62 protein-coding genes, 1 tRNA gene and 1 riboswitch (1 of these 64 running past the window's edge) are annotated in these 54,506 nt (G+C 64.9%); of the genes, 24 read left to right on the top strand and 39 right to left on the bottom strand.

The genetic code is table 11. The features are described from left to right. Both KBZ14_RS10000 and dapF read right to left on the bottom strand, forming a co-directional pair. Positions 1-519 carry the 5' end (the start) of a cysteine desulfurase family protein gene (locus KBZ14_RS10000; protein WP_255118186.1) on the bottom strand. It extends 693 nt beyond the left edge of the window, so the window shows 519 of its 1,212 coding nt (coding positions 1-519); the start codon lies at positions 517-519; its stop codon lies beyond the left edge, outside the window. Positions 520-523: 4 nt separating this feature from the next. Beyond that, positions 524-1,651, bottom strand: a complete 1,128-nt coding sequence (gene dapF, locus KBZ14_RS09995; RefSeq protein ID WP_255118185.1) for a diaminopimelate epimerase — start codon at positions 1,649-1,651, stop codon at positions 524-526. Positions 1,652-1,684: 33 nt separating this feature from the next. Here dapF and KBZ14_RS09990 point away from each other — a divergent pair, with 33 nt between their 5' ends. Both KBZ14_RS09990 and leuS read left to right on the top strand, forming a co-directional pair. Next, positions 1,685-1,924 (top strand): Hfq-related RNA-binding protein, encoded by a 240-nt coding sequence (locus tag KBZ14_RS09990; RefSeq protein WP_255118184.1) that lies wholly within the window; start codon positions 1,685-1,687, stop codon positions 1,922-1,924. A gap of 83 nt (positions 1,925-2,007) precedes the next feature. Further along, entirely contained in the window at positions 2,008-4,632 is a 2,625-nt protein-coding gene (gene leuS / locus KBZ14_RS09985; RefSeq protein WP_399210684.1) for a leucine--tRNA ligase, read from the top strand. A gap of 102 nt (positions 4,633-4,734) precedes the next feature. On the opposite strand, the gene KBZ14_RS09980 is transcribed toward leuS, so the two are convergent. After that, positions 4,735-6,336, bottom strand: coding sequence for a glucose-6-phosphate isomerase (locus tag KBZ14_RS09980; protein ID WP_255118182.1), 1,602 nt, complete (start codon positions 6,334-6,336; stop codon positions 4,735-4,737). A 244-nt stretch (positions 6,337-6,580) separates the two neighbouring features. Here KBZ14_RS09980 and KBZ14_RS09975 point away from each other — a divergent pair, with 244 nt between their 5' ends. Further along, positions 6,581-7,375, top strand: coding sequence for a helicase DnaB (locus KBZ14_RS09975; protein WP_255118181.1), 795 nt, complete (start codon positions 6,581-6,583; stop codon positions 7,373-7,375). Between the two features lie 30 nt (positions 7,376-7,405). Here the strand turns inward: KBZ14_RS09975 and KBZ14_RS09970 are convergent, their stop codons facing one another. Genes KBZ14_RS09970 through KBZ14_RS09960 form a run of 3 tightly spaced genes read right to left on the bottom strand, consistent with a single transcriptional unit; the run spans position 7,406 to position 10,323 of the window. After that, a complete protein-coding gene (locus KBZ14_RS09970) occupies positions 7,406-8,245 on the bottom strand; it encodes an N-acetylmuramoyl-L-alanine amidase (protein WP_255118180.1) in 840 nt (279 codons plus the stop codon). Further along, positions 8,242-9,969, bottom strand: coding sequence for a M61 family metallopeptidase (locus tag KBZ14_RS15855; protein WP_255118179.1), 1,728 nt, complete (start codon positions 9,967-9,969; stop codon positions 8,242-8,244). Before KBZ14_RS15855 ends, KBZ14_RS09970 begins: the two co-directional genes overlap by 4 nt. Positions 9,970-9,978: 9 nt before the next feature. After that, positions 9,979-10,323, bottom strand: coding sequence for a DUF1257 domain-containing protein (locus tag KBZ14_RS09960; RefSeq protein WP_255118178.1), 345 nt, complete (start codon positions 10,321-10,323; stop codon positions 9,979-9,981). Between the two features lie 6 nt (positions 10,324-10,329). Here KBZ14_RS09960 and purN point away from each other — a divergent pair, with 6 nt between their 5' ends. Beyond that, positions 10,330-11,037, top strand: a complete 708-nt coding sequence (gene purN / locus KBZ14_RS09955; protein WP_255118177.1) for a phosphoribosylglycinamide formyltransferase — start codon at positions 10,330-10,332, stop codon at positions 11,035-11,037. On the opposite strand, the gene argC is transcribed toward purN, so the two are convergent. Next, on the bottom strand, positions 11,011-12,075 hold the full coding sequence (gene argC / locus KBZ14_RS09950; RefSeq protein ID WP_255118176.1) for an N-acetyl-gamma-glutamyl-phosphate reductase: 1,065 nt from the start codon (positions 12,073-12,075) through the stop codon (positions 11,011-11,013). The two genes, purN and argC, sit on opposite strands and share 27 nt — an antisense overlap. Positions 12,076-12,183: 108 nt before the next feature. Here argC and ribBA point away from each other — a divergent pair, with 108 nt between their 5' ends. Next, positions 12,184-13,824, top strand: coding sequence for a bifunctional 3,4-dihydroxy-2-butanone-4-phosphate synthase/GTP cyclohydrolase II (gene ribBA, locus KBZ14_RS09945; protein WP_255118175.1), 1,641 nt, complete (start codon positions 12,184-12,186; stop codon positions 13,822-13,824). 69 nt (positions 13,825-13,893) lie between these two features. Here ribBA and KBZ14_RS09940 read toward each other — a convergent pair whose 3' ends face one another. Continuing rightward, the gene (locus KBZ14_RS09940; RefSeq protein WP_255118174.1) at positions 13,894-14,334 is read right to left on the bottom strand and encodes a peptidylprolyl isomerase; all 441 of its coding nucleotides are present in this window, start codon (positions 14,332-14,334) and stop codon (positions 13,894-13,896) included. Between the two features lie 114 nt (positions 14,335-14,448). Between KBZ14_RS09940 and mtnP the strand changes: the two genes are divergently transcribed. After that, positions 14,449-15,360, top strand: a complete 912-nt coding sequence (mtnP, locus tag KBZ14_RS09935; protein ID WP_255118173.1) for an S-methyl-5'-thioadenosine phosphorylase — start codon at positions 14,449-14,451, stop codon at positions 15,358-15,360. Positions 15,361-15,367: 7 nt separating this feature from the next. Here the strand turns inward: mtnP and murQ are convergent, their stop codons facing one another. The 4 genes from murQ to dnaK are packed head-to-tail and all read right to left on the bottom strand — an operon-like array spanning position 15,368 to position 19,930. Then, entirely contained in the window at positions 15,368-16,279 is a 912-nt protein-coding gene (murQ, locus tag KBZ14_RS09930; protein WP_255118172.1) for an N-acetylmuramic acid 6-phosphate etherase, read from the bottom strand. Continuing rightward, positions 16,276-16,689: a DUF3110 domain-containing protein gene (locus KBZ14_RS09925; RefSeq protein ID WP_255118171.1), complete on the bottom strand. Its 414-nt coding sequence runs from the start codon at positions 16,687-16,689 to the stop codon at positions 16,276-16,278. The genes murQ and KBZ14_RS09925 overlap by 4 nt, the downstream gene beginning before the upstream one ends. 29 nt (positions 16,690-16,718) lie before the next feature. Then, the gene (locus tag KBZ14_RS09920; RefSeq protein ID WP_255118170.1) at positions 16,719-17,684 is read right to left on the bottom strand and encodes a DnaJ domain-containing protein; all 966 of its coding nucleotides are present in this window, start codon (positions 17,682-17,684) and stop codon (positions 16,719-16,721) included. Positions 17,685-17,689: 5 nt separating this feature from the next. After that, positions 17,690-19,930: a molecular chaperone DnaK gene (dnaK, locus tag KBZ14_RS09915; protein WP_255118231.1), complete on the bottom strand. Its 2,241-nt coding sequence runs from the start codon at positions 19,928-19,930 to the stop codon at positions 17,690-17,692. A 160-nt stretch (positions 19,931-20,090) separates the two neighbouring features. Here dnaK and pstC point away from each other — a divergent pair, with 160 nt between their 5' ends. The 3 genes from pstC to pstB are packed head-to-tail and all read left to right on the top strand — an operon-like array spanning position 20,091 to position 22,787. Further along, positions 20,091-21,047, top strand: coding sequence for a phosphate ABC transporter permease subunit PstC (gene pstC / locus KBZ14_RS09910; protein ID WP_255118169.1), 957 nt, complete (start codon positions 20,091-20,093; stop codon positions 21,045-21,047). A 5-nt stretch (positions 21,048-21,052) separates the two neighbouring features. Next, a complete protein-coding gene (pstA, locus tag KBZ14_RS09905) occupies positions 21,053-21,934 on the top strand; it encodes a phosphate ABC transporter permease PstA (RefSeq protein ID WP_255118168.1) in 882 nt (293 codons plus the stop codon). Positions 21,935-21,977: 43 nt separating this feature from the next. Then, positions 21,978-22,787, top strand: coding sequence for a phosphate ABC transporter ATP-binding protein PstB (gene pstB / locus KBZ14_RS09900; RefSeq protein WP_255118167.1), 810 nt, complete (start codon positions 21,978-21,980; stop codon positions 22,785-22,787). 67 nt (positions 22,788-22,854) lie between these two features. Here the strand turns inward: pstB and KBZ14_RS09895 are convergent. Next, a tRNA-Ser gene (locus KBZ14_RS09895) sits at positions 22,855-22,941 on the bottom strand. Positions 22,942-23,058: 117 nt separating this feature from the next. Here KBZ14_RS09895 and KBZ14_RS09890 point away from each other — a divergent pair. The 7 genes from KBZ14_RS09890 (at position 23,059) to KBZ14_RS09860 (ending at position 28,929) form a co-directional block, all read left to right on the top strand. Continuing rightward, positions 23,059-23,439, top strand: a complete 381-nt coding sequence (locus KBZ14_RS09890) for a 2Fe-2S iron-sulfur cluster-binding protein (RefSeq protein ID WP_255118166.1) — start codon at positions 23,059-23,061, stop codon at positions 23,437-23,439. Beyond that, positions 23,436-24,353: an inositol monophosphatase family protein gene (locus tag KBZ14_RS09885; RefSeq protein ID WP_255118165.1), complete on the top strand. Its 918-nt coding sequence runs from the start codon at positions 23,436-23,438 to the stop codon at positions 24,351-24,353. The genes KBZ14_RS09890 and KBZ14_RS09885 overlap by 4 nt, the downstream gene beginning before the upstream one ends. 33 nt (positions 24,354-24,386) lie before the next feature. After that, on the top strand, positions 24,387-25,565 hold the full coding sequence (locus KBZ14_RS09880) for an ATP phosphoribosyltransferase regulatory subunit (protein ID WP_255118164.1): 1,179 nt from the start codon (positions 24,387-24,389) through the stop codon (positions 25,563-25,565). A gap of 49 nt (positions 25,566-25,614) precedes the next feature. Continuing rightward, positions 25,615-25,839: a ferredoxin family protein gene (locus tag KBZ14_RS09875; RefSeq protein ID WP_255118163.1), complete on the top strand. Its 225-nt coding sequence runs from the start codon at positions 25,615-25,617 to the stop codon at positions 25,837-25,839. 96 nt (positions 25,840-25,935) lie between these two features. Beyond that, positions 25,936-27,852 (top strand): molecular chaperone HtpG, encoded by a 1,917-nt coding sequence (htpG, locus tag KBZ14_RS09870; RefSeq protein ID WP_255118162.1) that lies wholly within the window; start codon positions 25,936-25,938, stop codon positions 27,850-27,852. 224 nt (positions 27,853-28,076) lie between these two features. After that, the gene (gene rpmB / locus KBZ14_RS09865; RefSeq protein ID WP_015108262.1) at positions 28,077-28,313 is read left to right on the top strand and encodes a 50S ribosomal protein L28; all 237 of its coding nucleotides are present in this window, start codon (positions 28,077-28,079) and stop codon (positions 28,311-28,313) included. A 37-nt stretch (positions 28,314-28,350) separates the two neighbouring features. Next, positions 28,351-28,929: a peroxiredoxin gene (locus KBZ14_RS09860; RefSeq protein ID WP_255118161.1), complete on the top strand. Its 579-nt coding sequence runs from the start codon at positions 28,351-28,353 to the stop codon at positions 28,927-28,929. Positions 28,930-29,125: 196 nt separating this feature from the next. On the opposite strand, the gene KBZ14_RS09855 is transcribed toward KBZ14_RS09860, so the two are convergent. The 5 genes from KBZ14_RS09855 to csaB form a co-directional block, all read right to left on the bottom strand. After that, a complete protein-coding gene (locus KBZ14_RS09855) occupies positions 29,126-30,313 on the bottom strand; it encodes a glycosyltransferase family 2 protein (RefSeq protein WP_255118160.1) in 1,188 nt (395 codons plus the stop codon). Further along, positions 30,313-31,614 carry a type III glutamate--ammonia ligase gene (gene glnT / locus KBZ14_RS09850; protein ID WP_255118159.1) on the bottom strand — a complete coding sequence of 434 codons (1,302 nt, stop codon included), beginning with the start codon at positions 31,612-31,614 and terminating at the stop codon, positions 30,313-30,315. Before glnT (KBZ14_RS09850) ends, KBZ14_RS09855 begins: the two co-directional genes overlap by 1 nt. 17 nt (positions 31,615-31,631) lie before the next feature. Beyond that, the gene (locus KBZ14_RS09845; RefSeq protein ID WP_255118158.1) at positions 31,632-32,621 is read right to left on the bottom strand and encodes an alpha/beta hydrolase family protein; all 990 of its coding nucleotides are present in this window, start codon (positions 32,619-32,621) and stop codon (positions 31,632-31,634) included. Further along, a complete protein-coding gene (locus KBZ14_RS09840) occupies positions 32,618-33,535 on the bottom strand; it encodes a fatty acid desaturase (protein WP_255118157.1) in 918 nt (305 codons plus the stop codon). The genes KBZ14_RS09845 and KBZ14_RS09840 overlap by 4 nt, the downstream gene beginning before the upstream one ends. Before the next feature lie 75 nt (positions 33,536-33,610). Next, complete coding sequence (gene csaB / locus KBZ14_RS09835) at positions 33,611-34,681, bottom strand: polysaccharide pyruvyl transferase CsaB (RefSeq protein WP_255118156.1); 1,071 nt, start codon at positions 34,679-34,681, stop codon at positions 33,611-33,613. A gap of 59 nt (positions 34,682-34,740) precedes the next feature. Here csaB and KBZ14_RS09830 point away from each other — a divergent pair, with 59 nt between their 5' ends. Next, positions 34,741-34,947 carry a hypothetical protein gene (locus KBZ14_RS09830; protein ID WP_255118155.1) on the top strand — a complete coding sequence of 69 codons (207 nt, stop codon included), beginning with the start codon at positions 34,741-34,743 and terminating at the stop codon, positions 34,945-34,947. After that, the gene (locus KBZ14_RS09825) at positions 34,944-35,789 is read left to right on the top strand and encodes a sugar phosphate isomerase/epimerase (RefSeq protein ID WP_255118154.1); all 846 of its coding nucleotides are present in this window, start codon (positions 34,944-34,946) and stop codon (positions 35,787-35,789) included. Before KBZ14_RS09830 ends, KBZ14_RS09825 begins: the two co-directional genes overlap by 4 nt. On the opposite strand, the gene KBZ14_RS09820 is transcribed toward KBZ14_RS09825, so the two are convergent. The 10 genes from KBZ14_RS09820 to KBZ14_RS09775 form a co-directional block, all read right to left on the bottom strand. Continuing rightward, positions 35,764-36,807 carry an aromatic ring-hydroxylating oxygenase subunit alpha gene (locus KBZ14_RS09820; protein ID WP_255118153.1) on the bottom strand — a complete coding sequence of 348 codons (1,044 nt, stop codon included), beginning with the start codon at positions 36,805-36,807 and terminating at the stop codon, positions 35,764-35,766. The two genes, KBZ14_RS09825 and KBZ14_RS09820, sit on opposite strands and share 26 nt — an antisense overlap. Further along, positions 36,804-37,574 carry an ABC transporter ATP-binding protein gene (locus KBZ14_RS09815; protein ID WP_255118152.1) on the bottom strand — a complete coding sequence of 257 codons (771 nt, stop codon included), beginning with the start codon at positions 37,572-37,574 and terminating at the stop codon, positions 36,804-36,806. Before KBZ14_RS09815 ends, KBZ14_RS09820 begins: the two co-directional genes overlap by 4 nt. A 10-nt stretch (positions 37,575-37,584) precedes the next feature. Further along, on the bottom strand, positions 37,585-38,358 hold the full coding sequence (locus KBZ14_RS09810) for an ABC transporter permease (RefSeq protein WP_255118151.1): 774 nt from the start codon (positions 38,356-38,358) through the stop codon (positions 37,585-37,587). An 8-nt stretch (positions 38,359-38,366) separates the two neighbouring features. Then, the gene (locus KBZ14_RS09805) at positions 38,367-39,374 is read right to left on the bottom strand and encodes an ABC transporter substrate-binding protein (protein WP_255118150.1); all 1,008 of its coding nucleotides are present in this window, start codon (positions 39,372-39,374) and stop codon (positions 38,367-38,369) included. Between the two features lie 39 nt (positions 39,375-39,413). Then, complete coding sequence (gene glnT, locus KBZ14_RS09800) at positions 39,414-40,772, bottom strand: type III glutamate--ammonia ligase (RefSeq protein ID WP_255118149.1); 1,359 nt, start codon at positions 40,770-40,772, stop codon at positions 39,414-39,416. Next, positions 40,769-41,479: a hydrogenase nickel incorporation protein HypB gene (hypB, locus tag KBZ14_RS09795; protein ID WP_255118148.1), complete on the bottom strand. Its 711-nt coding sequence runs from the start codon at positions 41,477-41,479 to the stop codon at positions 40,769-40,771. Before hypB ends, glnT (KBZ14_RS09800) begins: the two co-directional genes overlap by 4 nt. Before the next feature lie 10 nt (positions 41,480-41,489). Next, positions 41,490-41,876 carry a hydrogenase maturation nickel metallochaperone HypA/HybF gene (locus KBZ14_RS09790; protein ID WP_255118147.1) on the bottom strand — a complete coding sequence of 129 codons (387 nt, stop codon included), beginning with the start codon at positions 41,874-41,876 and terminating at the stop codon, positions 41,490-41,492. Positions 41,877-41,880: 4 nt separating this feature from the next. Next, positions 41,881-43,071, bottom strand: coding sequence for an agmatinase (gene speB, locus KBZ14_RS09785; RefSeq protein ID WP_255118146.1), 1,191 nt, complete (start codon positions 43,069-43,071; stop codon positions 41,881-41,883). Between the two features lie 24 nt (positions 43,072-43,095). After that, positions 43,096-43,197, bottom strand: a riboswitch (guanidine-I (ykkC/yxkD leader). A gap of 60 nt (positions 43,198-43,257) precedes the next feature. Further along, entirely contained in the window at positions 43,258-43,422 is a 165-nt protein-coding gene (locus tag KBZ14_RS09780) for a hypothetical protein (protein ID WP_255118145.1), read from the bottom strand. Between the two features lie 109 nt (positions 43,423-43,531). Then, the gene (locus KBZ14_RS09775) at positions 43,532-43,837 is read right to left on the bottom strand and encodes a thioredoxin family protein (protein WP_255118144.1); all 306 of its coding nucleotides are present in this window, start codon (positions 43,835-43,837) and stop codon (positions 43,532-43,534) included. 101 nt (positions 43,838-43,938) lie between these two features. Between KBZ14_RS09775 and KBZ14_RS09770 the strand changes: the two genes are divergently transcribed. Then, positions 43,939-44,169, top strand: a complete 231-nt coding sequence (locus KBZ14_RS09770; protein ID WP_255118143.1) for a chlorophyll a/b-binding protein — start codon at positions 43,939-43,941, stop codon at positions 44,167-44,169. Between the two features lie 118 nt (positions 44,170-44,287). Here the strand turns inward: KBZ14_RS09770 and KBZ14_RS09765 are convergent, their stop codons facing one another. The 6 genes from KBZ14_RS09765 to KBZ14_RS09740 form a co-directional block, all read right to left on the bottom strand. Then, complete coding sequence (locus tag KBZ14_RS09765; protein WP_255118142.1) at positions 44,288-44,614, bottom strand: hypothetical protein; 327 nt, start codon at positions 44,612-44,614, stop codon at positions 44,288-44,290. Then, a complete protein-coding gene (locus KBZ14_RS09760; RefSeq protein ID WP_255118141.1) occupies positions 44,521-45,345 on the bottom strand; it encodes a fatty acid desaturase in 825 nt (274 codons plus the stop codon). The genes KBZ14_RS09765 and KBZ14_RS09760 overlap by 94 nt, the downstream gene beginning before the upstream one ends. Then, complete coding sequence (locus KBZ14_RS09755; protein WP_255118140.1) at positions 45,342-46,295, bottom strand: orange carotenoid-binding protein; 954 nt, start codon at positions 46,293-46,295, stop codon at positions 45,342-45,344. Before KBZ14_RS09755 ends, KBZ14_RS09760 begins: the two co-directional genes overlap by 4 nt. Positions 46,296-46,442: 147 nt before the next feature. After that, positions 46,443-46,640, bottom strand: coding sequence for a hypothetical protein (locus KBZ14_RS09750; protein WP_255118139.1), 198 nt, complete (start codon positions 46,638-46,640; stop codon positions 46,443-46,445). 55 nt (positions 46,641-46,695) lie between these two features. Beyond that, a complete protein-coding gene (locus KBZ14_RS09745; RefSeq protein ID WP_255118138.1) occupies positions 46,696-47,094 on the bottom strand; it encodes an MAPEG family protein in 399 nt (132 codons plus the stop codon). A gap of 76 nt (positions 47,095-47,170) precedes the next feature. Continuing rightward, positions 47,171-47,944, bottom strand: coding sequence for a sigma-70 family RNA polymerase sigma factor (locus tag KBZ14_RS09740; protein WP_255118137.1), 774 nt, complete (start codon positions 47,942-47,944; stop codon positions 47,171-47,173). Positions 47,945-48,127: 183 nt separating this feature from the next. On the opposite strand from KBZ14_RS09740, the gene KBZ14_RS09735 reads away from it, so the two are divergent. Beyond that, positions 48,128-48,763 carry a DoxX family protein gene (locus KBZ14_RS09735; RefSeq protein WP_255118136.1) on the top strand — a complete coding sequence of 212 codons (636 nt, stop codon included), beginning with the start codon at positions 48,128-48,130 and terminating at the stop codon, positions 48,761-48,763. Here the strand turns inward: KBZ14_RS09735 and KBZ14_RS09730 are convergent. Continuing rightward, positions 48,735-49,472, bottom strand: coding sequence for a hypothetical protein (locus KBZ14_RS09730; protein WP_255118135.1), 738 nt, complete (start codon positions 49,470-49,472; stop codon positions 48,735-48,737). The genes KBZ14_RS09735 and KBZ14_RS09730 overlap by 29 nt on opposite strands. A 99-nt stretch (positions 49,473-49,571) precedes the next feature. Then, positions 49,572-49,715, bottom strand: coding sequence for a chlorophyll a/b-binding protein (locus KBZ14_RS09725; RefSeq protein ID WP_255118134.1), 144 nt, complete (start codon positions 49,713-49,715; stop codon positions 49,572-49,574). A gap of 455 nt (positions 49,716-50,170) precedes the next feature. Here KBZ14_RS09725 and KBZ14_RS09720 point away from each other — a divergent pair, with 455 nt between their 5' ends. Both KBZ14_RS09720 and KBZ14_RS09715 read left to right on the top strand, forming a co-directional pair. After that, on the top strand, positions 50,171-50,674 hold the full coding sequence (locus tag KBZ14_RS09720; protein WP_255118133.1) for a thermonuclease family protein: 504 nt from the start codon (positions 50,171-50,173) through the stop codon (positions 50,672-50,674). Positions 50,675-50,726: 52 nt separating this feature from the next. Beyond that, positions 50,727-51,446 carry a 16S rRNA (uracil(1498)-N(3))-methyltransferase gene (locus KBZ14_RS09715; RefSeq protein WP_255118132.1) on the top strand — a complete coding sequence of 240 codons (720 nt, stop codon included), beginning with the start codon at positions 50,727-50,729 and terminating at the stop codon, positions 51,444-51,446. A 171-nt stretch (positions 51,447-51,617) separates the two neighbouring features. Here the strand turns inward: KBZ14_RS09715 and KBZ14_RS09710 are convergent, their stop codons facing one another. From KBZ14_RS09710 to KBZ14_RS09700, 3 genes are all read right to left on the bottom strand, one after another. Next, positions 51,618-51,746: a hypothetical protein gene (locus tag KBZ14_RS09710; RefSeq protein ID WP_255118131.1), complete on the bottom strand. Its 129-nt coding sequence runs from the start codon at positions 51,744-51,746 to the stop codon at positions 51,618-51,620. Positions 51,747-51,815: 69 nt separating this feature from the next. Further along, positions 51,816-52,052, bottom strand: coding sequence for a type II toxin-antitoxin system PemK/MazF family toxin (locus KBZ14_RS09705; protein ID WP_255118130.1), 237 nt, complete (start codon positions 52,050-52,052; stop codon positions 51,816-51,818). A gap of 90 nt (positions 52,053-52,142) precedes the next feature. Then, positions 52,143-52,391, bottom strand: coding sequence for an AbrB/MazE/SpoVT family DNA-binding domain-containing protein (locus tag KBZ14_RS09700; protein WP_255118129.1), 249 nt, complete (start codon positions 52,389-52,391; stop codon positions 52,143-52,145). A gap of 218 nt (positions 52,392-52,609) precedes the next feature. Here KBZ14_RS09700 and KBZ14_RS09695 point away from each other — a divergent pair, with 218 nt between their 5' ends. After that, the gene (locus KBZ14_RS09695; protein WP_255118128.1) at positions 52,610-53,311 is read left to right on the top strand and encodes a hypothetical protein; all 702 of its coding nucleotides are present in this window, start codon (positions 52,610-52,612) and stop codon (positions 53,309-53,311) included. Positions 53,312-53,724: 413 nt separating this feature from the next. Then, on the top strand, positions 53,725-54,315 hold the full coding sequence (locus tag KBZ14_RS09690) for a hypothetical protein (RefSeq protein WP_255118127.1): 591 nt from the start codon (positions 53,725-53,727) through the stop codon (positions 54,313-54,315). The last annotated feature ends 191 nt before the right edge of the window (positions 54,316-54,506 follow it).

Below are 54,506 nucleotides of genomic sequence, written 5' to 3'. Positions count from 1 at the left end.
CAACACGCCGGCCTCGCGGCAGCGGCGGCCGATCGGCTCGATCGGTTGCACGGTGCCCACCTCGCTCTGGCCCCAGATCAGCGACACCAGCCGCGTGGGTGGGGCCAGCAAGCGATCGAGGGCCTCCAGATCCACCACGCCGAGATGATCCACCGGCAGCCGCTCCACCTGCCAGCCCCGCTGTTGCAGCTGGCTGGCGGCGGCCACGGTGGCCGGATGTTCAACGGCCGAAATCAACAGACGGCCCGGCGGGCCGTCGCCGGCGGCCCCGAGCAGAGCGGTGTGGATCGATTCAGTGCCGCCCGAGCTGAACAACACCTGGCTGCCCTCGCAAACGAGGATCTCCCCCACGCGCTGGCGGGAGCGCTCCAGCCGCTCAGCCGCCGCCAGACCAAAGCCGTGCAGGCTGGAGGGGTTGGCCCAGGCCTCAGCGTGGACTGCTGCCATGGCCTCGAGCACCTCCGGCGCCGGCGGCGTGGTGGCGCAGGAATCGAGGTAGACGGGTTCTGCGTACGTCAAGGCCTTAACCGGAGAGGCCGCTGTCGCGCTCGAAGCGAGCCCGGGTGCGCGATTCGAACGAGTTGGTGGCCATGGCCACCAGGTCGTCGAGGGAACTGGAATTCAGCAGGGCCAGGGCCCGCTGGCGGGCCTCGGCGCTGGGGCAGTTGTCGGGACGCACACAGCCATTGGCACAAACCACCGCGCAGTCGATGGTGGCGGCCTGGTCGGCCTGGGGTGCTGGCTCGCTCCCAGGTCGCGGCTGCTCAGCAGCCTGGCGACGGGCGGCCATCACCTCCTCGGGATCGGGAATGGCGCCATCGAACACGTGCTCGGCGGGGCCATCCATGAACACCTTGCCGCTGGCGGCATCCCAGTGGATCTGCAAGGGGCCACCGGGAAGATCGAGGCGGGCGCGCCGGTCGCTCAGGCCCAGGCTGTGGCAGGCCACGAGCGTGGCGCAGGCGCCCGTGCCGCAGGCCAGGGTGGGGCCCGCTCCCCGCTCCCACACCCGCATCACCAGATGGTCGGGCGCCAGCACCTGCACGAAGTGCACGTTGGTTCGGGCCGGGAAGGCCGGGTGCAGCTCAAAGCCGGCGCCGAATCGCTCGAGGTCGATCTCCTCCACCGCATCCACCGGGATCACCACATGGGGGTTGCCCATGCCGGCAGCCGCCACGGCAAAGGCCTCGCCATCCACCACCAGCTCGCCCTGGGGCAGTCCATGGGGGCCCACGCTGAGGGTGGTGGGCACCTGATCAGGCTCGAGGAACGGAGCTCCCATATCCACGCGAATCGTGCCATCGGCCAGTAGCTCCGGCACGATGCGACCCGCCAGGGTGTCGATCTGCCAGGTGCGACCGGGGCCATCGCCATCCCGATCGGCGAGGAAACGGGCCAGGCAGCGGATGCCGTTGCCGCACATTTCCGGCTCACTGCCATCGGCGTTGAAGATGCGCATGCGCAACTCACCGCCGGCATTGGGCGGCAGGGCCAGGATCACGCCATCGCCACCCACGCCGAAGCGGCGGTTACACAGGTGTTGCACCCAGGCGGGGGTGAGACCGAGTCGGTCGTCGGGATCGGTGGCTTGGCGCCCATCCAGCAGGAGGAAATCGTTGCCTAATCCCTGGTATTTGCTGAACTGGAGCACGCGAGGCGGCCTACGAGGACAGAGTTGGATCCTATGGGGAACCTCTTTGAGGGGCGTGGGCAGGAGCTGGACACCTCCCAGCCAGGCATTCGCCAGATCCAGGGCTGGATTCGGGCCCGAACCCTGCTGAGCATTCAGCTGCTGGATGGCACCCGGCTGGAGGGGGTGGTTCGCTGGGTGGATTGCGACTACCTGGCCCTGCAACCGGAGCAGGACGGCGAACCTGTGCTGCTCAACCGCCAGGCCGTCGCCCTGCTGCGAGCCCTGGGCTGAACCGCGAAACCAGCTGTGGGAGCATCACTGTCACGGATCCCAGCCAGCCAGTGAGCGAGAGCAACCGCTACCAACCCCAGGCCATGGAGAGCCGCTGGCAGCAGGCCTGGAACGCCAACAGGCTGCACGTCACGCCTGAGCTGCAGCAGGGCGATGACGCCTTCTATGCCCTCTCGATGTTCCCCTACCCCTCGGGGAACCTGCACATGGGTCATGTGCGCAACTACGTGATCACCGATGTGGTGGCGCGGGTGCAGCGCCTGCGCGGCCGCAAGGTGCTGCACCCCATGGGCTGGGATGCCTTCGGTCTGCCGGCGGAGAACGCCGCCATCGAGCGGGGGGTGGATCCCGGCGCCTGGACCGACCAGAACATCGGCTCCATGCGGGAGCAGCTGAACCAGCTGGGCCTCTCCATCGACTGGGATCGCGAACTGGCCACCTGCCACGCCGATTACTACCGCTGGACCCAGTGGCTGTTTCTGCAGTTCCTGGAGGCCGGCCTGGCCTACCAGAAGGACGCCACCGTGAACTGGGACCCGATCGATCAGACGGTGCTCGCCAATGAACAAGTGGACAGCGAGGGACGCTCCTGGCGGTCGGGCGCCCTCGTGGAGAAGCGCAAGCTGCGCCAGTGGTTCCTGAACATCACCGCCTACGCCGACCAGCTACTCGACGATCTGCCCAAGCTGGAAGGTTGGCCGGAGCGGGTCCGCACCATGCAGGCCAACTGGATCGGCCGTAGCACCGGCGCGGAACTCACCTTCCCGGTGGTCGATGCCGATGGCCACGACACCGCCGAGTCCATCACGGTGTTCACCACCCGGCCCGACACGATCTTCGGGGCCAGCTACGTGGTGCTGGCGCCGGAGCATCCCCTGGTGGCCGCACTCACCACCGCAGAGCAAGCCATCGCCGTGGAGGCCTTCTGTGATCTGGTGAGCCGCCAGAGCGAGCAGGAACGCACCGCAGACGACAAGCCCAAGCGGGGCGTGGCCATTGGCGCCCGGGTGCGTAACCCTGCCAATGGCGAACTGATCCCGCTCTGGATCGCCGACTACGTACTGGCGGAGTACGGCACTGGCGCCGTGATGGGGGTGCCCGCCCACGACTTGCGCGACTTTGTGTTCGCTCGCCAGTACGAACTGCCGGTGCGCCAGGTGATCATCCCCGAGGGCAGCGATGAGCACGCCTATGAGGGCGGCGCCTGGACCGAAGCCGGCGTGCTGATCCACTCCGGCCGTTTCGATGGCCTGCCCAGCGTTCAGGCCAAGACCGCCATCACTGCCGCAGCGGAAGCTGAGGGCTGGGGCCGGGGCAAGGTGCAGTTCCGCCTACGCGACTGGCTGATCTCCCGCCAGCGCTACTGGGGCTGCCCGATCCCCGTGATCCACTGCGACAGCTGCGGCGTGGTGCCGGTGCCAGCCGAGCAGCTTCCGGTGGAATTGCCGCGGGATGTGGCCTTCTCCGGCAAGGGTGGTTCCCCCTTGGCCCAGCTGGAGAGCTGGTGGCAGGTGGCCTGCCCCTGCTGCGGCAAACCGGCGCGGCGCGAGACCGACACCATGGACACCTTCATGTGCTCCAGCTGGTACTTCCTGCGCTACAGCGATCCCCACAACACAGCTCTCCCCTTCAACCGCGAGGCGGTGGATTCCTGGTTGCCGGTGGATCAGTACGTGGGCGGCATCGAGCACGCCATCCTGCACCTGCTCTACTCCCGCTTCTTCACCAAGGTGCTGCGGGATCGGGGCCTGCTGGGCTTCGATGAGCCGTTCCAGCGCCTGCTCACCCAGGGCATGGTGCAGGGCATCACCTACAAGAACCCGCACACCGGTAAGTACATCGCCCCGGGCGATGTGGCCGACCCCACCGATCCCCGCGACCCGGCAACGGGGGATCCCCTGGAGACCTTCTACGAAAAAATGTCGAAGTCGAAGTACAACGGCGTCGATCCCGCCGTGGTGATCGACAAGTACGGCGCCGACACCGCCCGCATGTTCATCCTGTTCAAGGCCCCCCCCGAGAAGGATCTCGAGTGGGATGACGCCGACGTGGAGGGACAGTTCCGCTTCCTGCAGCGCCTCTGGCGCCTGGTGGACGGAGCCTGCCAGCGCGGGCTGAGCCTGGCCGACGGTAGCGGTGGTGAGGACGCGGTGAAGGACGCCCTGGCCGCGGCGGCATCCAACGGTGGTCTGAATGGCGATGAACAGGCATTACGCCGGGCCGTTCACACCGCCACCAAGGAAATCAGCGCCGACCTGGATGGCGACTACCAGTTCAACACCGCCGTGTCGGAGCTCATGAAGCTGAGCAATGCCATGGCCTCCCACCTGGAGGGCAGCGGCGCGCCATTCGCCTGTGAAGCGCTGCGCACCCTGGTGATCCTGCTGGCCCCGTTCGCCCCCCACCTGGCCGAGGAGCTATGGCTGAAGCTGGGGGGGCGCAGGGAGCAGGATCCTCTGGCCAGCAGCAGCGTGCACTGCCAGGTCTGGCCGAACGTGGATGCCGCAGCGCTGCTGCGCGACACCGTGGAACTGGTGATTCAGGTGAAAGGCAAGGTGCGGGGCAGCCTGGACGTGCCAGCCGACGCCGATAAGGCCACGCTCGAGCAGCTCGCCTTGGCCAGCGAGATCGCGGCCAAATGGCTCGAGGGCAAAGTCCCGAGCCGCGTGATCGTGGTGCCGGGCAAGCTGGTGAACCTGGTGCCCTGATGTCCTGGGAGCTGCCCTGATGCGATTCAGGCTGCCGCGCGGCGGCAAGGCCGTGTGCACGACGCCCAACCGCTCAAGGACGATCCGCAGGCCTCACGCCGCTCAGTCGTGCAGGAACACGAGGCTGTCGGGCCGGCCCCAATCGCCCCGGGCATCGATGTGGCGACGATTGGCGCAGAGGTGGCGCAGGATCCAGTAGAGGGGATCGGGTGAATCGAGCCCCATCAGCTCCTGCAGCTCGGCGAGGGTGTGCTCGCGCTTGTCCGCCATGCACTGCTCCAGGCGCACCTGCAGATCCAGGAGAGCGGCTGCGGCTTTCTTGCCAGCCTCAACGCCGGGCTGGTGGTAGGCATTCACATTCACCAGTTCGCCATAGAGACCCACCGCCCGTTCGAACAGGGCGATCAGCGCCCCAAGGCTGTGCTCATTGAGCCGCTGCATGGTGATGCTGAGGTTCTGGCGCCCTTCCTCCGTGAGGGCCGCCCTGGTGCCCTGCAGGAAGCCATCGAGAAAATCTCCGGGGTTCTCGCCCTCCAGAGGCGGAATGTCACCGGGATCCTCCAGCACTTCCACAAAGGTCACAAAAAAGTTGTCGACCCCATCCCGCAGCTGCTGGACGTAGGCGTGCTGGTCGGTAGACCCCTTGTTGCCATAGACAGCCAGGCCCTGGTGCACAACCTGGCCGTCACGGTCGAGCTTCTTACCCAGGGATTCCATCACCAACTGCTGGAGGTAGCGGCTGAACACCTCCAGGCGGTCGCGATAGGGCAACACCACCATGTCCCGCTGGCCCTTGCCGCCACCCGCCGCATACCAGGCGGCCGCCAGCAGGGCAGCGGGGTTGCGCTGCAGATCCGGTTGGCGCGTCACGGCATCCATGGCCTCAGCACCGGCGAGGAAGGCGCGGATATCGCTACCAATCAGAACCCCGGGCAGCAGGCCCACGGCACTGGTCACGCTGGTGCGTCCCCCCACCCAATCGAACATGTCGAAGCGGGCGAGCCAATCACCGGATTCGGCCTCCTGGTCCAGCCGGCTGCCCGCCATGGTGATGGCCACGGCTTGCCGCATCCAGTTGCCGCCGTGGGCCTCCACGGCACGGCGTGCCTGGAGCATGCCGATATGGGGCTCGGGGGTCCCACCGGATTTGCTCACCACCACCACAAGCGTCGTCTGCAACCGCTGGCCGAGGGAGGCCAGGGTGCGGCGCATGCCGTCGGGATCAACGTTGTCAAAGAAATGGAAAGGAAGACCAGAGCCTGGATCCTGCAGGGCACGGATCATCAGCAGCGGGCCCAATCCCGAGCCGCCAATGCCAATCCACAGCACGTCGGTGAACGCCCTGCCGGCAGCCGGGCCCACGGCACCACTGAGCACATCGAGGCCGAACTGTTCAATCCGATCCACTTCGGCACTGATGTGGGCCGCAGCGGCAGGATCAGGTGCCAACTGAGGCGTACGCAGCCAGTAGTGGCCCACCTGCCGCTGTTCATCGGCATTGGCGATCGCACCGGCCTCCAGGGCCGCCATGGCTGTGAACGCCTTGGCAAAGCGGGGGCGCAGCTCCTCGAGTAAGGGCGTGTCGATGCCCATGCGACTGACGTCCAGCCAGAAGCCCAACGCCTCGTCGTGCCAGAGCAGGGCACAAAAACGCTGCCAGAGGTCCTGGGGTCCGGCGCTGGTGGGGTTCGCAAGCTGGGTCATGGCCGAGGCAGCGTTGAGGCAGCGCAGCTGAACGCTATCCGCGAAGGTCCCGCAGCGATAGCCCTTGCGCGGCGCTGGAACCAAAAATGCTTGGTCCGGAACGGGACTGTGTGGACCGCCACACAAGCCGGTTACCACGGCTGCGGCCTTTTTGGTTTCCCGCCATAAAGTGTGCTGAATTCTTTTGTGATCCCCTCTGGCCCGCTGGATCCGATCGTCGCCTCATCGGTTCACGCCGGGCCTGATGCGGCGCGCTCTGCTGTCGGCCGGTCTGCTCGCGACGGCCATCTTCATGGGATCCAGCGCTGAACTGCCGGTTCCCTTCAGCGCTGATCAGGGCTCAGCCTCCCGCAGCCACAGCAACACCCCAGGTGTCATCAACGAGCCGCAGGGCCCGAATCCCTCCTCGTTCACGGCGGCCGAGCTCAAAGAGCTGCAGCGCCGTTTTGGCGTGCACGGCCCACAACCACGTTTGGCCCAGCTGTTCACCAAGGGCGTGGATCAGCTCACCCCCCTGCGCAGCCACACCGTGAACCGCCTGGAGGAATTGCAGCCGGTGATCCTGCGGGAAAGCCGCCGTACAGGCCTGAACCCGATGGTGTTGGCGGCGATCCTCTTCGATGAAATGCAGCACGCCAAACCCGGTGAGGACTTGCCTCTCGCGGCCCACTCCGGTTTGTTCAGCACCCACGGCCCTGCCCAGCTCGGCCTCAGTGAAATGGTGAAACAGGGCCTGCTACGGCCCGAGGCTTCTCAAGCTGAGATCCAGGCGGCCCGCACCGAGCTGCTCAACCCCGAGCGCAATGTGGCGCTGTTGGCGGGCAAACTCTGCCGTCTGCTGGCGCTGTTGAAGCTTGAGGCACGTGACACCAACAATGTGAGTGCCGCGTTTCGCAGTGCCAAAACAGTGGCCACCCTGGCCTACCTGCACAACGGCAAGCTGGATTACCCCACGCGAATCCTGCGCTACATGCAGGATTCTGAACTGCATGGCCTGATCTATAGCCAGCGCAAGAAAGCTGTATCGCCACTGATTTAGATCCAGCGCCCACTTGGTGGCAGGCAGGGATCAGCAGAGGAAGCCCAGTGCCGCCAGGCGAATCTGGAGTTTCTGCCATTCAAAACTGCGGGGATCCGCCCGTTCCAGCCCCAGATCCACATGGCGATGGGTGGTGATGTGCTCGGGCGGAATCGCAAAGCGATCCATCCAATCGGCCAACACCACGGCCAGGGCGTCGTACTGGGCAGCCGTGTAACCGCTGTGGGCGGGTCCGTCGTCCTCGCCATCCAGGGGGGTTTCCAGACTGAGATGCAGGGCAAAGTTGTTCACTGAGCCAGAAAGCTTGGCGTTGGTGACCACCCAGCGACCGTTAAAGGCGGAATTCCCCGCACCAAAGGCCCGCTTGCTGGGATCCACCGCCTGCACGATCTGTCCCTTCTCGCCGATCAGCACGTGGTAACTGACCTGGTCCTCATCGTTGGGATGGTGGGTCATGAAGGTATTGATGGCGGAGTTCAGGCCATACACCGTTTCGTGAAGGACCACCATCGAGGGGATCACATCCAGAGGATTGCCGAAGGCGTCCTCACGGAAGCGCTCGCCAAAGTTGCTGGCATCGATGCGAATGCGCTGTAGCCGCTGCGGTAGACCCTGGCGAAGCGTGTTAAGGCGCTGCACGAGGGCGCGGTCGTTCACGGAGCACTGGGCACGGAGCGGACTGATCCAGGCTGCCTGGGCAGGAGGCGCCGGGAGTTGACGGGATCCTGGTGGTGGGGCCGCGGGGGGGCGCAACTGCCGTTGCAGGGCGATGCCGCAGAAGATCAGCAGGGCCGAGCCTGCGAGAACGCCGGCCAGCAGCAGCCAACCATGGCGAGCCTGCCAGGCTGGAAGTCCGCAGGGCTCTCTCACCAGGGGGCCTCCCACAACCGCAGCCAGCGCCGCTGCCGCTCGAGCGCTTGGCGGCTGGCCTGGGGATCGCGGGTCAACTGGTAGCGCTCCACCCGAGGGGCAGCGCAGCGCAGCGGCAGGCTGCGCAGCTCGGACCGCCGACTGATCAACAGCTCCTGAGCCGCATCGGTGCGCAGCAGAGGGCCGATCTGATCGCTCTGCCTCACCCGCTGGCCATCGATGGCCAGCACCTCATCGCCCACCATCAGGCCAGCCGTTTCCGCAGGCCCGCCACGCCATACCCGCTGGGCGGTTAGGCCTGAGGCCTCAGGGCGACAGGTGAAGCCTGCCCACGGGATAGTGGCAACAATCGGCTGAAGCAGCAGGCCCACCTCCTGGAGGTAGCCATGGAGATCGGGATCGTCGACCTGATGGAGCCATGACGGCAACAGACCCTCGAGATCGGGGGCAGATGCCGTGAATGCGGCGATCAGAGCCTGCTCGGTGTAGCCCCGCTGCCATTGACCCAGCTCCAGCCAGAGCCGCTGCAACACGGGCGCCAGGGCAGTGCCGTGGCGCCGCAGATGCAGATCGAGGCAAAGGGCCACCACGGCACCCTTGAGGTAGTAGCTCACCTGGCTGTCAGCCGCATAGGCATCGGCGCGGTAGAGCTTCACCCAGGCCTCCTCACTGCTGGCTGCAAGGCTCTGGACGCTCCGGCCGGGGGTGAGCAGAAAGCGGCTCAGATCCTCGCCGAGATCCTCCAGCAGCTGATCGGGTGTGGACAGCCCTGCACTCAGGGGAAGCAGCTGATCCACGTAGCTGGTGATGCCCTCGGCAAACCACAGGCTGGGAACCACGGGGGGCTGGTGGTAGTCGATCGGGCACAGCTCAGCGGGCCTGAGCCGACGCACGTTCCACTGGTGCAGATACTCGTGCGCCACCAGCTGCAGGAACTTGCGATAGCCATTGGGCTTCTCCAGGGCACGCCGGCCATACACCAGAACCGTGCTGTGGTTGTGCTCCAGCCCGCCATAGCCCTCATCCAGGAGGTGCAGCACAAACAAATAGCCGTTGCAGGGCGGAGCCTCCACGGCCATCAGGCGGCAGCAGGCGTGGCACACCTGGGCCACATCGTCCAGAAGGCTGGGGAAGTGCTGCAACAGCCAGTCGCCGGCGCCGGCAGCCCCACCCCAGGTGACCCAGCGATGCGCAACACCGCCCACGGCAAAGCCATGCTCGCGGTGGGGGCCCAGCTCCACGGGGCTATCCACCAGCTCATCAAAAGTCGTGGCGATCCAACTGCCATCGCTCTGCTGGGGCAAGGGCACAAAGGCCTGCCAGCGGGGCGGCAGGGAGCAACTGAGCCGGTGCTCTGCCCAGCGCTCGCCTTCCACCTCCAACACCACGGCGGCCAGGGCCAGAAAGCCGTGATCACCATCCAAATGACAGGTGCGCACCGACAGCTCGGTGGCCATGACCCGGTAACGGATCAACAGCTCGCCGGCCTGGGGGTCGGGCTCCACCAGCCAGCAGGCCGGCTCAAGGCGCCGGCAGGGGAGCAAGCGCCCCTGCTGCTCCACCGTGAGCTCCTCGAGGTGACGCACGTAGTCGCGCATCAGATAGGAGCCTGGCGTCCAGCCCGGCAGCCGCAGGCGCATCACCCGATGGTGGGGCCGGACCCTCAGGCTGACCGCCACCTGGTGCTGGTGTGGCGCCGAGACATCGAGATGTAGATCAACCACGCGGCCGGTTCAACCCACCAGCTCGATCGTGGCGCCAGGTAGCTGCTCCGCAGCCTGTTGCAGGGCTAGCCGTGCGGCGTAGCGACGGGTGATGCGCCCGAGCAGCTGTTGCAGGGAACGGGAGCGGCCCAGGCGCTGCAGATCGCCCACCAGGGCCAGGGTGCCATCGGGTTGGCGAGCCCAGCCCAGGGGCGCCCCTTCAGCCACATCCACCTGCAACGTCACCGACTCACGGTCCTCGGCAAACCCCTTCAAGGTGCCCCCTTGCTGAACGGTGAGTCCCAGGTCCTGCAAGGCACGGGTGAGAACGGTTTCGTCCCGCAGCACGGTTGGCAGGATGGAGAGATGGGACATGGCCCGATGCCCGCTTTTCCAGACCCTAGCGATCTCCAGCAGGCCATTCAGTGGCCACAGACACCGCTCAGGGCTGCCGCAGGGCCCCGCCGCCTGCGGCTTGGCGTGATGGCCTCGGGCAACGGCAGCAATTTTGAAGCCCTGGCCCTGGCCTGCCTCAACGGCCAGCTAGCGGCCGAAATCGCCCTGCTGGTGGTGAACAACCCCGGCTGCGGTGCCACCCAGCGGGCTCAACGACTGGGTATTTCGGTATCCAGCCTCGATCACCGCAGCTTCGCCAGCCGAGAGCAGCTGGATGACGCCCTGGCGGCGGCCTTCAACGCCGAACAGGTGGATCTGGTGGTGATGGCGGGGTGGATGCGGATCGTCACCCAGCGACTCATCGATGCCTTCCCGCAGCGACTTGTGAATATCCATCCCTCGCTGCTGCCCAGCTTTCCCGGCGTCGATGGGGTCGGCCAGGCCCTGCGGGCAGGGGTGCGGCTGAGCGGGTGCACAGCCCACCTGGTGAGCCTGGAGGTGGATGGTGGGCCGATCCTGGTGCAAGCGGCGGTGCCGGTGGATGCCACGGACAGCCACGAGAGCCTGGCCACCAGGATCCATGCACAGGAACATCAGATCCTGCCCCTGGCGGTTCAACTGGCGGCGGAGCAGCTGGGGTTGTTGCCCGCCGCGGCGGAGCACTGCTTAGGGGTAGAAGGGCAGCAGCGGTAGGCCGGTCTCTGCTGGCAGGCCGGCCATCAGGTTGAGGCATTGCACCCCCTGGCCGGCCTGGCCTTTGATCATGTTGTCGATGGCACTCATCACGATCAGCTGGCCGGTGCGTTGATCCACCTGCACCGAGAGCAGGGCGCGATTGGTCTGCCGCACCCACTTCGTGGAGGGGTAGGTGCCCACGGGCAACACATCCACGCAGGGGGCATGGCGGTAGGCCGCTTGCAGCAGGGTGGTGCAATCCTCCGCGGTCAGCCCGGGATCCCGCAGCCGTCCGTAGACGGTGGCCAGCAGACCCCGCACCATCGGGATCAGGTGGGGGGTGAACTGCAGCTGCACGGCCTGGCCTGCGGCGCGGCTGCAGAGCTGCTCGATCTCGCTGGTGTGGCGATGGCCCACCACTCCATAGGGGGCCACGCCCTCGGAGGCCTCGGCCAACAGCAGGTGTTCCTTGGCGGCCCGGCCGCCACCACTGGTGCCGGTCTTGGCATCCACCACGATGCCGCTGGTCTCGATCAATCCCTGCTTGAGGAAGGGGGTGAGGGCCAGCAGGCTGGCGGTGGGGAAACAACCCGGGGCCGCCACCAGGCGCGCCTCGCGGATCCGCTCCTGCTCCCACTCCACCAGGCCATACACCGCCTCCTGGCACAGCTCGTCGTCGCTGCGGGGAAACTGACGGGCCTCGGTGGCATACACCTCTTTCCACTGCTGCAGCGCGCTGTAGCGGTAGTCGGCGGAGAGATCCACCACCTTCACGCCCCGCTCCAGCAGGCCCGGCACCAGGCCTGAAGCCAGGCCGTTAGGCAAGCTGAGCACCGCCATGTCGGCAGCGCTGGCGATGGCCTCCACCTCCGGGCTCTGCACCACCGGATCACCCGGCAAGGGGAGGAACGGCACCAGGTCACTCCAGCGTTTGCCGGAGCTGCGTTCTCCTCCCAGGTAGCTCACCGTCAGATTCGGGTGGCCCTGCAGCAGGCGAAGGGTCTGGAGGCCGCCGTACCCGGTGGCGCCAATCACCGCAACGCGCTTACTAGCCATGCCGGAGTGTCGGGAACGCCAGATCGTACCGGGCTTTATAAAAGTGCCAGACCTTGGCGCCGGCCGAACCGCCGCCCGCCGCCCGCTGTCCCCGTGAGCCCCGACGACTTGAACACCGCAGAGCTCAGTACCGACTTGCGTTTCGACTCGATCGTTGATGCCCTCGCCGCGATCCGGAACGGTGAATCCATCGTTGTGGTGGACGACGAAAACCGCGAAAACGAGGGGGATCTGATCTGTGCGGCCCAGTTCGCCACGCCGGAGCAGATCAACTTCATGGCCACAGAGGCCCGGGGGCTGATCTGCCTCGCCATGGAGGGAGAGCGGCTCGATGAGCTGGATCTGCCGCTGATGGTGGATCGCAACACCGACAGCAACCAGACCGCCTTCACCGTGAGCGTGGACGCGGGCCCCGAGAAGGGCGTGAGCACCGGCATTTCCGCCGAAGATCGTGCCCGCACCATTCAGGTGGCCATCCATCCCGCCACGCGGCCCGCGGACCTGCGACGACCGGGTCACATCTTTCCCCTGCGGGCCAAGCAGGGCGGCGTGCTCAAAAGGGCCGGCCACACCGAAGCAGCGGTGGATCTCTCACGCCTGGCGGGGCTCTACCCCGCCGGGGTGATCTGTGAGATCCAGAACGTGGACGGCTCCATGGCACGGCTCCCCCAGCTGGTGGAGTACGCCCAGCGCCATGGCCTGCGGCTGATCAATATCGCCGATCTGATCCGCTACCGCCTCGATACCGAGCGTTTCGTGCGCCGCCAGGCCGTGGCCACCCTGCCCAGTGCCTTCGGGGATTTCCGGGCCATTGGCTACCGCAACGAGCTGGATGGCAGCGAGCACGTCGCGATCGTGAAGGGGCACCCGGAGCAGGCCGAAGCCCCGGTGCTGGTGCGGGTGCACAGCGAATGCCTCACGGGCGATGCCTTCGGCTCCCTCCGCTGTGACTGCCGGCCGCAGCTGGAGGCAGCTCTGCGGATCATTGAGGCCGCCGGTGAGGGCGTGGTGGTGTATCTGCGCCAGGAAGGGCGCGGCATTGGCCTGATCAACAAGCTCAAGGCCTATTCCCTGCAGGATGGCGGCTTAGACACGGTGGAGGCCAACGAGCGCCTCGGCTTCCCGGCCGATCTGCGCAACTACGGCGTGGGAGCCCAGATCCTCAGCGAGCTGGGGGTGCATCGCCTGCGCCTGATCACCAACAACCCGCGCAAGATCGCCGGGCTCGGTGGCTATGGCCTGCAGGTGGTGGATCGGGTGCCCCTGGTGATGGATGCCGGCCAACACAACGCCGGCTACCTGCAGACCAAGCAGGACAAACTCGGCCACATGATGGGCAAGGCCAGCGTGAACCAGGGCCCCGCTGCGGTTCTGGCCTGGCGGTGGAGCGGAGAGGGAGAACCGGAAACGGCCGAACTGGCGGCCCACCTGCAGGAACTGCAGACCTGGGCCGCCGAGCAGAGCCTGGAGCTGGAACGGGAGGAGCACCCCCGCGTCCTGGCCCTGCTGGATCAGCCCGAGCTGGCCGTGGTACTTCCCGGCAGCGACAACCAGCGCCTGGCGGAGGCCCTGCACCGCATGGCCCGCTGGCCGGCCACTGCCAGTGTGAGCCTGCTGCTGGCCCCTGATGCCCAACGCAGCAACCATCCCAGCAACACCCTGGAAGCGCAGCGGCGCCCCCTGGTGGAACTGGCGACCGATCAGCCCCTGCTGCGACTCAGCCCGGGCACCTTGATGCGCTGGTGCTGAACCAGCAGCCCACCATGCACGCAAAAAAAGCTGGCCCGTAGGCCAGCCCTTGTCGGGAACAAATCAGGCTCAGTCCTGAATCGTCACCTTGTTGATGCGGCTGCCGTTCTTGAGGGCCTGAACCACATCCATGTTGCCGGTGTGGCCGAACACGGTGTGCACGCCATCGAGATGGGGCTGAGCCTCGTGGCAGATGTAGAACTGCGAGCCACCGGTGTTCTTACCGGCGTGGGCCATGGCAAGGGTGCCGGCCTGGTGCTTCTGGGGGTTGATCTCGCAGTCGATCTGGTAGCCGGGGCCGCCGGTACCGGCCATGCCGCGGGCGCCTTCGCGGCTGTTAGGGCAACCACCCTGGGCCATGAAGCCGGGGATCACGCGGTGGAAAGCCAGCCCGTCGTAGTAGCCGTCCTTGGCGAGCTTCACAAAGTTGGCCACGGTGTTGGGAGCGTCGGTTTCGAACAGCTCCAGCTCAATCGTGCCGGCGTCGGTGTCCATCACGGCTTTGGTCACGGCGTCTCACGCAAACCGTTTCAGTATGGGCATCTCTCCGGGCTGGCTGAAGCCCGGATAACCGGCGAGGCGCTTCCACCGCTCCGGTAAAACGGTGGAACCTGACGACAGGCCATGACGGCAACCGGTTCCCTTGATCTATCCCGGGCGCGGCTGGGGGTGCTGGGTGGCAGTGGCCTCTACGCCATGGAGGGTCTGGAGGATGTGCAGGAACTGGTGATCGAAACCCCCTTCGGCCAGCCCTCCGACAGCCTGCGCCTGGGAACCCTTGGGGGTATGGAGGTGGTGTTCCTGGCCCGCCACGGCCGCCACCACACCTTCACCCCCACCGAGGTGCCCTATCGGGCCAACATCTGGGCCATGCGCTCCCTGGGGGTGCGCTGGATCCTCTCGCCCTCCGCGGTGGGATCCCTGCAGCAGAGCGTTCGACCGCTGGACATGCTGGTGCCTGATCAGTTCATCGATCGCACCCACCAGCGCCCCCTGAGCTTTTTCGGCGAGGGGGCTGTGGCCCACGTGGCCCTGGCGGATCCCTTCTGCCCCAGCCTCTCGCGGCTGCTCGGTGACGTGGCCGACAGCCTGATGCCCGAGGGACGCCAGCTCCACCGCGGCGGCATCTACCTGTGCATGGAGGGGCCAGCCTTCTCCACCCGGGCGGAATCAAACCTCTACCGCAGCTGGGGGTGCAGCGTGATCGGCATGACGAACCACACGGAAGCTCGGCTGGCCCGCGAAGCGGAGATCGCCTACGCCACCCTGGCCATGGCCACCGATTACGACTGCTGGTACGCCGATCACGACAGCGTGACGGTGGAGATGGTGATCGGCAACCTGCGGGCCAATGCCGAACTGGCCACCCAAATCGTGCGCACAACGGCGGAGCGCATCGCAGCCCTTCGGCCCGCCAGCATCGCCCACCAGGCCCTTCGTGATGGGCTGATGACACCCAAGGATCAGGTGCCGGCCGCGACGCGTCACAAGCTGGATCTATTCACCAGCCCCTACTGGGGCCCCGCCGAGGGCTGAGGCCCGTTTAGGCCTCCAGAGCCGGACGCAACTGCCCGCCGTGCAGCTGGACGAGCTGCTTGGCCTGATCGGCGTCGCAACCGCGCTGGGCCATCAGGAGGGCCAGCTTCACGGAACCCCCGCTCTGGACCAGCAGCTCGCGCCCCTGGTCCCGGGCAATGCCGCCAAGGTCCTGGAGGATGCGCAGGGCCCTGTCCTCGAGTTTGCTGTTGGTCACCGCCACGTCAACCATGCGGTTGGCGTACACCTTGCCCAGGCGCACCATCACGCCGGTGCTGAGAATGTTGAGGGCCATCTTGGTGGCGGTGCCGGCCTTGAGGCGCGTGGAGCCCGTGAGCAACTCAGGGCCGGTGAGCAGGCGGATGTCGATGTCGCAGAGCATGGGCACCTGCTCCGCAGGCACGCAGGCCATGGCAATGGCCAGGGCGCCGATGCTGCGGGCATGGCTGAGACCGCCATGCACGTAGGGGGTGGTGCCGCCAGCGGCAATCCCCACCAGGCAATCGGCTGGTCCAAAACCCCGTTCCATCAGGTCATCGCGTCCGGCATCGAACAGGTCTTCCAGACCCTCGGAGCTGCGCAACAGGGCTGCGGCCCCTCCGGCCAGAACCCCCTGAACCAACTCGGGCGCACTGCAAAAGGTGGGCGGGCACTCAGCGGCATCGAGCACACCCAGCCGGCCCGACGTGCCTGCCCCCAGGTAAAAGAGCCGGCCACCCTGGCGCAGACGCTCCGCAATGGCATCAATGGCAGCGGCGAGGTCGGAGGCAGCGGCCGCCACCGCCTCCTGGGGGCGACGGTCTTCCTCGCAGAACACCCGCACCAGCTCCGCAGTGGGCAGCTGATCCAGGTGGGTGCTGAGGGGGTTGGGCTGCTCGGTGAGCAGGTGGCCGCGGCTGCCGGAGGCTGGAGCGTTCACAGCAGGCCCTCGAGCCGCCGCCGGAAGGCCTCGAGCTCGGAATTGCCACTGCTGATCGGCTCCTCGGCCACGGCGGTGGGCTCGGGCTGATCCTGCTCGCGCCAGGTGGACACATCCATGTTTTTTTCCGGGGGAGCAATCAGCAGCCGCTCCTCCGGGGATTGGGGCAGGAAGCCCGCGGGCACGAAGCGGGCCTCGTAGCCAGCGCTGCTGCAGAACTCCTCCATCTCGGCGCGATCGAGGGCCTCCACCGTGGGCAGGGGAAAGTCCTGGGCCTCAAGCAGGCCGGCATAGCGCTCGGCGTCATCCCGCTCCTCAAACAACAGCACCACGGTGGTGCCGTTGAGTTCAAGGGAGTGAATTCCCTCGTTCTCGCTTCCCGCGTCGAAGAGAAGCACGTGCACCGCCATGGTCGAACGCGTCAAAGGACGTCAGTGTCTCACTGTTCACCGAACTCCGCAGCCAGCTGCTGCAAGCGGCCATAGAGAGCCTCCTCCGCCTCGGTGAGGGCCTGGGGCACCACGAGGCGAATCTCCACCAGCTGGTCACCGCGTTCGCTCCCCCGCTGCAGACCCCGCCCGCGCAGCCGCAACAGGCGGCCACTGGAGGATCCCGCCGGCACCCGCACTTGCACGGGGCCATCGAGGGTGGGCACCACCACCGCACAGCCCAGGGCTCCATCGGCTGGCGAGAGCTCCAGTTGATAGAGCACCCGCAGGCCATCGATCCGCAGGCCCTCCTCGGTGCGAACCCGCAGTTGCAGAAAGTGATCCCCGCCGCCCGGGGCCACGCCTGCCAGCCGCAGCCGCCAGCCGTCACCGGCAAGGGGTGGCGTCCACACCTCCACGGTGGTGCCATCGGCCAGGTCGAGTTCCACCCGCTCGCCCGCCAGGGCCTGCTCGGGGGTCAGCGCCACGAGGGTCTCGCTGTCGGAACTGGCCGTGACCGGGGGTGGAGGTGGCGGGGATGCCGTGACGCCACCACCGCGGGGGCCGTCGGGTTCAACCTCCGCACGATCGGCAGCCTCCCGTCCGCGCCCGTGGTCGTCCGGACCCTCGTCCTCCACGGACCCACGGCGACGCCGACCGCCAAAGAGCACGTCGAGGTAGTCGTTGAACTCGGGAAAGCCACTGGCGAAGGGATCAAGGCCTGCGGCGGCCGCATCCCGACCATCCAGAGCAGCCTCCCACTGCTGGCGGCGCAGGGGATCGCTGAGGACGGCGTAGGCCTCATTCACCGCCTTGAATTGGTCTTCAGCGTGGGGATCGTTGCCGTTGAGGTCGGGATGCCAGCGGCGGGCCTGCTGGCGGAAGGCCCGTTTCAGGCTCGTGGCATCGGCACCCGGCTCAAGGCCGAGAACGGCCCAGTGATTGATCACCTGGGACGCTGGGGCAACAGGGCTCACCAGGATCAGTCCTCAGCCCAGGGATCGTCGTTGGCCCGGCTGGGCCGGCTCGGCCGCGGGGCACGACGGGGCTCGCCGTAGCGGGAGGAGGGGTCGTCCCACTCAGCCGACTGGTCGCGCTGGGGGGGCTCATAGCGGCTGGGCCTGGGCTCAGGTTCGGGCTCCCGCTCCCAGCGGGCTGGAGGATCCCAGCGGTTCTGCTCCATGGGGGGCCGATCCCAGCTGCCCTGATCCCAGCTGGAACGGTCCCAACCCCCACCACCTGCTCCCGCTTGGCGCTCGCTGCGGGCCGCCGACCAGGCGGGCTCAGCCCAGGGGTCGCGGGAGCGGCCGCCCCGATCCCAGTCATCCCAGTCGTCGTCGGAAAACAGCTCGTCCTTGAGGGAACCCAGGGTGTTTTTGAGACCCTGCAACGGGTTGCTGTCCACCTTGCGCTCGCTGGCCAGGCGGCGATTCAGGCCGTAGAGCGCCTCCTGCAGCTGGCTCACGGCCAGCTCGAGCTCGCCCAGGTCGTTGGCGGCGAGCAGATCCTGCACCTCGCGCATGCCGATTTCCACGGCGCGTTGCTGGCGTTCAGCGCCGTAGGGACCCAGTTCCAGGGCGGCATCGCGCAGGCGCCGTTCCGCCTGAGCCACGAGGGTCTGGGCTCGGTTGCGACGGTCGATCTCTGCCCGCTTGCGGCGATCCTCGCTGGCCTTCTGCTCGGCCTCCTCGATCAGCTTGGCGATCTCCTCTTCGCCGAGGTTGGAACCGCCCTGGATGCTCACGCTCTGCTGGCGGCCCGTGGTGCGGTCGGTGGCGGACACCTGCAGCAGCCCGTTGGCGTCGATGTCGAAGGACACCTGCACCTGGGGCACCCCGCGGGGAGCGGGAGGAATCCCAGAGAGCCGGAAGCGGCCCAGGCTCTTGTTGCCCTCCGCCATCTGGCGTTCGCCCTGGAGCACGTGGATCTCCACCGAGCTCTGGTTTGCCTCCGAAGTGCTGAACAGATCGCTCTTGCGCACCGGGATGGGGGTGTTGCGCGGAATCAGCACCTTCATCACGCCGCCGATCGTCTCCAACCCCAACGACAGGGGAGTGACGTCGTTGAGCATCAGATCCCGCAGCTCGCCGGTGAGGATGCCCGCCTGCACGGCCGCACCGATGGCCACCACCTCATCGGGGTTCACCGACTGGCAGGGCTCCAGTGGCACCAGGGTGCGCACCATCTGCTGCACCATCGGCATGCGCGTGGAGCCACCCACCAGCACCACATCGTCGATGTCCTCGGCCGCCAGGCCGGAATCCCGCAGGGCCCGCTGCACGGGCCGAAGCAGGCGATCGAGCAGGTCAGGGCAGAGGCTCTCGAAGGTGGCCCGCTCCAGGGTGGTTTCGATGTGAAGCGGACCCTCTCCGCCGGTGGCGATGAAGGGGAGGGAGATCGGGGTGCTCTGCACGCCGCTCAGTTCGATCTTGGCCTTCTCCGCCGCCTCCGTGAGTCGCTGCAAGGCTTGGCGATCACGGCGCAGGTCGAGGCCATGCTCCTGCTGGAACGCATCGGCCAGCCAATCCACGATGCGGCGATCCCAGTCGTTGCCACCCAGCTGGGTGTCGCCGCTGGTGGCCTTCACATCGAACACCCCTTGGGCGATGCGCAGCACGGACACGTCAAAGGTGCCGCCACCCAGGTCGAACACCAACACCCGCTTCACGGTGCTGCGGTCAAAGCCGTAGGCGAGGGCGGCCGCGGTGGGCTCGTTGAGAATGCGCTCCACGCTGATGCCGGCCAGCCGGCCGGCATCGCGGGTGGCCTGACGCTGGGCGTCGTTGAAGTAGGCAGGAACCGTGATCACCGCCGCTTCCACGGCCTCGCCGAGGTAAGTGGAGGCGTCATCCACCAGCTTGCGCAGGATGCTCGCCACCAGTTCTTCCGGCGCGTATTCGCGCTCGGTGGCGGGGCACACCACCCGCACGTTGCCCTGGTCGTTGGCGCGCACGGTGTAAGGCACCGAGAGGCTGCCCTCCTCCAGTTCATCCCACTGGCGCCCCACAAAGCGCTTGAGGTTGGCGAAGGTGTTGCGGGGGTTGAGCACCAGCTGGCGCCGGCCCAGTTGCCCCACCAGCAACTCCTGGTCCTTGGTGAAGCCCACAACTGAGGGGGTGGTGCGTCCCCCTTCAGCACTGGCGATCACCTGGGGGCGACCGCCCTCGAGTACTGCCACCACGGAATTGGTGGTGCCCAGGTCGATCCCAACTATTCGACCCATGCCAGCCGCCGCCTGAGGAGTCCACAACATGGAAGCCCCAAGCTAACGGCACCAGGGCTGGCGTCCATCGGGGCAAGGGTGGAGTGGAGCCGCAGCTTTAACCGTTCCTTAGTCTTGCGGTGGGGGGCGACCCCTAGATTTCGGACGAACCACAAACCCCATGGCTACGGGTCAGCGCCCCGATCTCTTCGCTCAGCGGCGACGACCACCTGGGGAAAAACTTCTCGATCTCAGTTTCCAAAGGCTCACCGTGGTCCTTGCCTCGCTGGTGGGCCTGGTTCTGCTCGGCATCCTGATCACCGTGCTGGGGGGCTCTCGCGAGGCCATGGGCCAGTTCGGCCTGGGCTTTCTCACCACCTCCGACTGGGATCCGGTGGGCGGCCACTACGGCGCCTTCACGGCCATCTACGGAACCCTGATCACCTCCCTGTTGGCGCTGCTGATCGCCGTACCCCTGGGGGTCGGCACGGCCGTGTTCATCACTGAGAACATCATTCCGCTCCAGATTCGCCAGGTCCTGGGCGTCATGGTTGAACTGCTGGCGGCCATCCCATCGGTGGTGCTGGGCCTGTGGGCGATCTTCGTGATGGAACCCTTTCTGAGGCCGTGCCTCACGGGGCTGCACAACCTGCTGGGCTGGCTGCCGTTCTTTTCAACTGAACCCCAAGGCCCGGGGATTGCCCCGGCGGTACTGATTCTGGTGGTGATGATCCTGCCCATCATCACGGCCATTTCCCGCGATTCCCTCAACCAGGTGCCGCCAAGCCTGCGCCAGGCCGCCTACGGGATCGGTGCAACCCGCTGGGGCGCGATCCTGCACGTGATTCTTCCCGCTGCGATTTCGGGCATCACCGGCGGCGTGATGCTGGCCCTGGGCCGCGCCATGGGCGAAACCATGGCTGTCACCATGATCATCGGCAACTCCAACAACTTCTCCCTCAGCCTGCTGGCCCCGGGCAACACGATCTCCTCGATGCTGGCCAACCAATTCGGCGAAGCCGATGGGGTGCAGGTGTCCGCTCTGATGTATGCAGCCCTCGTACTCATGCTGCTCACCCTGGTGGTGAATGTGATGGCCCAGCAGATCGTGCGGCGCCTGAGTCTCAAATACAACTGAGCGCCATGACGTCCTTTCCCCGAGGCGCCCTCACCTACCGACCTGGCCTGGCCCGCAACCGCTGCAACCAGCTGTTCACAGGTCTGGCCGCCGTGTTCACCGCGCTGGCGGTGCTTCCGCTGGTGCTCGTACTCGTGTACGTGCTGATCAAGGGCGGCTCACTGATCAGCCTGCGGCTACTGAGTGAACTGCCGCCGGCACCGGGCCTGGAGGGCGGTGGCATCGGTAATGCCCTGGTGGGCACGCTGATCGTGACCCTGATTGCCTCCCTGATCGCCATCCCTGTCGGGGTGGGATCGGGGGTGTACCTGGCCGAATACTCCCGGGGCGGGGCCTTTGCGCGCTTCGTGCGCTTCGGCACCAACGTGCTGGCCGGCGTGCCCTCGATCATCTGCGGCGTGTTCATCTATGGCCTGATCGTGGCGACCCGGGCCTTTGCGGGCCAGAGCTACAGCGCCCTGGCCGGTGGCATCGCCCTGGCGGTGCTGATGGTTCCCACGGTGATCAAAACCACCGATGAGGCCTTGAAGTTGGTGGCCAATGAGCTGCGCTGGGGAGCCCTGGGGGTGGGCGCCTCCAAGTTCGTCACCATCACCCGCATCACCCTGCCGGCGGCCCTGGCACCGATCGCCACTGGGATTGTGCTGGCCATCGCCCGGGCAGCCGGGGAAACGGCACCCCTGATCTTCACCGCCCTGTTTTCACCCTTTTGGCCCGATGGGCTACTCAACCCGATCGCCTCGATGTCGGTGCTGATCTACAACTTCGCGATCATGCCCTATGAGGCCCAGATCTCCCTGGCCTGGGCGGCGTCATTTGTGCTGGTGGTGATGATTCTTGCCGCCAATCTGCTGGCCCGCTGGCTGGGCAAGCTCTCCAGAACCTGAGTCTCCGGACTGAATCTCAGCACCACTCACTTCCTTCAGCCCGATGACCGTTTCCAGCCCCTCCACGATGGCCACCGACACCTGCATTGCCGTGCAGAACGTGAGCATCAGCTACGGCAGCCAGGAGGCGGTGCGGGGCGTGTACATGGATATTCCCCGCGGCAAGGTGACGGCCTTCATCGGACCATCGGGGTGCGGCAAGAGCACGGTGCTGCGGGCCCTGAACCGCATGAACGACCTGATCGAGGGGTGCTCCCTCAAGGGTCGGGTGCTGTTTGACGGCCACGATCTCTATGCCAAGAACGTGGATCCCGTGGAGGTGAGGCGGCGCATCGGCATGGTATTCCAGAAACCCAATCCCTTCCCCAAGACCATCTACGAAAACATCGCCTTCGGCGCCAGGATCAATGGCTTCCGCGGCGATATGGACGAGTTGGTGGAGCGCTCCCTGCGTAAGTCAGCCCTCTGGGATGAAGCCAAAGACAAGCTCAATGAGAGTGGCTATGCCCTCTCGGGTGGACAGCAGCAGCGCCTCTGCATTGCCCGAGCCATCGCCATTGAGCCCGAGGTGATTCTGATGGATGAACCCTGCTCAGCCCTCGATCCCATCTCCACGCTCAAAATCGAGGAGATGATGCATGAACTCAAGAAGAGTTACACGATTGTGATCGTGACCCACAACATGCAGCAAGCCGTGCGGGTGAGCGATGTCACGGGCTTCTTCAACGTGAGCCACCGTGCGGAGGGCGATCGCAAGGTGGGCTGCTTGGTGGAATTCGCAGACACGGAACAGATCTTCAATTCCCCCAGTCAGCAGGCCACCCAGGACTACGTCTCAGGCCGATTCGGCTGACGGCCAACCCGTGGGGCAAATGATCAGGGCAGCCATGAAAAAAGCCGCCCAAAGGCGGCTTTTTAAACGGAGAGGGAGGGATTCGAACCCTCGATAGAGTTGCCCCTATACAGCATTTCCAGTGCTGCGCCTTCGACCACTCGGCCACCTCTCCGTGAGGGGCTTTTCGCAACGCCACCGATGGAGATCTCGAGGAGATCAACGGATGACGTGGCTGCGCGGGGCAACGGTGAGAATGTAGCAGTCACCCCTCCTGCTTTGAATTCCTGCCATGCCCAGCCTGCAGCGCCGCAGCCACCCGATCACGGTGCACTGGCGCCAGGAGCAGCGGACGATCCGCCTGGAGGTGCCAGAGGGCGAGTACATCTTGCGCAGCTTTGAGGAGCAGGGGGAACCCTTGCCCTTCAGCTGCCGCAACGGCTGTTGCACCGCCTGCGCCGTTCGGGTTCTCGATGGGGACATCGACCAGCGCGAAGCCCTCGGGCTGTCCCGCGAGATCCGCAAGCAGGGCTACGGACTGCTCTGCGTGGCCAAGGCCACGGGCCCCCTTGAGGTGGAAACCCAGGATGAGGACGAGGTGTACGACTTGCAGTTCGGGCGGTTTTTCGGACGTGGCAAGGTGCGTGCTGGCCTACCGCTGGACGACGAATGAACCCGAGCAGCGCCTCCTCCTCCCGCCTCTCCGATCAAGCCGCGCTGGATGCCGCGCTGGATGCGCAGGCGCTCAGCGCTTTGGCCGCTGTGGCCCGCAAGGCGGCCATGGCTGGGGCAGGGGTGCTGCGCCATCACTTCGGCCAACTGGAGCGGATTCGCGAGAAGGGGCGGGCCGGTGATCTGGTCACCGAGGCGGATGTGGCCGCCGAGCAGGCCGTGCTGGCCGTGCTGGAGCAGGAAACGCCGCAGCTGGGGGTGCTAGCGGAGGAAAGCGGCCGCCGCCCAGGCCAGGGTTCGGGGCTGGAGTGGTGCGTCGACCCCCTCGATGGCACCACGAACTACGCCCACGGCTATCCCTTGTTCGGCACCTCCATCGGCCTCACCTGGCGGGGACAACCCCTGCTGGGCGCCCTGGCGGTCCCCGCCCTGGACCAGCTCTACTGGGCTGCACCGGGTCTGGGGGCCTGGTGCAACGACACGGCCATTGAAGTGAGCAGCTGCGACGAGCTCAGCCAGTCGCTGCTGGTCACGGGCTTCGCCTACGACCGCCACACCCGGCTCGATAACAACTACGCCGAATTCGCCTACTTCACACACCGCAACCGCGGCGTGCGCCGCGGCGGTGCGGCCGCCGTGGATCTCGCCTTTGTGGCCGCGGGCAAGCTCGATGGCTACTGGGAGCGCGGACTCTCCTCCTGGGACCTGGCTGCCGGTGTGGTGCTGGTGGAGCAGGCCGGTGGCGTGGTGTGCGCCTACGACGGCTCCCCCGCCTCCCTCGCCGAGGGACGACTGATCGCCTGTACGCCTGGCCTGCGACAGGCCTTGATTGACGGGCTGGCGGCCTGCAGGCCCCTGAGCGGGGCCAGCTTCGGCGCACCGGAACTGGATGGTGCCACCCAGGCCACTCCATAGGATCAGCCGATCCTTTCCCCGATCCGCACTCCCATGGCCCTGCAACCCGCTGCCGGCGCCAGGGATCTCAACCCACGGGAGGTGGATGGCAACCGCCGCCTCAGCGACCAGCTGGCCGAGGTGTACCGGCTCTGGGGCTACGAGGAGGTGGCGCCACCGGCGATTGAACGGCTGGAAACCCTGGCCGCGGGCGGCGGGATCAATGGTCGTGAATTGGTGCGCCTGGCCGCCGATGAACCCCTGGGCCTGCGGCCCGAGATGACGGCCTCGATTGCCCGCGCCGCCTGTACACGCATGGCGGAGCGACCCCGACCGCTGCGGCTGTGGAGCTGCGGCCCGGTGTTTCGCAGTGGTGTGTCCGATTCAGGCGGTCACCGCATCGATGAACAGCTGCAGAGTGGTGTGGAGCTGCTGGGTGGCGCGGGGGAAGCCTCCGCCGCCGATGACGCCGAACTGCTTCGGTTGCTGCTGGCCTGCTTGCGCCAGCTGGGCCTGACCGCCGACCATCAGCCTCGCCTGCTGTTGGGCCACCACGGTGTGCTCTCGGCCCTACTGGATCAGGTTCCTGCCCAGCAGCGCACCGCTGCCCGCCAAGCCCTCACCAGCTTTGATCCCCTCGCCCTTGGTGCCCTGGATCTGCCGGCCCACCAGCTGCAGGCCTTGCAGGTGCTGATGCGGCTGCGGGGTGAGGCGAGCGCGGTGCTCTACCAGCTGGAACAGCAGCTCGGCCCCTGCGCCCTTCTGGATGGACTCGCGGATACCCTCAAGGCGATCGCCCCGGTGGCGGCGAGCCAAGGGGTCACCGTGCAGTTGGATCCCAGCTTCCAGCCCCACTTCGACCTCTACGACGGCCTGGTGCTCAAATTGGTGTGCCAGGGGCCCGATGCCCCCGTGGAGATCGCCAGTGGCGGCCGCTACGACGCCCTGGTGGGGCGGTTTGGAGGCCCCGCAGCTGGCATGGGGTTCAGCTTTGACGTGGAAGCCATCCGCGATCTGCTGGGCACCGAGGCCAGCGCCACCCAGCGCCCCACTCCGGCCCTGGTGGCCTACGCCGATGCCACCCTGCTAACCGCAGCACTGGATCAGCTGGAAGCCATGCACCGCAGCGGGAGCCGCGCCGTGCTGCTCAACCATCCCTGCAGCAGCGAGGCGGAGGCCCAGGCCCGGGCCGCGGAACGCGGGTGCAGCTCCACCGTCTGGGTGCAGCAGTAGGCAGCGGCCCGGGAGTTCCTAGGATTGCAATCTGTCGGCAAACCGTTCCATGGCCCATACGATCCTCACCGACGTCTGCGAAGGCGTGGCGGATTGCGTGGATGCCTGTCCGGTGGCCTGCATCAACCCGGGCAGTGGAGCCAACGCCAAGGGCACGGCCTTCTACTGGATCGATTTCGACACCTGCATCGACTGCGGCATCTGCCTGCAGGTGTGCCCGGTGGCCGGAGCAATCGTGCCTGAAGAGAAGCCAGAGCTGCAGCGGGCCGGCTGAAGCGGCACTGGCGCTCGGTTCGGAGACCCCTCCACAGCGGCCATTGAGCGGAATGCCAACTGATCCCTAGGGTTCGACCCAGTGACGTGAGCGGCCATGCCGGTGCTGGAAGAACAGGGTCAGATTCAGATCCACACCGAAAACATCTTCCCGATCATCAAAAAGGCCGTCTACAGCGGCCATGAGGTGTTCCTGCGGGAGCTGGTGAGCAACGGCGTGGATGCCATCAGCAAGCGGCGCATGGCCGCCATGGGTGGCGATTGCAGCGAAGGCCCCGAAGGCAGGATTGCGATCCGGATCGACCGGGAAGCCAACACCCTCACCATTTCAGACAACGGTATCGGCATGACCGCCGATGAGGTGAAGCGCTACATCAACCAGGTGGCGTTTTCGAGCGCCGAGGATTTCCTGGAGAAGTACAAGCAGGAGAGCGACGCGATCATCGGCCACTTCGGCCTGGGCTTCTATTCCAGCTTCATGGTGGCGAAGCAGGTGGAGCTGGTGACCCTCTCCGCCCGCGAGGGCGCTGAGGCGGTGCGCTGGAGCTGCGATGGCTCCCCCAACTTCAGCCTTGAGGGCAGCGAGCGGAGCGAGCCCGGCACCGATGTGATCCTGCACCTGATGGAGGAAGAGCTCGAGTACATCGAGCCATCCCGAATCCGCACGCTGATCACCACCTACTGCGACTTCATGCCCGTGGAGGTGCAGCTGGAGGGTGAAACCGTGAACAAGCGGGAAGCCCCCTGGCGCAAGAGTCCCCGGGATCTCACCGACAACGACTACATCGAGCTCTACCGCTACCTCTACCCCTTCCAGGGCGATCCACTGCTGTGGGTGCACCTCAACACGGACTATCCCTACAACCTGCAGGGCATCCTCTACTTCCCCAAATCCACAGGCCGGGCTGACTGGGAGAAGGGTGAGATCAAGCTCTACTGCAACCAGGTGTTCGTGAGCGATTCCATCAAGGAGGTGGTGCCGCGCTATCTGCTGCCCCTGCGCGGCGTGATCGATTCACCCGATATCCCGCTGAATGTGAGCCGTTCAGCCCTGCAGACCGACCGGCGGGTGCGCTCCATCGGTGGCTTCGTGGCCAAGAAGGTGGGCGACCGGCTCAAGGAGCTCCACCGCGACGATCCCAAGCGCTACGCCGAGATCTGGGAGTCGTTGGCCCCGTTCATCAAGATCGGCGCCATGGAGGACGACAAGTTCGCCGACCAGGTGGCCGATCTGGTGCTGTTCGGAACCACAGCTAGCGCGGGCGAAGGCGACAGCCCCGATCCCATCCCCGGCGAGACCGGAAAGGCCTACACCACCCTGGCGGGCTATCGCTCCAGGCTCGGCAGCGACAACGACAAGCGCATCCTCTATTGCACCGATGAGGCCGGTCAGGCCGGACCCCTGGCCCTCTGGAAGAGCCAGGAGGCGGAGGTGCTGCTGGCCGACACGTTCATCGACACGCAGTTCATCCCCTGGTTGGAGTACCGCCACGAGGAACTGAAATTCCAGCGCGTGGATGCCGAGCTCGACGACTCCCTGCAGGAGAAGGAGAGCGAGATCAGCGATGCCGACGGCAAGGACGTGAGCGAGAAGCTGCGCGACCTGTTCAAGGCTGCCCTGGCCAACGACAAGGTGACCATCCAGGTGCAGTCCCTCAAGGGCGACGGCGCCCCCGCAGCCCTGATCCTGCTGCCGGAGCAAATGCGCCGCATCAACGACATGGGCGCCCTGATGGAGCAGCGGCTGCCTGGCTTGCCCGACCACCACGTGCTGCTGGTGAACCGCAAACACAAGCTGGTGGAGGGACTGATCAAACTCTCGGCGGGCTCGGTGATCACCACGCCGGGCGGCAGCGGCGGCAGCTCCCCCAGTCAGCAACTGGCCGACGACCTCAGCCGTCATGTCTATGAAATGGCTCGCCTGGCCGTGGGGGGGCTTGAGCCCAACCAACTGGCCGGTTTCCAGCAGCGCAGCTGCGATCTGATGGGCAAGCTGATGGAGCGCGGCCTCTGATCGGTTGAGGGCCTGGTTCCCATCCTCGCCGGCCACGCGGCGGCTGGGGGCGGCGGACCTGCCAATGCCAAATCAGCGGGAGGTGAGCTGGCAACCGCAGCAGGAACTCTGGTGTGTGGAGAGCTCAGGTGAATGCTGCCGCTGAAGGTGCGGGCCCTTATCACCCATTTGGTAGGATTGATGAGTAGGCCAACGCCTGCAATGTTTTTCATCGGTTGAAGGTCATGTCCCGGGTCTGCCAACTCACCGGCAAGCGCGCTAACAACGGCATGGCCGTCAGCCACTCCCACGTGCGCACCAAGAAACTCCAGCAAGTGAACCTGCAGGAGCGTCGTCTGTGGTGGGCCGAAGGCAATCGCTTCGTGAAGCTGCGCGTGTCCACCCGCGCCCTCAAGACCATCCAGAAGAAGGGCCTCGGCGCCTACGCCAAGGAACTGGGCGTGAACCTCGCCAAGATCTGACCCTCCAGATCCCCAATCCCCACAATCTGTGAAACCGATGAAGCGTCGCGATCTGCTTCGCGGCATCAGCGTCTCCGCTTTGGGCCTGCTGGCGTTCCCGCCGCAGGCCCTTTCCATTGGCGGGGTGCTGCCCGCGTTGAACCAGCCGGCCCCGGGCTTCCAGCTGGGTGGCGTGGGGCCCGGCGAAGGCGCCGCTGCCGGCACGGCCGTGGCCGCGAGCCGCAGCCTCTCGGATTTCGCTGGCCAGTGGTTGGTGCTCTATTTCTACCCCCGGGATTTCACCGGTGGCTGCACGATCGAAGCCCGGGGCTTTCAAAAGGATCTGGAGGCCTTCCACCAGGCCGGAGCCCAGGTGGTGGGGATCAGCGCCGATGATCCCGATTCCCATGCTGAGTTCTGCGGCAGCGAAGCCCTGGCCTTTCCCTTGCTCTCGGATCCCGCGGGCACGGTGAGCAAGCGCTACGGCAGCTGGATCGCACCCTTCTCCCAGCGCCACACCTTCCTGATCGACCCGCAGGGGGTGCTGCGCAGCAGCTGGGTGGCCGTGCGGCCCAGCGGCCACAGCCAGGAGGTGTTGGCCACCCTCAGGCAACAGCAGCCTGCTCTGCGCGCCTGACGGTCATCAACCAGCCGGTGCCAGCACCTTCCACGTCCCAGCGGGGCAACCCGTTGCGCCAAGTGGGAGCCCTGGACAGGCACTTCGGGCTATCGGTCTGCCCGTACGACTGGCGAACGGGACGCACCGAGATGGAGCTGGTGGTGAGGGTCAAGGGCCTCGAGTCCCATGTCCTTCGCATCGCAAACAGCAGTGATTAGGCCAGCTGGCGGCCGCGCCAGGTCCATCCCTGTCCGGTGCTGGTTTTCCAGATACTGGCTGGCACGATCGCCGCGATCAACAGAGCCCCCAACCAGCTCAGCCACCAGTAGCGAATTGGTGTACCAAAGCGCCACCAGCTCCACAGCCGCAGGGCCAACAGCAGGCTGATGCCCACCAGGGCTGGCGGCAGCCAGAGGGGCTGATGCAGCCCCAAGGCGGCCAGCAACACCCCCCAGGGAGCCGCAAACAGCAGCAGCACAACCCCCGCACTGCCAAGGGCCTTGATCCAGTCGCGGTCGAGACCGAGGAACCAGTTCTTGGTCCAGCCCTCCCACAGGGCAGAAAGGCTGCGATACATCTGCAAATCCACCAAGTCCACCCCGAGCAGGTAGCGCAGCTGCAGGCCAGAGGCCTTAATCAACCGCGCCAGGGCCAGGTCTTCCACCACCTCGCCAGCCACGGCGGCATGGCCGCCAACAGCTGCATAGGCACTGCGGCGGAACAACATGAACGGCCCGGCGGCAAAGGCGGTGGGATCGGCGGGGTCATTGCTGCGCTCCATCGGAAAGCCCAGGCCCAGCAGCGTGGCCACGATCGGCTGCACCAGCCATTCCGCCAGGCAGCTGCACTGCAGGCGCGGGGCCAGGGAGAGCAGGTCGCTGCCGTGGGCGGTGGCATCCGCCAGGGCGGCAGCCAGGGCTTCAGGGCGCAGGCGCACGTCGGCATCGAGAAACAACAGCCACTGCTGGGCTGGATCCCCTGCCGGCCAGGGGGCAGCGGCCGCCAGACCGGCGGCCCAGTTCTTGCCACACCAGCGCTCCCCCACCGGGCGCGGACCCGCCTGCAACAGCAACCGTTCAGGTGTATCGGGACCCAGGGCCTCGCGGGCCAGGGCATGGGTGGTGTCGCTGGAAGCATCGTCGATCACCACCAACTGCCAGGGCACGCCGGGATCACGGCTGGCCAGGGCCGCGCTGATGCAGTCGGCGATGTTGTCGGCCTCGTTGTAGGCGGGGATCACCACCCGCAGGTGCAACGGCACCGGAGAGACGGGTTCAGCACAAGGGGCGAGGGGCTGGAGCCGTGGGGCACGGCCCAGTTCAAGCTCCAGCTTGAGCAGCATCAACGCCAGGCCCGCCACAGGGAGCCAAGCCAGCAGCGACACCGCCCCTTGCACCTGCATCAACCATCCAACCCGGTGTGCCGCTCCCAGGCTGTCACCTCACTGCGGTAGGCCTCCCACTGGCGCCGGCGCAGTCGCTCATAGGCCCGGCAGAACTCCTCACCAAGGGCTGCGCGCAGCACCGCATCACCGGCAAAGGCATGGAGGGCCTCGCCGAGATCACGGGGCAGCCGGGCAGCGTCGCCCGTCGCCAGGGGCTCGGCATAGTTGTCGTTGTCGCAGCGGGGGCCGGGGCTGAGTTGCCGTTCCAGGCCATCGAGCCCCGCCGCCAGAACAGCCGCCTGCAGCAGGTAGGGATGAACGGCACCATCGGGCAGGCGGAACTCCAACCGCTGATCATCCGGGATGCGCACCATGTGGGTGCGGTTGTTGCCGCTGTAGCTGATGCCGCCTGGACTCCAGGTGGCTCCAGAGGTGGTGGGAGGGGCCGCGAGGCGGCGGTAGCTGTTCACCGTGGGGTTGGTGAGGCAGGCCAGGGCAGGAGCATGGGCGATCAGGCCCGCGAGGAACTGGTAGGCCACCGCCGAGAGGCCGAGCTCACCGCTGGGGTCGTGGAAGGCATTGCGACCCTCGCGATCCCACAGGGACAGGTGGGTGTGGCAGCCGTTGCCGGTGAGGCTCGCGAACGGCTTGGGCATGAAGCTGGCCCGCAGGCCCTGCTGCTCCGCCAGGGACTTCACCATCACCTTGAAAAAGGCATGGCGATCGGCTGTCACCAGGGCATCGGCATAGGTCCAGTTCACTTCGAACTGGCCATTGGCATCCTCATGATCGGCCTGGTAGGGGCCCCAGCCCAGCTGCTCCATACCCTCCAGCAGGGGGCCGATCAATCCGTAGCGCCGCATCAGCGCCATCTGGTCGTAGCAGGGTTTGATCTGGGTGTCGGCCGGGTCGGCGATGGCCTCGCCGCTGGCCTCCAGCAGGAAGAACTCCGCCTCCACCCCGGTGCGCAGCTGGAAACCCAGGGCAGCAGCCCGCTGCTGCTGGGCACGCAATAGCCGGCGCGGACATTGGGCCATGGGGGCACCGTTGAGGGTGAGCTCGGCGGCCACCCAGCCCACCTCGGGCTGCCAGGGCAGGGGCATGAGGCTGGAAGCGTCCGGGATGGCCATCACATCGCCATCCGCCGGACTGAGCTCGAGCCAGGCGGCAAAACCTGCGAAGCCGGCGCCATCGCGGGCCATCGCCGGGATGGCGCTGGCGGGCACCAACTTGGAGCGCTGCACACCGAAGAGGTCGGTGAAGGAGATCAGCAGAAACTTGAGCTGGTGCTCACGGGCCAGGCTGGCGAGGTCAGTCATGGGGAAGGCGAGAGAACTCAGCTGGCCAGCAGCTGCTCAACGATGCGGCGCAGCTGTTGCTGCTCCGGAGCACTGCTGTGGGGGTTCCCGGCGCGATGGCCCAACAGGGAATCGATCACGTGCAGAGAGGCGCCGCGGATGCGGTCGACATCGGCGGCCATGTCGTCGAGGGTGAAGTAGAGGTCGCGGTTGCAGGCCACCACGGCCGTGCGGGCGCTGATGCGCCGCAGGGCGGCCCCGAGATCACCCCCTGCAGCCACATCGTGGCTGAGCCAGGTGTCGAGCATGGCGATCAGATCCCGAGGGTCATGGCGGCGGTAGTGGGGCAGCCAGGCCTGCTCCACGTGCTCCTCTACGGAGGTGTCAATCGTGCGAAAGAAGGGTTGGCTGGCGGCCCAGCTGGCGTAGATCAGGGCATAGGTGCGCAGGCCATCGAGCGGTTCGGCATCGAAACCGGCGCCATTCCAATGGCGGTCGGCGGTGAGGGCCTGGCGCAGGCTGAGGCAGAACAGGCGGTTGTGGGGCGAGGTGCGCGTGGTGCCGCAGAGGCAGCAGATCCGCTGCACCCAGTCGGGATAGGTCACTGCCCACTGGTAGGCCTGCTGCGCCCCCATGGACCAGCCATAGATGAGCGGCAGCTGCTGCACCTGGAACACCTCCTCCAGCAGCCGCTTCTGGGCCGCCACGTTGTCGGCGTGCTGCACCAGCCAACCCTGTTCCGCCAGACCCATGGCGCCATGGCTAGGGCTGCTGGAGGCGCCATTGCCAAAGCTTCCGGCGATCACGATGCAGTAGCGCTCTGGATCCAGAACAAGGCCTGCAATCCAGGCAAGATCCTCTGGCCGGGCGCCATAGGAGGTCGGCACCAGGATCAGGTTGGAGCGATCGGCGTTGAGCTCACCGATGGCGAGGTAGCTGAGCTGGGCGTTGGGGATGGTCTGGCCGCAGGCGAGGATCAGATCCCCAAGGGCAAAGCTGTCGGCCTGACGGCTGATCACAGCACTCATCGGGGCAGGGCCAGGCTGGGCAGCTGACGCAGCAGCTCGCGGTGCACGGCGAGGTAGCCGGGATCCAAGTGGCTCAGGTGGGGAGCTGTCCAGCGGTGCGCCGCAGGCAGGGCATGGAACGGCAAGGAGGGATACAAATGGTGCTCGGCGTGGAATGGCATGTTCCACATCAACCAGCGCACCGGAGCGATCGTGAGGGTGGTGCGGGTGTTGGTGGTGCCATCGGTGCCGAAACTGCAACCGCTGTGCTCCGCTAGCAGCAGCAGCCGCAGGAAGGGCTGCCCCACCGCCAGGGGCAGGAGCCAACTCCACCACAGAAAGCCGTTGCCACCGATCAGCGAGGCCAGCAGCAGCAGGCCGTACACCAGGAATTGAACACGCACCGAGCGGCGTACCTGCGGAATCGACTCCGGGCTGAGGTAGGCACGATCGGAGAGATCTCCCCAGAGCAGGGAGTGATAGCCGGAGAGCTTGCCGGTCCACCAGTGCCAACCGCTCACCTCCAGGAGATAGGTCCAGCCGCTGGTCGGCACGGGATCCTCCAGCTCCGGATCAAGGCCGGGCTGGTGGGTGAAGCGGTGGTGCCACTGGTGGTAGCGGCGGTAGAAGGTGCTGTTGTAGAAGCTCAGCAAGCCGGCGCACCAGGCCACGCCGTCGTTGAGACGCTTGCTGCGGAACACGGTGCGATGGCCGCACTCGTGCAACGGAGCAAAGCCAGTGGCCAGGCCAATGCCACTGGCCAACAGGCCCAGCAGGCGCAACCCCCAGGGCAGGCCCGCCGCTCGCCAGAGGATGCCCCCCACCACGATGGTGAGCACATGGGAGGTGAGCCGGATCCAGCCAGGGGCATCCCGCAGACCATTCAGCTCCGCGAGGGGTTGCCGAGGAATCAGGGGTGTCGATGCCTGTGCCATCGCGCCATCACACCAGTGGAAGGGGAGCGGGAGCGGTAGGCATCGCCACCATTTGGCGGCTTGGCCCTCGCTGGGCTACTCGGCCAGGGTGTGGAGCTGCTCCAGCAACTGGCGATGCACGGCGGTGGCCTGGCGCATGTCAGCAATGGCGCCGCTGGCGGCGGGATGGTCCAGAGCCTCCTGCCAGGTACTCAGCAGGTCGGCGGTGGAGATCGGCGCATCAGCGAGATCCCTGCAGCTGCAGCCGAACTGCGTGGCGCAAGCGCGCACCTTGGGGTCGTAACTCAGGGCGGAGGTGGGACTGCCGGACAGGGCCGCCAGGATCAGGGCATGCAACCGCATGGCCACCACCAGGCCAGCGCTGCGGAACACGGCCATGGCCTCGCGGGGCCGACTGGCGACCAGTTCACGGCTACGCCGTTGCAGCGCCTCACCCACCAGCCCCTGGGCCACCAGCTGATCCAGTAACCCGGCATCCTGGCCGCGGTGAAAGGGCAGCCACAGCACCTCGCGGTTGTGGAGCTCCGCCAGCTGCTCCAGGGCCTCGAGATAGGGACGCCAGCCTTCGCCCTGCAACAGCACCGATGGCCGCCAGCACACCACGATCGGCCCACCGCCACCGATCCAGGGCTGCGGCTCCAGGGCCCAAACGGCATCGGCGCCGTGGTCAGCGCTGACGCCGAGGCGACGGGCGAGCTGATCGGATTCAGGATCCCGCCAGCTGATGGCCGTGGCCATGGGCAGCAGGGCGCGCACCAGGGCCCGGCTACGACGACGCTTCAGGGGGCCGAGGCCCTGGGCCCAGAGCAGTACCGGCTTGCCCTGCAGTCGCGCGGCGACGATGAGAGCGGCGTAATACAGAAGGCTGCGAAAACTGGTGGAGTCCTGCAGGAGGCTGCCGCCCCCCAGCACCAGGGCATCGCTGGAGCGCAGGGCTGCCAACACTCGCTGCAAACGGCGGCGGGGCACCGTGGCCAAGCCAAAGCGCTGCTGCACCTCGGCCTCGTCGTGGGCGGTCACCAGCGGCGCGACGCCGCTGGGCAACTGGCGCAGCAAGGAGTCCAGCAGGGCGTCATCGCCGAGGTTGTGTTCGCCGTAGTAGCCGCAGAGCAGGGCGACTGGGTGCTTCTGGACTGGCTCGGGCACACCACAACCAAGGGCAGGCCAAAAGCATCGCACCGGCTGGCCAGGCTGTCGGCGCCCTGGTGGAGCCTGCCTACATTGCCCAGAGCTTCAGCCTCCAGACCATGGCCAGCAGTGACGCCCAGCGCCAGGCCCTGATCGCGTCCCTGCGGGAGCGCTACACGAAGGCCCTGGAACACGACGATGCGGAGGCCAAGCAGGCCCTCTTCAAGGAAGCGGTGTATCTCGACATCCAGCCGGATCTGTTCACCCAGAACGAGGCGCCGTGAGCGAGCTGCTGCTGTTCAAGACCCTCTGGGGCTTCAGCGGCAGCCTGGCCCAGGCTCAGAACCTGGCCGCGGCTCAGGGTTTTGATGGCCTCGAGCTGAACCTGCACCATTCGTGCCTTGCCGGGCTCACGACGCAGCAGGTGCTCGAGACCTTCAGCCAGGCCCGTCAGGGCTTGATTGTGGAGATTGTCACCGGCGGTGACTACGTACCAAGCCTTGAGCGGGGCCCGGCGCAGCAGCTGCAGGAGCTGGGCGAGCGGCTGCAGCAGGCCCTGGAGCTGCAGCCGCTGCGGATCAGCGTGATTGCCGGCTCCGACGCCTGGGGAGCTCAGCAGCAACGGGAATTCTGGGGCGAGGCCGTGGCGCTGGCCAAGGGGGCAGCGGCTCCGGTGAGCTTTGAAACCCATCGCTCCCGCAGCCTGTTCAACCCCTGGACCATCGAGGATTGGCTGAGCACCTATCCCGATCTACGCCTCACGGCGGATTTGAGTCACTGGTGTGCGGTGGCTGAACGCCTGATGACCCCAGAGCTCACGCCCATCCAGGCCATGGCCGAACGGGTGGACCACATCCACGCGCGGGTGGGCCATGCCCAGGGCCCCTCGGTAGGTCACCCATTGGCCCCGGAATGGGCCGAGGCCTTGGAGGCCCATCGGCGCTGCTGGGCTCTATTCAGCCAATCGCAACGCCGGCGTGGCTTGGCCCCACGCACGATGACCCCGGAGTTTGGCCCGGATGGCTACCTGCCCCAGTTGCCCTTCACAGGCCAACCGGTGGCTGACCTGGAGGAGATCAACTGCAGCCTGGGGGCTTGGATCAAGGCAGGAGCTCTGGAGCGCTGAACCCCATCAGCGCGGCGTAGAGGGCCTGATGCTGGAGGATGCGTTGCTCGAGGCGATGGGGCGGCCCTGGCACCAGGCCACTGGCGTAGCCGATCTGGGCCGATTCCACCAGCAGCCGGTCTTCCTCGAGAAAGCCCAGCACCTCCTCCATCCAGGCATCTGCTCCGGGGCGAAGGCTGGGGTGGCCCAGAAGCCACACATCCATGCGGCAGTGCTGGGGATCCAACGGGGGAAAACTGATCACCGCCATGCGGCCATCTGGCCAGAACAGCAGGTGGGTCCAGGGGGCCAGGCCGAAGGTGAGGAACTCACCGCCCGCCGGGTAGGGCGTGGCCAGCAACGAGCCATGGGAGCTCAGGGCGTGGCGGTACTGGCGCACCGGCCCCTGCTCGCGGTGGAGCGTGGTGGGATGGGCAATGGCAACGTGATAGTCGTCGAGAGTGTTGTCGTGGGCGATCTTCCAGTTGCACTGCAGGATGCGGCTCTGCTGAGCCAGTAACACCCGGGGCCGATCGAGTAGATCAACCGCCTCCTGCAGCACGAGATCGAGTTGCTGCGCGAGGGGCAGGGGGTTGGAGCCGATCGCCACCCAGATCAGGTTGGCGAACACCTCACAGCCCAGTCCAGCCAGGGGCCATTGGCGGCGATCAAACGGTGTGAGGAAATCTCCCTCGCGGGCAGCGGCCAGGAGGTCACCCTGGAGGTTGTAGGTCCAGCCGTGGTAGGGACAGACCAGACGGCGACAGGCCCGAGCCTCCGCTTTAGCCGCCAACAGCGCCACACCACGATGGGGGCACCGGTTCACAAAGGCCGTGGGGGTGTCTTCCGTGCGGGTGAGCAGCACCGGCAACCCCTGCACCTCAAGGGCGAGGCTGTGGCCCGGGGGCAGCCCATCCAGGCTGGCGACGGGGTGCCAGAACTGCGGGGCGTAGCGCTCGCGCTCCTGCTGGGCAATGGCGGCAGAGCCATACACCGAAGCGGGCAAAAAGGGCTGGGGCCCTGATTCGGAGAGGGTCATGAAGGCAGGGCCGGCTCCAGGGCCCGCAGCCCCCTGGCCAAGTCCTCGCGCATGGCGAGAAACTCCGCAGACAGCCGCACGTCCGCCATCGCGGTGCGATCCAAGGTCACAGCCACGCTGCGCACAATCCGGCCTGGATTCGGCGCCAAGATGTGCACACGATTGGCCAGCAGCAAGGCCTCCTCCAGGTCGTGGGTGATCAACAGGGCCGTGAGCCCGGTGCGCTGCCAGAGCTGATGCAGGAACTCCTGCATCGATTCACGGATCTGGATATCCAGGGCACCGAAGGGTTCATCCAGCAGCAACAGCTTGGGATCGGCGGCGAGGGCGCGGGCGATGGCCACCCGCTGCTGCATGCCACCGGAGAGTTCCCGGGGCAGACGCCGTGCTGCATCCGCCAAACCCACAACCTCAAGGAAATAGCCCGTGCGCTCCCGCACCTCGGAACGGGAACGCCCCTGCAACTCCATGCCGAAGGCCACGTTCTGAGCAGCAGTGAGCCAGGGATAAAGGCTGTACTTTTGAAACACCATGCCCCGGTCCGAACCGGGACCAAGCACCGGCTGTCCATCCAGGCAGATGCTGCCGCTGCTGGGATGGTCAAGCCCGGCAATGAGACGCATCACGGTGGACTTGCCCGAACCCGAGGGACCCACCAGGGCGAGAAAGTCCCCAGAGTGAAGATCGAAGGACACATGATCGAGCACCAACTTGCGGGCCTTGCCGTGGCCGAAGCTCTTGCAGACGCTGGAAACCTGAAGATGCATGGGGATCTAGTCAGTTGGCCCAGGAGCAGGCACGGCGCATCAAGAACCGGAAGCCAAGATCGATCACAAGGCCGATCAAACCGATCACAATTAAACCCACAAAGATCTCATCGGTGTGCAGGAAGCGCTGGGCCAGGCTGATGCGTTTGCCAAGACCCTCAGTGGCCGCCACGAGTTCCGCCACGATCACGAGATTCCAGGCGGAGGCCATATTGATTCGGTAGGTGTCCAACACCTGGGGGGCAATGAAGGGAGCAACCACTCGGGTAAGGATGGGAAAACCCTTGCCCCCCAGGGTGAGGGCCGTTTCCACCAGCTCCCGGGGCACGAACTTCACCGCATCCATGATCATCAGGGTGTTGAAGAACACGGTGCCGATGAAGATCAACAGCACCTTGGGCAACTCCTCCAGGCCGAAGTAGATGATCAGCAGCGGGATGAAAGCGGGCGCCGGCATATAGCGGATCAAGCCAATCAGGGGCTCCAGCAGGCGACAGATCACGGCATTCGTGCCCATGGCAATGCCCAGGGGCAGGGCAACCCCTGCCGAGAGGGCAAAACCAAGGAACACGCGCTGGATGCTGGCCAGGGCATCCTTCACGAGGATGCCTCTGGACCACTGGGTCTGGCCGGCCTGCCAGACCGCCAGAGGCGAGGGCAGGAACAGCTTGTCAACAGCACCACTGGCCGTGGAGAGGAACCACACGATCAGCACCCCCAGGATGCCAAAAAGGCCCAAAACCCATGGCTGGCTCAGGAGTCTCCGCAGCTCGACTGTTGTCATCACAGGCCCTACTTGGCGTTATCCACGAAGGTGGCATTCAGCAAGTTGCTGATGTCCGGCTTGGTCTTGGCCAGCCCAACCTCCACGAGGAACGCGCTGATCTGCTCGGCCGCATAGGGCAGCGCAATCATCGTGCTGCCAGGTTTGAAGTTGGCCTGGTTTTGGGCCAGGGTCTGAATCGTTGTGCCGGCGTCGTAGGCCTTGAACTCAGCTTCTGAAACCCCGGAGCGCTGCACCAAGATGGGCAGGGTGGCAGCGGGATCGTCGTTGATCAGCTTGAGCGTGGCGAACCAGGCATTCACCACCTTCTGAATAGCCTCGGGATTCTTCTCCACAAACCCGCGACGACAGACCAACAAGTCGCTGATGGCGCCAGGGTGCTCCTTGGAGGTGGTGAGAGCCTTGCTGCCAGGTCGCTTGAGGGCCTGGGTGGTGAAGGGTGCATACACACCCGCCGCATCCACCTTGCCGGCAGCAAAGGCCGCCGCCGCCGCTCCGGTTTCCAGCGGCACAAAGGTGATATCCGAGGCCTTCAGGCCACCATCCTTGAGCACCTTGAGCAACAGGTAATGATCCACAGTGCCCTCCTCAGCGGCCACCTTCTTGCCTTTGAGATCGGCCACCGTCTTGATCTCCTGAGCGGCGATGATCTGGTCATTGCCCGTGGAGTAGTCGTTCTGAAGCACCACCTGCAGATCAGCGCCACCAGCAATCGAACTGATGGTGTCGTTCAGGGTTTGGCTGTTGCAATCGAGCTGCCCCGCATTCAGGGCATTGATGGAATCGAGGTAGCCATCAAACCACTGCAGCTTCACGCCAACATTGGCAGCGCCAAACAGGCCCTTGGCTTCGGTAACGGCCCAGGGGAACCAGCCCGGCCAGGCGCTGTAGCCAAGCCGTACAGTGGCCGAATCACCGCCAGGCTTCTGGCAGGCCGTGAGCATGCCAGCCCCAAGCGCCGTGAGCAGAGAGAGTGCCAAGGCGCGGCGGCGCTGGGTTTTCGATGACAATTTCATGGGAGGCGTTATGCAGGTAAACGGAATCAGGCAGCCGCTTCAGAAGAACTCCAAGTAGCGCTTCTGTTCCCAATCAGAGACAGCGCAGTGGTACGACTCCCACTCCTGACGTTTGTAGGTCACATAGGCATCGAACATGGCATCGCCGAATACCTTTTTGGAAAGGGGATCCATGGCAAAGGCTTCGATGGCTTGAGCCAGCGTGCGTGGCAACATGCCAATACCCCGCTCGGCCAACTGATCAGCAGTTAGGGAGTAGGCATTCACGAGATTGGGCTCACCAGGATCGAATTGCTCCCGGATCCCCTCCAGGCCAGCTGCAAGGATCATCGCCGCCCCCAGGTAGGGATTGCAGGAGATATCTGCAGCGCGGCACTCCACCCGCCCTCCAGGCGAGGGAATCCGCAACATATTGGTGCGATTGTTATTGCCATAACAGATGAACACCGGTGCCCAGGTGAAGCCGGACATGCTGCCCTGCGCCACCAGGCGCTTGTAGCTATTCACCGTGGGGGCAATCACCGCGCAGATGGCGGCGGCATGGCGGAGGATGCCGGCGATGAAGTGATCCGCCAGACGGCTCACCGTGCCTGGCGCTCCTGACTCGGAGAGAAACAGATTCTGGCCCGTTGTCACATCCGCCAGGGACATGTTGTAGTGGGCACCGCTGCCTGTGCGATCGCCGAAGGGCTTGGGCATGAAGGAGGCGATCAACCCATGGCGGTGGGCGATCTCCTTGGCCATCAGCTTGAAGAAGGTGAGCCGATCAGCCATGGTCAACGCGTCGGCGTAGTCGAAGTCGGTTTCGAACTGTCCGGGGCCATCTTCATGGTCGAAGGAATACACCCCCCAACCCAGCTGATTCATGGCGCCCACGAGTTCATCGAGCCAGGGCAGGTTGTCGAGCAGCCCACGAACGTCGTAGGCGGGCTTCTCGAGGGTGTCGCGATCGCTGAAGGGAACGGCACGACCATCGGCATCGCGCTTCAGCACGAAGAACTCCGTTTCGATGCCCAGGTTGAAGCGATACCCCATGGATGCCGCTTCGGCCCGAACCCGTTGCAGGATGTTCCGGCTGCAGGCGGTGAACGGCTCGCCCTGCAGGTGCAGATCACTGGCAAACCAAGCCACCTCCGGCTGCCAGGGCAGCACGGTGCAGGTGGAAGGATCAGGAACCGCAGCCACTTCGTTGTCACTCACCTCCTGGGGCACGCCATCGAGGGCGGCGCCGGTGAACAGCTCGGAACCGGCGAACATCTGGCCGAGATGGGCCAAGGGCACAGCCTTGGCCTTGCTGACGCCGTGGAGATCAACAAAGCTGGCCAGGGCGTAGCGCACACCCTTGGCTTCCAATGCCGCCCGCAGGGATGGTGCGGCGGTCGTCAAGGGGGTGGTCATGCGGGCACCAGCACACAAGGGGATGGATCGGCGCGCAACGCGGCGCAGCTGGACAGCACCCAGCGGTACCAGGCCTCCAGCCCATCGCCACTGGTGGCGGACACCGGCAAAACGGTGCAGCGAGGATTCACCTCGCGGATGTGGGCCTCAAAGCGCTGGAGATCCACCGGCAGGTAGGGAAGCAGGTCGGTCTTGGTGATCAACACGCAATCCGCCTCGCGGAACATCACCGGATACTTGAGGGGCTTGTCGTCGCCTTCGGTGACACTCAGCAGGGCCACCTTGCGGTGCTCACCCACCTCAAACTCCGCCGGGCACACCAGATTGCCCACGTTCTCCACCCAGAGCACATCGAGGCTGGCCGGATCGAGCCGTTGCTGCAGCAATGACAAGCCACCACTCACCATCGCGGCATCCAGATGGCAGGCACGGCCGGTGGTGATGGGTATCACCGGCACCCCCACCGCCTCGAGCCGTTGGGCATCGAGTTGGGTGGTCATGTCACCTTCCAGCACCGCCATCTCGAGGTCACTGGCGAGGGCGGTGATGGTGTGTTCCAGCAAGGACGTTTTGCCGGCACCCGGGCTGCTCATCACATTGAGACACAGCAGCGACCAGGCATCGAAATGGGCACGGTTGTGCTCGGCCTGGTGTTGATTGGCAGCCAGGAGGTTGAGCCCGAGGGTGTCCTCGAGGGGCATATGCATGGGAAGGTCCTCAGGATGCGCTGGCGACGGTCAACGGGGTGGAAGTCAGGGTGTAATCAACGGAGCGGATGCGCAGTTCACGGCCACTCTCGATCTCCTCCATTGGATGCTCACAGCAGGGGGAGCGATAGCCCTGCTCGGCAGATGGTGCATAGGTGCTGGAACACACCACGCAACGGCCCACGAGGGGCACCGGTTCGATCTTCAGGCGAGCGCCGTCCAACCAACTGCCGCGCACGGCGGCCTGCCAGGTGAACACCAGTTGGTCCGGCTCTACACAGGTGAAGGCACCCACCTGAAGGTGCACGGTATCCACCGTGGGAACAGCAGGCTCATGCCGGGTGCGCCACTCATTCATGGAGAGCAGCAGGCATTTGGTCATGTCAACTTCATGCATGGCCCTATCTCCATTTGCGATCCACGCCCATGTTGCACTCCTTGTTGATCCAGGAGGGCAATGATTGGCGCGGCAACTGGCCACTCACCACCATGTGGGCCATGGTGTCACAGATCACACGGGTAGCCATCAGAGAGGTCATGTCACTGATGTCATAGGGAGGAGAAACCTCCACCACCTCAAGGCCACAGATGGGCACATTGCGAACAATCAGCTCCAACAGTTTCAGGGCTTCGCGGGGCAGGAGCCCTCCGGGTTCCGGCCAGCCTGTTCCGGGCACAAAGCCTGCATCAATGCAGTCGATATCGAAGGAGATGTACACGCAGTCGGTGCCATCGGTGGCCCGCTCAATCGCGAACTTAGCCGCCGCCTCCAGGCCCATCTCACAGATGTCGGTCACGGTGAGCACATTGGTACCCCGTTCCCGACACACCTTCACACCCTCACGGGGTACCTGCCACCCACCGATGCCCAGTTGCACAAGATTTTCGGCCGGTGCATTGGCCATGTTGGTGGCATGGAACCAGGGGCAGGTGTGCATGCGTTCATCCAGGTCGATCTCCTGGGTGTCCACATGTCGGTCGAAGTGAATGATGCCCACCTTCTTGTCGCCCAGGTGGCGGCACACACCCCGCACCGTGGGGAAGCCGATCGAATGATCACCGCCGAGGATGATGGGGAAGGCACCACTGGAGAACACGTGGGCGATGCCCTTCGAGATCTGGTCGAAGGACTTCTCGTTGTTGGCAGGAATGGTGAAAATGTCGCCCACATCGCAGAGGGTGATCTGCTCCCGCAGATCCACTCCCATCTCGTAGTTGTAGGGGGTGTAGAGGGCCGAAATACGCCGGATCCCCTGGGGGCCAAAACGGGTGCCGGGCCGGTAGGTGGTGCCGCTGTCATGGGGCACCCCCACGATGGCAACGTCAAACTCACCAACCCGATTGACATCCTCGATGTACGGGGCCTTCATAAAGGTGTTGATGCCGGCGTAATGGGGAAGTTCCCCTCTCGAGAAGGTCGAGATGCGGCGATCAACAATGCTCTCGGCAGCTTCGAGGCCGTAGCGAAGGCCTTGATCCACTTCCTGCTGCCAGCCGGTTAAAGGCAGGGCACGCTCTTTTTCTAGGGCGCGCATCCCCTCGCTGGGATGCTGCCGCTCGAAGGCGCTCGAGGCGCCAGACTCTGATGTCATGACGGGAGGGGTATGGAGAGAGCGGTCTCCCGGGCTTTTATCCCTCCGTGCAACCGGCATAGCCGGCCCGAGCCTCTCGGACCAGGCACTTCCCATGGGAAGCCGGAACCCTAGGCATCACATCCGCTCGTGGACTTTGCGCTGCATTGAGGAATGGCGTGGTGCCATCCACTACGAAATGGAGATTCAGCGCGGCGCCTGTTCGTGGGAGTGGTCGTGATCGTGCTGGGCAGCGGGATTGCCCTGCTGCGTGGCCTGTTGGTGATCAGGATGGGCCATCACAGAGGAGGCCAGGGCCACCGCGAAGCTGAACACCAGGGCCAGCAGGGTGAAGGCTTTCTGTTGAAGCAAGAAAGGGAAGGAAGAACAACAGATCGGACCGTACCCAGCCCGGGCCAGCCAACGGGTTACAACCACCACCAAACGGGGGATGGCCCACCAGTGGCGAGCCAATGCGCCCTCAGGCCGGCAGCAGGGCCGAGAGCCGGGTGCGGAAGTCGCCCTTGGGCATGCCCCCCTTGAGCTCGCCATGGATGGTGAACTCCCCTTCGGGATCGGTCACCACCAGATAGGTAGGCCAGCCCATCCCCTCCTTGTTGGGGTACTGGGCCATCAGCACCTTGCGATAGCGGCGGTACACCTCCGTGTCCTGCAGCATCACGCTCACAAAGGTGCAGCCCAGCTCGACGCACACGCTGGCGTCGTAATGGCTCATGCGATGGCAGGTGCCGCAGTCTTCCGAGCTGAATTTGAGAACGTGGAGCATGGGGATGCGGGGCGGCACTGTTGGGAAGTTAGACCTGGTACGCCGCTACGGCACAGCCCCCATTTCTAGGCTGCCTGCTCCACCCGGCTTGCCGAGACCCCATGCCCCAACAGCCAAACCCCCAGGACGGCTTTCTCTACGAGCCCATCGAGAAGTTCGGGGAGGGGCTGACCACCCGCAGGCCCTGGAACACTGAGGCCCTCACGGGGGTGGAGCGGCTGAACGGCCGCGTGGCCATGCTGGGCTTTGCAGCGGCCCTGGTGGGGGAACTGCTGAGCGGCAAGGGAATTGTCGGTCAGTTGGCCGCAGTGCTGCACTGGTATCTCAGCTGAGCCCCCTGGCCAAGGGGCCGGATCAACACCGGCAAGAAACCAGCCGCCAGCATCAGCTGGCGCAAGGGAACCCCGAAGAGGGTAGACACCACATCAATGGCAACCGCGGAGGCCGCCACTAAAAGCGGGCCATCGCCGTGATTTTGCCCATCTTGTCGGCATCCAGGCCCTGCAGTTCCTCGAACTGCAGGAGGCCATCTTTCACCAAGCTGGCAAAGACGAACAAAATGCCATCCAGGCGGAAGTCAAACCGCCCTTCAATCACGTGGCGTTGAATACTCAGGAAGTCGTGGAGTTGCCACAACGAATCCACAGACTGCAAGCCATCCACCTGCTGGCGAACGGCCGTGATCACCCCATCAATGGCCCGGTTGTAGGCAACGGCAAAGGCGGCTCTTGCCACTGCCTGTTCTTGGTCCGTCCAGCCAGCCAGTGTGGTTTCCATGACGGAGACCCTATCGCGTAACAATCGCCGCCGCGAGAGCGGCGACTGAGGGGCAACTGATGCCACGCCAGCTGCGGGTAGGCGTGGTGCTCCCAGTGGTAGCCGAAGTGAAAGCAAGCCAGCAGGGAGGCCCATTCCGGGAGATCCAGGCTGATGGCATGGTGTGGATCGCCCGGCTGTGGTTGCTGGCGGTGGGGCAGATAGGTGCCCACCACGAACAACTGCAGGGAACTGAGCAGCAGGGGAACTGTGCAAAACAGCAGCACCTGACCAGGAGTGGCCACAACCGCCAGCAGACCCCAACCGCTCAACAGCAGCAACATCTGGGGAACAGACAGATAGCCCCTCAGAAACCGCACGTACCAGGCCACGGGGGATGGGGCACCTTCGGCACAAAAATCAGGATCTTGATCCGTGCCGGGGGCACCGTGGTGACGGAGGTGATTGCGACGGCAGAGCTCGTAGGGCAAGGCCCCATAGAGAGCCAGGGCCAAAGCCCCAAACCGGTGGTTCCAGCCCGCATGGGCCGGCAACAGCAAGCCGTGCATGGCGTCGTGACCGACGATGAACAAACCGGTTTGGCACAGGCTGCGCAAGAGCACCGCCAACAGCAGCAGCCCTGGGGAGAGCTGGGCCGGATCCTGAGCCAGAAGGGCCACCAGGCTGATTCCCCAGGCACCCAGGATCGCGGCCGCCAGCAGGATCCCCTTGGAAGGCGGGGTGCCGATCAACGGGCGAACTTGAGCAGCTCGGCGGGGGAGGCCAGCAGATCAATGGCCACGAAGTAGATCTTGCCTTCGGGGTTGAGCAGGAAACGCCAGGCCACGTTCATGCCGATGCCAGCCCCGAACCAGGGGGTCTGCACCTTGCCCGTCACCTTGATCTGGGTGTAGTCACCATCGGTGGGTTCGGCATAGCCCCGCTCCGGCAGGAGGCGCAGGTTCTGGCAGTCCTCACGGAAGAAGCGCAGGATCGCCTCGGAGCCCACGATCGGTTTCTGGAACGGGGCCTGCAGGGCGCCATCCGGCAGGAAGAGCTGAATCAGGTTGTCGAAGTCGTTGGCGTTGAGCAGATCCATATAGCTGTTCACCGTGGGGTTGATCACCCCCTCGATGAACACCTTCTTGCGCTGCTCTTCGGGCGTGGGAGCTGCCACCGGCTCCATCACGCGCTGGCCTTCACCCTTGGCGGGGTCGTAACCCATGTCCACCACGAAATTGCGCAGCAGGGTGATCTGCTGGCCCTGCTCCACGGTTTTCACGGAGCTCAGCACCGAGGCCGCGTTGGCAGAGAGCTGGTAACCCTCGGGGATGGGAGCCACCAGGCCGGCAGCCATCCACTGGCCAAGTTGGTACCAGAAGCCGAGCTTGATATTCACCGACCAGGTGGAATAGGTGCGGCCAATGGAGGTATCACTGCTATTGGCCAGGTCACACATCACCTGGCTCTGCTCGGCGAAGCTCATCGCCTTGATCTGATTGAGCACCGGCTCCGCGAACTGCATGCGCGCAGCCCCAGGGGCTGCAATCGTGATGGTGGAGCCCATCTCGAGGTACGCGTACCAGATCAGCGCCAGTTGATCTTCGGCGCTGAGCAGGCGGAAACGCGCGGTGATGGCTGGAACCACATCCGCCGAGAGGGTGTCAGGAAAGATCTGGGCAGCCTTCTCGAGCGTGAACATCGGCGACAGCCCCGTTTGTAAAGGAGTTTTACAAACTCTAGGCCATTGCCGGGCGAGATTGGCTATGCGGTGATTTAATCCCGCACCAAAGCCGCTCAACAGCGCTGGGCTACAGCAGATCCGTGCCGGGTTGCAGGCCAGCCAGGCTCAAGTGGAGGCGGGCGTTTGGGGCAGCCTCACGCTCCAGCGCGACACCTGCGACAGGGCATCGCTGCCATCGATGCGGATCAGGCAGCGGCTCGTATCGCCGTGATCCCCCTCCCCCACGAACACGGCCGCAACCCAGCCCTTGGAGGAGCTCAGGTATTCCACCTTGGTGCCAGATGTGGTGTCGAAATACGCCATGCCCATCCCCTCAAACTAAGCCGGGAGCGGTGCCCCGCGTAGCCGGTTCAGCTGCTCATCCATGAAGCACCTGCGCGATGGCACCCACCAGGGCCATCACCAGCAGAACCACACTGCTGAGAAAGCTGATGCCAAACCCAGGCCCCCGTTTCTCCGGTGCCTGGAGGTAGCCCACGGCATAGGCAAGCCGACCGGCCACCCAGAGGATGCCCAGCACCGCCGCCACGCTGGCCTGGCTCACCAGGCTGGCTAGCCAGAAGCAGGGCAGGAAGAACACCAGTTGCTCCAGGGTGTTCTGCTGCACCCGCAGCGCCCGTTCAAATTCCGGCGGACCGCTGGTGGCGGGCGGCATCACCTTGTGCTGGAAGCGGACCTTGCCCACCAACAGGGCGGTGCCCTGATAAAGCACGAGGGCCGCCACGCTGATCAACGTAGGGATGGCAAGGCTGGTCATGGGGAGGGAGAGCATTCCGATCAGCCCCACTCTGGCTAGGACTGGGGCAGACCTTCGCCCCCCGTGCTCCCTGGGTTCAGCCCAACATCCGCACGCGCATCATCGCTTTCGTGGCCTGCTGGCTGATGGCCTGGCGACTGACACCGCGATGCCTGGCCACCACAGCGGGTTTCTCCACCTGCAGTTCCAGCAGTAAGGCCATGTCATCGGGGAGAGCCGCCTTGAGGGGCCGCAGGCGCAGATCCAGATCCAGCTGATGCAGGGGGTCATCCTGGGGAGCGGCCAAGAGCTCACCCAAGGGGCTGTTGTCGTCGCCAACCGGAGCATCGAGGCGGGCCAAGTGGCTCACAGCCAGCGCCGCCAGGGCCCTCTCCCGTTCACTTGCACTCAGGCTGCTGGCCTCCCCCTGGAGCAGGCGAGCGCTGAGCTCGCTCACATTGGACGGCACCCGCACCAGGCCGGCACTGCCCAGCCAGCGATGGATCGACTGACGAATCCACCAGAAGGCATAGGTGGAGAGGCGATAGCCCTTGGCCGGCTCGAACTTTTCGATGGCGTGGGTGAGGCCAAGGGCGCCTTCCTGCAGGGCATCCTCCATGGCCAGGCCGCGCTGGTGAACGGTGCGCCAGTAGCGCTTGGCCACGGCCATCACCAGGCGCAGGTTGCTCTGCACCATGCGATCACGGGCCCTCAAGCCCCGCTGTTTCACAGCCGCCGGCGCGCCCTCGGGGCCGCCGGGCCAATCCAGCCACTCCCGCACACTGCGACCAAGGGTGAGTTCCTGGGAAGCGGTGAGCAGGGGAGCCGCAGTACCAGCGGCTTGCAGCCAGCGTCCCGTTGAATCGGTCATGGGATTGGCTTCCGAGCAACTCGGACGGGGATCCCCCACATGAGAGTCACGCCGGAGCATCGGCGCCACAACCAAGGGGCGAAGTGCGGAGATCAACGCAAGCCACAGGCGGCCGCAGCGGCCCTCAGTTACTTCACGGTTCGTTACGACACTCGCCAGACTTGGGCCACTGATCCCTCGGCCATGGCCACCCCCCTACCCCTGGAAATCGTGGCTGGCGTGTGTGCCGCCACCCTCACGGTGGGCTTACTGCGCAATGGCTCCAAAGCTGATCAACCGGTGGTGGCAGCAGCCCCCTGGAGCTTGCCCCTCAAGCTGCGCTCCGCGATCCAGGGCTACCTGATGGGTCCGGGCCTGCTGCAGAGCCTGGGGCTGCTGGCGCTGCGGCTGGCCATCGGCGTGATGATGATCCACCACGGGCAGGACAAACTGGCCGACCCGCAGAGCTTTGCCACCAACTACGTGGCCGCCCTGCATCTGCCCTTTCCGCTGCTGATGGCCTATGCGGCGGGCTACGCGGAAATCCTGGGCTCCTGGCTGTTGATCTTCGGACTGTTCACGCCGCTGGGCGCCCTGGCCCTGAGCAGCACCATGGCCGTGGCGGGGTACCACCACATCCTCACCAGTGGCCTGAATATCTACGTGCTGGAGCTGGTGGTGCTCTATCTGGGCGGTAGCGCGGCTGTGCTGCTGGTGGGGCCAGGCCGCTTCTCCTTTGACGCCGGCATAACTGCGGAATGGCTGGAAACCCAGCCGCAAGCGGCTGGGAACGGGGCCGAGGCGTCTGGCACTACGGGTTGGCTGGCTGGTCAGGGCTGAACACCACGGCGCTCGACAACTCGGTGAAACCCTCGTCGTCCTGATCATTCACCGCAAAGGCTGTCCAGGTGGCGAAGGGCTCCGGCTTCGCACCCTGGAGCGGCCATTCGATCCGTTTGCCCGCCAAGGTGATACCCACGCAAGTCAGGAAGCGGTCGTCGGCCATCAACGACCAGAGCACATGCAGGGCCTCGCGGGAATAGGGGGTGGGCTCGGCCTGAACAGGCTGATCCGCTAGCAGGCCGGGCAAGGTTTCAATCTGGCGGTGGTTCTCCCAGCGCAGGTAGCGCCCGCTGTCGGTGGGATAGAACCAGCAGGTTTCGTTGCCGGCATCCTGCAGGGGAAAGCGATCGAGGCACTGGCAACGGGTGATCTCGAGGGGCGGGCCAAACATCGGTGCGGCAGGCTCCAGAGCTGTGCCGCTGATGGCGTACACGCCCATCCACAGGGAGTGCACATCGAAGTGGGGCACCAGGCAGTCGCAGTACCACTGGCTGGCCGTGCCTGGCAGATCACCACTGGCCTGAAGCAGGCCGCGATCCACTTCCACATGCAGGTTGTCGGAGCAGGTTGCGGGTGCGGAGCAGAGGCGCAGAGCCACACCACTGCGCAATCCCCGTTTCTGGGCCTGCACGAGCTGATCCCAGCTCGCCTGATCGCCCGGCAGGTCTGCAGCTGGTGCCAACACAAAAGCCAGGGCGTGAACCACAGAAGGAGAGTGGAGAGGGGAACAGGGGCAATGGACAAAAAAACCCGGACGGCAAAACCATCCGGGTGCGTGACTTCAGAGGCCGCGGAAACGCAGGGCTCAGCCCAGGCCGATCTGAGCGAGGACACCCTGACCGGTGAGCAGCTCGGTGCCCAGACCGATCACGAAGCCCAGCATGGCCAGGCGGCCATTCCAGGTTTCAGCGAAGGCAACGAAACCGAAGCGGGAGGAGGAGTCGGCCATGACCGGAGTTTCAAGAAACTTTAAAAAGTGTAAAGGGTTGCTTCGGGGGGCCGCGGTATCCAGCGATGCAGTGGCGTGACGCCACAACGAAGCCCGGAGCGTTAGCCCCGGGCCGTTGAGGTGTGCTTGTTGGCGTTGGTGCTTGAGGTGATGGCGGAGCTGCCGGCGCTGGCACCTGGGGCCAGGTGACAAGTGGGGCTTCCCGTGGGGTCCGGGGCACCTAGGGCGATGCAATGGACGGCGACAACGTCACACGCCAGGGAAACCAGAGATCCGTCGAGAGTGTTGGAGCAGGGGCCGGATCGTCAGCGCGCTCCTATCTGGTGCTCAGGGGGGGTGTCGTCCATCTGTGGAGCCTCCGAATCCCGTTGCTGCCAGCATCAATCGGCCACAGCACCCTGGCAACACGTGCTGCCCAACCCGCATCCTCTCTTCACCTGGCCACACAGCGCTTCATGAAGGCAGCTTCACCGCTTCGGGGCCTGCTGCTGGCGGGATGGCTGGCCCTGGTGGGCTGCAATGCGGGCCGTAGCCAGCCCCTTCGAGCCGTGGTGCTCTCGATCGGTGATGGCGACACGATCCGCGTCCGCGAGGACGGGCGGACCATGACGGTGCGGCTGGCCTGCATTGATGCGCCCGAACTGGCCCAGAGCCCCTACGGCGCCCAGGCCCGGGCCTACCTGCGGCAGCGGTTACCGCTTGGCGCTGTGGTGACCCTCGACATCCACACCAAAGATCGCTATGGCCGGCTGGTGGCCGAGGTGATCAGCGACAGCAACCTGGGGCTGGCGCTGGTGGAAGACGGCCAGGCCTTTGCCTACCGGCGCTACCTGCATGGCTGCAACGCCCCTGCCTATCTCGATGCGGAATTCAGGGCGAGCCGCCATCGCTTCGGGGTGTGGCAGCCGCCCGGCGGCATCCCCCGGCCCTGGGAGGTGCGCCGCCAGCGCCGGAGCTAAAGGCGCTGGCCTCGTGCGGGACCACAGTCAGACAAACCCCCAGGGCCAGCCGATGAACATCGTTCTGCTCCACCCAGAGGACTGGATCGCTGACGATGTTGCCGTGGTGCGGGATCACCGCGCCATGCACATGCGCGAGGTGCTGCGAGCGCAGGTGGGCGACAGCCTGCGGGTGGGTCTGCTCGGCGGCCTGTGCGGCCAGGGGGTGATCGAAGCCCTTGATCCAAGCGGCGTGCGGCTGAGCGTTCAGCTCAGTGAGCCGCCGCCGGCGAGGCATCGCTTTGAGATCGTGCTGGCCTTGCCGCGCCCGAAGATGCTGCGCCGGATCCTGCGGCAGTGCGCCGAGTTTGGCATCGCCGACCTGCACCTGATCCACAGCGCCCGGGTGGAGAAGAGCTACTGGCAGAGCCCGTTGTTGCAACCAGCCAGGGTTGAGGAAGCTCTGGTGGCGGGATTGGAGCGATCCCGCGACACGATCGCCCCCAGGGTCCATCTGCACCGGCGGTTCCGCCCCTTTATCGAAGACCAGCTGCCGGGGCTGTGTGCGGGACGTCCCTGTTGGCTGGCGGATATGGGTGCTCCAACATCGCTTGCGGAAGCGCCGCCGGTGCCGGCGGTGGTGATGATCGGCCCGGAGGGCGGCTTCGTGCCCTTTGAAGTGCAACTGGCCGAATCGGTGATCGCGCAGCGGGTGGGTCTGGGGGAACGGATCCTGAGCGTGGATACGGCCCTGATCACCGTGCTCGCCCAGGCCTTGCCGGGTGGGTGCTGATGCGCCCATCCCGACTGCTGAACAGAACCGCACCGACCAGCGCAGCGCCAACAGTGGGGGCATCCGCATCAACCGGGAGGGCCAGTACGGCGCTTTCACGCCGCTGCCCTCCCCGAGGCCGTGAGCCTTCTTCTGTCTTCCCCACACTGCCGCCTCAAAACACCAAGCCCATCACTGGTAGCCACGCGGCCGCTCGCCCTCATGACTGTCGTAGCGCGCAAACCCCAGGCATACGAGGGGTTCGGTGAGGGCGCTGGGGCGGCCATCCTGCTGGCGCTGCTCACGCACAAACAGCAGCACCCGTGAGCCGCGCGCCCCGTGGTGAATGGTGCGATGGCTGTCAGGTGCATGGCTGTGTTAGCCAGGCGTCTACACAGCGAACATCGCCTGCAAAACAGCCAGTAGCTCATTCAGCGGAGTCTCCGACAGACTCCCCAATCGCCTGACGAGACGTTCCCGATCTACAGCCCTTAGCTGATCAGCCACAACGTGGCCGTGTTTGCCATCCAAACTGCATCGCACACGAAAAGGGCATGGATGTCCACCAGTGGTAAAAGACGCGACAATGAAAGGACGAAGATGAGCATTGAGCTCATCCGGTGACACGACGACAAGGCCTTGTTGTCCTGACTTCAGATCCTCGCGTGGGATTCAATGCAACCAGGTAGATATCCTCTCTTGAGACGCATTCTTGGGTCACCATGACCACTCTTCATCATCAAACCGAGTGGCGCTCATCTCATCGAGAAGTCCCTCCGCCTCAAAAGACGATGCCGCCTCTGCCCAGCCAGCCCTCGGATGTGCCGATGGCCTGATGGTCAGAACCCCTGGAGCAGCCTCGATCTCGACTTCGTCAGCCAGCCCCGCAACCTCAAGCAGCGGCTTGGCGAGACGGATCCCTCTCGAATTGCCGATTTTGACCAGCTTCGCTCGAACCACGGCCACACCCTGCAGACGTGCTCACAGTGTGGCCACGCTCGCGACTTCAGCACATCTCCCTTGCTCTGGCTAACGCCAAGATCACCTGGCCGCAGCAGCCTTTGCCGGAATGATTCACTGGATGCGGATATTCGGTGGCGCGGGCCAGGTGCATTGCGTCGCCAAGGGGTTGTTGACATTGGCATCCAGATCTGATTAACCTGAAGGCAGCCTCTTATAGCTTCATGGCAAACATTGCATCTGGTTATCTCTCTATTAGCATGAAGGGAAAAGAAGCAGCTACAGAATTGGGGAACTCGATTGAGGAGTCTAGACTTTTTGGCTATGGCGGTGATGTCGATATTGAAACTGGGGGTGATGAGCTCAATGTAGGTTTCTCATGTGCATGGAATGGGGATGATTGCTGGGACTGGATTGACGAGCAACTTTCTGAGAGCTCGACTCTTGGTGATCCATGCAAGGAGGCCCTAAGGAATGCGCAGATCGATGGCTACACGTATGAGTATGGCTGTCAACACCGAGATCGGGTACACAAACCCGCGGGTGAGTCAAAGCTAAAGAGGGAGCAGGCAAGTATTCCAGACGATATCGCAACTGCTCTTAAGATAGCCAATGCATTCTCACTGAATCCCGAAGAAACAAGAGTTGTTAGCGGTGGAACGGTCACACTTCTGTCGAAAAGCCAGTCGGAAGACAATGAGAATGAGTCTATCTATTCATTTTCAATTGCTTGTGGATACTCAATGGAACTCACCATGAGTGTCAATGATTCCACCATTTCGAGCGAGGAAATCGAATACAGCATTGTAGAGATTGAGCTTGAAGACTGGGATCCCGAAGAGGATGACGAGGATTACGATGAAACGAGTATGTTTAAGGAGATAGTCGACGATATTGTTGCCGACTTTGATACTATCTATCAGTAGCTGCTGTCTGCATAACGCCAAGGATCACCCGCCCGCAAGCACCATCGCCGGCATTGATTCGCTTGGTGTATACTTTTGCAGGCACAGGGCGGGTGTGCTGCTTCGTTAGCAGTGCTATATTTCAAGGATTGTTAGCGCATTGGGCCGTGGGCAATAAACAGACGGATGCGAGCGCCGTAATTCGCTCGCGCATACTTCAGGCGGATCCAACAACAATAATTCTTCTCGCTTGTGAGCAAGTCAGCGAGCTGTCGGAGGGCGAGAATGTATGCCTATTTGAAACCGAGCATGTTCGCCACTCTCTAGAGATAGGGTCATGTGCTGATGGTCCCACTTCGTCGTGTCGACTTGATTTTGTTGCTGAAGGCGTTATCCAGTCTTTACTTCATGGAGACCATCCACATACACCTATGATGCCCCTCTCTGACCTCTGGTCAAAGCTGGGAGGATGCCAAGCACTAACCAGTGAAGAAATCCTTAGGGCCTACCAGGAAAGAGCATTGTCCTCTGCACCTCGTTGCTACCCTTGTGACACTGACTTTATAGGGATAATAACCTCCAAGTTAGTCATGGTAAACGGTATACACCTGGATTCAGCCGTAGAACTAGCAATCTCCAAGGGGTATATCGAGGTCTATCAGGAATCCGGCGACATGGGGCATTCCTCGTGGGACTCATGCCTGGATCTGTCGAAGATCGAGGAATTTTTAGGCACACATCAAAGTAATAGTGATGCTTCAAAGGAAAGTAGCTTGGAGTTTGACAGTGTCACCGCTCTGCGGATTGAGAGCAGCACGGTCTCTGCGGATGACATAGCAAGCAGCTACTCTCAGGGCGTGTCTTATGGATATAGCATTGAGAATCTTGTGCTAATGATTGAGGAAGAAGAAGGATCACTAGAGACAGCTGGCTCAGGCAGGCTATGCGTTGATCTTCTTGCTAGCGGTGAGGAAGCAGCTGAAGCATTAAAGGCTATCGATGACTTGATGAGTCATGCTGAGTAGCCTTGTCCTGCTAGCGCTCGCCATCACTAGGCCGCATAGAGCTGAAGTAGAAGGAACACGAAGGGTGAGGTGGACTGGTTTTTCTGGATAGGCCCCATCGTTAGTCTCTGAGGCGGGGTACCGCCCCTGATCGGGGCTCCCGTCAATGAGTAAGCGCCGCACCCACAGTCCCGAGTTCAAGGCCAGGGTCG

This window comes from Synechococcus sp. HJ21-Hayes (assembly GCF_024345835.1).
Classification (GTDB): Bacteria; Cyanobacteriota; Cyanobacteriia; order PCC-6307; family Cyanobiaceae; genus Vulcanococcus.
Note: the sequence above shows the minus strand (reverse complement) of the source record. Positions and strands in the feature narration are given on the sequence as shown.

Coding starts and splice junctions, on each gene's coding strand:
- KBZ14_RS09990 (WP_255118184.1), top strand. CDS start 1,685: ATGGGGAACCTCTTTGAGGGGCGTGGGCAGGAGCTGGACACCTCCCAG.
- leuS (WP_399210684.1), top strand. CDS start 2,008: ATGGAGAGCCGCTGGCAGCAGGCCTGGAACGCCAACAGGCTGCACGTC.
- KBZ14_RS09980 (WP_255118182.1), bottom strand. CDS start 6,336: ATGACCCAGCTTGCGAACCCCACCAGCGCCGGACCCCAGGACCTCTGG.
- KBZ14_RS09975 (WP_255118181.1), top strand. CDS start 6,581: ATGCGGCGCGCTCTGCTGTCGGCCGGTCTGCTCGCGACGGCCATCTTC.
- KBZ14_RS09960 (WP_255118178.1), bottom strand. CDS start 10,323: ATGTCCCATCTCTCCATCCTGCCAACCGTGCTGCGGGACGAAACCGTT.
- purN (WP_255118177.1), top strand. CDS start 10,330: ATGCCCGCTTTTCCAGACCCTAGCGATCTCCAGCAGGCCATTCAGTGG.
- argC (WP_255118176.1), bottom strand. CDS start 12,075: ATGGCTAGTAAGCGCGTTGCGGTGATTGGCGCCACCGGGTACGGCGGC.
- mtnP (WP_255118173.1), top strand. CDS start 14,449: ATGACGGCAACCGGTTCCCTTGATCTATCCCGGGCGCGGCTGGGGGTG.
- KBZ14_RS09925 (WP_255118171.1), bottom strand. CDS start 16,689: ATGGCGGTGCACGTGCTTCTCTTCGACGCGGGAAGCGAGAACGAGGGA.
- dnaK (WP_255118231.1), bottom strand. CDS start 19,930: ATGGGTCGAATAGTTGGGATCGACCTGGGCACCACCAATTCCGTGGTG.
- pstC (WP_255118169.1), top strand. CDS start 20,091: ATGGCTACGGGTCAGCGCCCCGATCTCTTCGCTCAGCGGCGACGACCA.
- pstA (WP_255118168.1), top strand. CDS start 21,053: ATGACGTCCTTTCCCCGAGGCGCCCTCACCTACCGACCTGGCCTGGCC.
- pstB (WP_255118167.1), top strand. CDS start 21,978: ATGACCGTTTCCAGCCCCTCCACGATGGCCACCGACACCTGCATTGCC.
- KBZ14_RS09890 (WP_255118166.1), top strand. CDS start 23,059: ATGCCCAGCCTGCAGCGCCGCAGCCACCCGATCACGGTGCACTGGCGC.
- KBZ14_RS09885 (WP_255118165.1), top strand. CDS start 23,436: ATGAACCCGAGCAGCGCCTCCTCCTCCCGCCTCTCCGATCAAGCCGCG.
- KBZ14_RS09880 (WP_255118164.1), top strand. CDS start 24,387: ATGGCCCTGCAACCCGCTGCCGGCGCCAGGGATCTCAACCCACGGGAG.
- KBZ14_RS09875 (WP_255118163.1), top strand. CDS start 25,615: ATGGCCCATACGATCCTCACCGACGTCTGCGAAGGCGTGGCGGATTGC.
- htpG (WP_255118162.1), top strand. CDS start 25,936: ATGCCGGTGCTGGAAGAACAGGGTCAGATTCAGATCCACACCGAAAAC.
- rpmB (WP_015108262.1), top strand. CDS start 28,077: ATGTCCCGGGTCTGCCAACTCACCGGCAAGCGCGCTAACAACGGCATG.
- KBZ14_RS09860 (WP_255118161.1), top strand. CDS start 28,351: ATGAAGCGTCGCGATCTGCTTCGCGGCATCAGCGTCTCCGCTTTGGGC.
- KBZ14_RS09855 (WP_255118160.1), bottom strand. CDS start 30,313: ATGCAGGTGCAAGGGGCGGTGTCGCTGCTGGCTTGGCTCCCTGTGGCG.
- glnT (WP_255118159.1), bottom strand. CDS start 31,614: ATGACTGACCTCGCCAGCCTGGCCCGTGAGCACCAGCTCAAGTTTCTG.
- KBZ14_RS09845 (WP_255118158.1), bottom strand. CDS start 32,621: ATGAGTGCTGTGATCAGCCGTCAGGCCGACAGCTTTGCCCTTGGGGAT.
- KBZ14_RS09840 (WP_255118157.1), bottom strand. CDS start 33,535: ATGGCACAGGCATCGACACCCCTGATTCCTCGGCAACCCCTCGCGGAG.
- KBZ14_RS09820 (WP_255118153.1), bottom strand. CDS start 36,807: ATGACCCTCTCCGAATCAGGGCCCCAGCCCTTTTTGCCCGCTTCGGTG.
- KBZ14_RS09815 (WP_255118152.1), bottom strand. CDS start 37,574: ATGCATCTTCAGGTTTCCAGCGTCTGCAAGAGCTTCGGCCACGGCAAG.
- KBZ14_RS09810 (WP_255118151.1), bottom strand. CDS start 38,358: ATGACAACAGTCGAGCTGCGGAGACTCCTGAGCCAGCCATGGGTTTTG.
- KBZ14_RS09805 (WP_255118150.1), bottom strand. CDS start 39,374: ATGAAATTGTCATCGAAAACCCAGCGCCGCCGCGCCTTGGCACTCTCT.
- glnT (WP_255118149.1), bottom strand. CDS start 40,772: ATGACCACCCCCTTGACGACCGCCGCACCATCCCTGCGGGCGGCATTG.
- hypB (WP_255118148.1), bottom strand. CDS start 41,479: ATGCATATGCCCCTCGAGGACACCCTCGGGCTCAACCTCCTGGCTGCC.
- KBZ14_RS09790 (WP_255118147.1), bottom strand. CDS start 41,876: ATGCATGAAGTTGACATGACCAAATGCCTGCTGCTCTCCATGAATGAG.
- speB (WP_255118146.1), bottom strand. CDS start 43,071: ATGACATCAGAGTCTGGCGCCTCGAGCGCCTTCGAGCGGCAGCATCCC.
- KBZ14_RS09775 (WP_255118144.1), bottom strand. CDS start 43,837: ATGCTCCACGTTCTCAAATTCAGCTCGGAAGACTGCGGCACCTGCCAT.
- KBZ14_RS09770 (WP_255118143.1), top strand. CDS start 43,939: ATGCCCCAACAGCCAAACCCCCAGGACGGCTTTCTCTACGAGCCCATC.
- KBZ14_RS09765 (WP_255118142.1), bottom strand. CDS start 44,614: ATGGAAACCACACTGGCTGGCTGGACGGACCAAGAACAGGCAGTGGCA.
- KBZ14_RS09755 (WP_255118140.1), bottom strand. CDS start 46,295: ATGTTCACGCTCGAGAAGGCTGCCCAGATCTTTCCTGACACCCTCTCG.
- KBZ14_RS09750 (WP_255118139.1), bottom strand. CDS start 46,640: ATGGCGTATTTCGACACCACATCTGGCACCAAGGTGGAATACCTGAGC.
- KBZ14_RS09745 (WP_255118138.1), bottom strand. CDS start 47,094: ATGACCAGCCTTGCCATCCCTACGTTGATCAGCGTGGCGGCCCTCGTG.
- KBZ14_RS09740 (WP_255118137.1), bottom strand. CDS start 47,944: ATGACCGATTCAACGGGACGCTGGCTGCAAGCCGCTGGTACTGCGGCT.
- KBZ14_RS09735 (WP_255118136.1), top strand. CDS start 48,128: ATGGCCACCCCCCTACCCCTGGAAATCGTGGCTGGCGTGTGTGCCGCC.
- KBZ14_RS09725 (WP_255118134.1), bottom strand. CDS start 49,715: ATGGCCGACTCCTCCTCCCGCTTCGGTTTCGTTGCCTTCGCTGAAACC.
- KBZ14_RS09720 (WP_255118133.1), top strand. CDS start 50,171: ATGAAGGCAGCTTCACCGCTTCGGGGCCTGCTGCTGGCGGGATGGCTG.
- KBZ14_RS09715 (WP_255118132.1), top strand. CDS start 50,727: ATGAACATCGTTCTGCTCCACCCAGAGGACTGGATCGCTGACGATGTT.
- KBZ14_RS09695 (WP_255118128.1), top strand. CDS start 52,610: ATGGCAAACATTGCATCTGGTTATCTCTCTATTAGCATGAAGGGAAAA.
- KBZ14_RS09690 (WP_255118127.1), top strand. CDS start 53,725: ATGCCCCTCTCTGACCTCTGGTCAAAGCTGGGAGGATGCCAAGCACTA.